The organism is Nocardioides sp. Soil796 (genome assembly GCF_001429525.1).
Classification (GTDB): domain Bacteria; phylum Actinomycetota; class Actinomycetes; order Propionibacteriales; family Nocardioidaceae; genus Nocardioides.
This window is the reverse complement of the sequence record NZ_LMSQ01000018.1, coordinates 884,623-941,801: the sequence shown is the minus strand read 5'-3', so window position 1 is coordinate 941,801 and position 57,179 is coordinate 884,623. Positions and strand designations below refer to the sequence as shown.

At 70.0% G+C, this 57,179-nt stretch carries 51 protein-coding genes; 30 read left to right on the top strand and 21 right to left on the bottom strand.

What is annotated here, in order from left to right:
* The first annotated feature begins 66 nt into the window (after positions 1-66).
* A complete protein-coding gene (locus tag ASH02_RS15880) occupies positions 67-2,205 on the top strand; it encodes an acyltransferase family protein (RefSeq protein ID WP_057295053.1) in 2,139 nt (712 codons plus the stop codon).
* Positions 2,206-2,403: 198 nt separating this feature from the next.
* Here ASH02_RS15880 and ASH02_RS15875 read toward each other — a convergent pair whose 3' ends face one another.
* On the bottom strand, positions 2,404-4,452 hold the full coding sequence (locus ASH02_RS15875) for a glycosyltransferase family 2 protein (protein WP_057295052.1): 2,049 nt from the start codon (positions 4,450-4,452) through the stop codon (positions 2,404-2,406).
* Between the two features lie 269 nt (positions 4,453-4,721).
* Between ASH02_RS15875 and ASH02_RS15870 the strand changes: the two genes are divergently transcribed.
* Positions 4,722-6,515, top strand: a complete 1,794-nt coding sequence (locus ASH02_RS15870) for a class I SAM-dependent methyltransferase (RefSeq protein ID WP_057295051.1) — start codon at positions 4,722-4,724, stop codon at positions 6,513-6,515.
* 10 nt (positions 6,516-6,525) lie between these two features.
* Here the strand turns inward: ASH02_RS15870 and ASH02_RS15865 are convergent, their stop codons facing one another.
* A complete protein-coding gene (locus tag ASH02_RS15865; RefSeq protein ID WP_056688766.1) occupies positions 6,526-7,281 on the bottom strand; it encodes an SAM-dependent methyltransferase in 756 nt (251 codons plus the stop codon).
* A 181-nt stretch (positions 7,282-7,462) separates the two neighbouring features.
* Between ASH02_RS15865 and ASH02_RS15860 the strand changes: the two genes are divergently transcribed.
* The 7 genes from ASH02_RS15860 to ASH02_RS15830 are packed head-to-tail and all read left to right on the top strand — an operon-like array spanning position 7,463 to position 14,202.
* Entirely contained in the window at positions 7,463-8,371 is a 909-nt protein-coding gene (locus ASH02_RS15860) for a Rossmann-like and DUF2520 domain-containing protein (RefSeq protein ID WP_056688763.1), read from the top strand.
* Complete coding sequence (gene panC / locus ASH02_RS15855; RefSeq protein WP_056688761.1) at positions 8,368-9,279, top strand: pantoate--beta-alanine ligase; 912 nt, start codon at positions 8,368-8,370, stop codon at positions 9,277-9,279. Before ASH02_RS15860 ends, panC begins: the two co-directional genes overlap by 4 nt.
* A 19-nt stretch (positions 9,280-9,298) precedes the next feature.
* A complete protein-coding gene (panD, locus tag ASH02_RS15850; protein ID WP_056688758.1) occupies positions 9,299-9,718 on the top strand; it encodes an aspartate 1-decarboxylase in 420 nt (139 codons plus the stop codon).
* Positions 9,719-9,727: 9 nt separating this feature from the next.
* Complete coding sequence (locus ASH02_RS15845; protein WP_056688755.1) at positions 9,728-11,431, top strand: L-aspartate oxidase; 1,704 nt, start codon at positions 9,728-9,730, stop codon at positions 11,429-11,431.
* On the top strand, positions 11,428-12,342 hold the full coding sequence (nadC, locus tag ASH02_RS15840; RefSeq protein ID WP_082564162.1) for a carboxylating nicotinate-nucleotide diphosphorylase: 915 nt from the start codon (positions 11,428-11,430) through the stop codon (positions 12,340-12,342). The genes ASH02_RS15845 and nadC overlap by 4 nt, the downstream gene beginning before the upstream one ends.
* Positions 12,339-13,121: a type III pantothenate kinase gene (locus ASH02_RS15835; protein WP_056688752.1), complete on the top strand. Its 783-nt coding sequence runs from the start codon at positions 12,339-12,341 to the stop codon at positions 13,119-13,121. Before nadC ends, ASH02_RS15835 begins: the two co-directional genes overlap by 4 nt.
* Positions 13,122-13,152: 31 nt before the next feature.
* Positions 13,153-14,202: a sulfotransferase family 2 domain-containing protein gene (locus tag ASH02_RS15830; RefSeq protein WP_162251056.1), complete on the top strand. Its 1,050-nt coding sequence runs from the start codon at positions 13,153-13,155 to the stop codon at positions 14,200-14,202.
* Between the two features lie 33 nt (positions 14,203-14,235).
* On the opposite strand, the gene ASH02_RS15825 is transcribed toward ASH02_RS15830, so the two are convergent.
* The 5 genes from ASH02_RS15825 to ASH02_RS15805 form a co-directional block, all read right to left on the bottom strand.
* Positions 14,236-16,173, bottom strand: a complete 1,938-nt coding sequence (locus ASH02_RS15825) for a glycosyltransferase family A protein (protein ID WP_057295050.1) — start codon at positions 16,171-16,173, stop codon at positions 14,236-14,238.
* A gap of 64 nt (positions 16,174-16,237) precedes the next feature.
* Positions 16,238-17,521 (bottom strand): nucleotide sugar dehydrogenase, encoded by a 1,284-nt coding sequence (locus tag ASH02_RS15820; protein WP_200951250.1) that lies wholly within the window; start codon positions 17,519-17,521, stop codon positions 16,238-16,240.
* Positions 17,518-18,678, bottom strand: a complete 1,161-nt coding sequence (locus ASH02_RS15815) for a DUF6270 domain-containing protein (protein WP_057295049.1) — start codon at positions 18,676-18,678, stop codon at positions 17,518-17,520. The genes ASH02_RS15820 and ASH02_RS15815 overlap by 4 nt, the downstream gene beginning before the upstream one ends.
* Positions 18,675-21,308 carry a bifunctional glycosyltransferase/CDP-glycerol:glycerophosphate glycerophosphotransferase gene (locus ASH02_RS15810; RefSeq protein WP_057295048.1) on the bottom strand — a complete coding sequence of 878 codons (2,634 nt, stop codon included), beginning with the start codon at positions 21,306-21,308 and terminating at the stop codon, positions 18,675-18,677. Before ASH02_RS15810 ends, ASH02_RS15815 begins: the two co-directional genes overlap by 4 nt.
* 111 nt (positions 21,309-21,419) lie before the next feature.
* On the bottom strand, positions 21,420-22,661 hold the full coding sequence (locus ASH02_RS15805) for a sulfotransferase family protein (RefSeq protein ID WP_057295047.1): 1,242 nt from the start codon (positions 22,659-22,661) through the stop codon (positions 21,420-21,422).
* 92 nt (positions 22,662-22,753) lie between these two features.
* Between ASH02_RS15805 and ASH02_RS15800 the strand changes: the two genes are divergently transcribed.
* Together ASH02_RS15800 and ASH02_RS15795 are read left to right on the top strand one after the other, a co-directional pair.
* The gene (locus tag ASH02_RS15800) at positions 22,754-23,149 is read left to right on the top strand and encodes a histone-like nucleoid-structuring protein Lsr2 (protein ID WP_442938410.1); all 396 of its coding nucleotides are present in this window, start codon (positions 22,754-22,756) and stop codon (positions 23,147-23,149) included.
* A gap of 190 nt (positions 23,150-23,339) precedes the next feature.
* Complete coding sequence (locus ASH02_RS15795) at positions 23,340-25,925, top strand: ATP-dependent Clp protease ATP-binding subunit (protein ID WP_056688731.1); 2,586 nt, start codon at positions 23,340-23,342, stop codon at positions 25,923-25,925.
* Positions 25,926-26,004: 79 nt separating this feature from the next.
* On the opposite strand, the gene ASH02_RS15790 is transcribed toward ASH02_RS15795, so the two are convergent.
* Complete coding sequence (locus tag ASH02_RS15790) at positions 26,005-26,871, bottom strand: A/G-specific adenine glycosylase (RefSeq protein WP_057295045.1); 867 nt, start codon at positions 26,869-26,871, stop codon at positions 26,005-26,007.
* A gap of 79 nt (positions 26,872-26,950) precedes the next feature.
* On the opposite strand from ASH02_RS15790, the gene ASH02_RS15785 reads away from it, so the two are divergent.
* Positions 26,951-27,721 carry a hypothetical protein gene (locus ASH02_RS15785; RefSeq protein WP_057295044.1) on the top strand — a complete coding sequence of 257 codons (771 nt, stop codon included), beginning with the start codon at positions 26,951-26,953 and terminating at the stop codon, positions 27,719-27,721.
* A gap of 151 nt (positions 27,722-27,872) precedes the next feature.
* On the opposite strand, the gene disA is transcribed toward ASH02_RS15785, so the two are convergent.
* From disA to ASH02_RS15755, 6 genes are all read right to left on the bottom strand, one after another.
* The gene (disA, locus tag ASH02_RS15780) at positions 27,873-28,952 is read right to left on the bottom strand and encodes a DNA integrity scanning diadenylate cyclase DisA (RefSeq protein ID WP_056688722.1); all 1,080 of its coding nucleotides are present in this window, start codon (positions 28,950-28,952) and stop codon (positions 27,873-27,875) included.
* Between the two features lie 83 nt (positions 28,953-29,035).
* Complete coding sequence (radA, locus tag ASH02_RS15775) at positions 29,036-30,445, bottom strand: DNA repair protein RadA (RefSeq protein WP_056688719.1); 1,410 nt, start codon at positions 30,443-30,445, stop codon at positions 29,036-29,038.
* 48 nt (positions 30,446-30,493) lie between these two features.
* Positions 30,494-31,558, bottom strand: coding sequence for a 3-deoxy-7-phosphoheptulonate synthase (locus tag ASH02_RS15770; RefSeq protein WP_156388546.1), 1,065 nt, complete (start codon positions 31,556-31,558; stop codon positions 30,494-30,496).
* 246 nt (positions 31,559-31,804) lie between these two features.
* A complete protein-coding gene (locus ASH02_RS15765) occupies positions 31,805-32,503 on the bottom strand; it encodes a class I SAM-dependent methyltransferase (protein ID WP_056688714.1) in 699 nt (232 codons plus the stop codon).
* Positions 32,504-32,721: 218 nt separating this feature from the next.
* Positions 32,722-33,360 carry a VOC family protein gene (locus ASH02_RS15760; protein WP_056688968.1) on the bottom strand — a complete coding sequence of 213 codons (639 nt, stop codon included), beginning with the start codon at positions 33,358-33,360 and terminating at the stop codon, positions 32,722-32,724.
* Between the two features lie 97 nt (positions 33,361-33,457).
* Positions 33,458-34,234, bottom strand: coding sequence for a hypothetical protein (locus tag ASH02_RS15755; protein ID WP_056688711.1), 777 nt, complete (start codon positions 34,232-34,234; stop codon positions 33,458-33,460).
* 39 nt (positions 34,235-34,273) lie between these two features.
* Here ASH02_RS15755 and ASH02_RS15750 point away from each other — a divergent pair, with 39 nt between their 5' ends.
* From ASH02_RS15750 to proC, 7 genes are all read left to right on the top strand, one after another.
* Complete coding sequence (locus tag ASH02_RS15750) at positions 34,274-35,239, top strand: Ppx/GppA phosphatase family protein (RefSeq protein WP_056890272.1); 966 nt, start codon at positions 34,274-34,276, stop codon at positions 35,237-35,239.
* Positions 35,236-36,030, top strand: a complete 795-nt coding sequence (locus ASH02_RS15745; RefSeq protein WP_057295043.1) for a sugar phosphate isomerase/epimerase family protein — start codon at positions 35,236-35,238, stop codon at positions 36,028-36,030. Before ASH02_RS15750 ends, ASH02_RS15745 begins: the two co-directional genes overlap by 4 nt.
* On the top strand, positions 36,027-36,620 hold the full coding sequence (locus ASH02_RS15740) for a TetR/AcrR family transcriptional regulator (protein ID WP_056688703.1): 594 nt from the start codon (positions 36,027-36,029) through the stop codon (positions 36,618-36,620). Before ASH02_RS15745 ends, ASH02_RS15740 begins: the two co-directional genes overlap by 4 nt.
* Before the next feature lie 261 nt (positions 36,621-36,881).
* Complete coding sequence (locus ASH02_RS15735) at positions 36,882-37,595, top strand: ABC transporter ATP-binding protein (RefSeq protein WP_057295042.1); 714 nt, start codon at positions 36,882-36,884, stop codon at positions 37,593-37,595.
* Complete coding sequence (locus ASH02_RS15730; RefSeq protein ID WP_056688698.1) at positions 37,592-38,329, top strand: ABC transporter permease; 738 nt, start codon at positions 37,592-37,594, stop codon at positions 38,327-38,329. The genes ASH02_RS15735 and ASH02_RS15730 overlap by 4 nt, the downstream gene beginning before the upstream one ends.
* 81 nt (positions 38,330-38,410) lie before the next feature.
* Complete coding sequence (locus ASH02_RS15725) at positions 38,411-39,346, top strand: proline dehydrogenase family protein (protein ID WP_235529969.1); 936 nt, start codon at positions 38,411-38,413, stop codon at positions 39,344-39,346.
* Between the two features lie 20 nt (positions 39,347-39,366).
* Positions 39,367-40,170, top strand: a complete 804-nt coding sequence (gene proC / locus ASH02_RS15720; RefSeq protein ID WP_082564179.1) for a pyrroline-5-carboxylate reductase — start codon at positions 39,367-39,369, stop codon at positions 40,168-40,170.
* Positions 40,171-40,236: 66 nt separating this feature from the next.
* Here proC and ASH02_RS15715 read toward each other — a convergent pair whose 3' ends face one another.
* On the bottom strand, positions 40,237-40,971 hold the full coding sequence (locus ASH02_RS15715) for a lipoate--protein ligase family protein (protein WP_057295041.1): 735 nt from the start codon (positions 40,969-40,971) through the stop codon (positions 40,237-40,239).
* Positions 40,972-41,082: 111 nt separating this feature from the next.
* Entirely contained in the window at positions 41,083-42,033 is a 951-nt protein-coding gene (gene trpS, locus ASH02_RS15710) for a tryptophan--tRNA ligase (protein WP_056688694.1), read from the bottom strand.
* Between the two features lie 413 nt (positions 42,034-42,446).
* On the opposite strand from trpS, the gene ASH02_RS15705 reads away from it, so the two are divergent.
* From ASH02_RS15705 to ASH02_RS15695, 4 genes are all read left to right on the top strand, one after another.
* Positions 42,447-42,647 (top strand): helix-turn-helix domain-containing protein, encoded by a 201-nt coding sequence (locus ASH02_RS15705; protein WP_056688692.1) that lies wholly within the window; start codon positions 42,447-42,449, stop codon positions 42,645-42,647.
* A gap of 172 nt (positions 42,648-42,819) precedes the next feature.
* The gene (locus tag ASH02_RS25685; protein WP_008356322.1) at positions 42,820-42,921 is read left to right on the top strand and encodes a 30S ribosomal protein bS22; all 102 of its coding nucleotides are present in this window, start codon (positions 42,820-42,822) and stop codon (positions 42,919-42,921) included.
* A gap of 16 nt (positions 42,922-42,937) precedes the next feature.
* Complete coding sequence (locus ASH02_RS15700; protein WP_056688690.1) at positions 42,938-43,975, top strand: NAD-dependent epimerase/dehydratase family protein; 1,038 nt, start codon at positions 42,938-42,940, stop codon at positions 43,973-43,975.
* Entirely contained in the window at positions 43,968-45,095 is a 1,128-nt protein-coding gene (locus ASH02_RS15695) for a lysophospholipid acyltransferase family protein (protein WP_056688688.1), read from the top strand. The genes ASH02_RS15700 and ASH02_RS15695 overlap by 8 nt, the downstream gene beginning before the upstream one ends.
* Positions 45,096-45,161: 66 nt before the next feature.
* Here ASH02_RS15695 and ASH02_RS15690 read toward each other — a convergent pair whose 3' ends face one another.
* The 3 genes from ASH02_RS15690 to ASH02_RS15680 all read right to left on the bottom strand — a co-directional run bounded on the left by ASH02_RS15690 (position 45,162) and on the right by ASH02_RS15680 (position 48,172).
* Entirely contained in the window at positions 45,162-46,289 is a 1,128-nt protein-coding gene (locus ASH02_RS15690; RefSeq protein WP_057295040.1) for a DUF5667 domain-containing protein, read from the bottom strand.
* 121 nt (positions 46,290-46,410) lie between these two features.
* Entirely contained in the window at positions 46,411-47,181 is a 771-nt protein-coding gene (locus ASH02_RS15685; RefSeq protein WP_056688683.1) for a sigma-70 family RNA polymerase sigma factor, read from the bottom strand.
* A gap of 103 nt (positions 47,182-47,284) precedes the next feature.
* Positions 47,285-48,172, bottom strand: a complete 888-nt coding sequence (locus ASH02_RS15680; protein ID WP_235532673.1) for an HAD family hydrolase — start codon at positions 48,170-48,172, stop codon at positions 47,285-47,287.
* A gap of 104 nt (positions 48,173-48,276) precedes the next feature.
* Between ASH02_RS15680 and ASH02_RS15675 the strand changes: the two genes are divergently transcribed.
* The 7 genes from ASH02_RS15675 (at position 48,277) to hemB (ending at position 56,085) form a co-directional block, all read left to right on the top strand.
* A complete protein-coding gene (locus tag ASH02_RS15675; RefSeq protein WP_082620907.1) occupies positions 48,277-49,932 on the top strand; it encodes an AMP-binding protein in 1,656 nt (551 codons plus the stop codon).
* Positions 49,925-50,167 (top strand): glutaredoxin family protein, encoded by a 243-nt coding sequence (locus ASH02_RS15670; RefSeq protein WP_056688681.1) that lies wholly within the window; start codon positions 49,925-49,927, stop codon positions 50,165-50,167. Before ASH02_RS15675 ends, ASH02_RS15670 begins: the two co-directional genes overlap by 8 nt.
* A gap of 223 nt (positions 50,168-50,390) precedes the next feature.
* Positions 50,391-51,077 (top strand): redox-sensing transcriptional repressor Rex, encoded by a 687-nt coding sequence (locus ASH02_RS15665; protein WP_056688679.1) that lies wholly within the window; start codon positions 50,391-50,393, stop codon positions 51,075-51,077.
* Entirely contained in the window at positions 51,074-52,375 is a 1,302-nt protein-coding gene (locus tag ASH02_RS15660; RefSeq protein WP_056688677.1) for a glutamyl-tRNA reductase, read from the top strand. The genes ASH02_RS15665 and ASH02_RS15660 overlap by 4 nt, the downstream gene beginning before the upstream one ends.
* Positions 52,372-53,313: a hydroxymethylbilane synthase gene (hemC, locus tag ASH02_RS15655; RefSeq protein ID WP_056688673.1), complete on the top strand. Its 942-nt coding sequence runs from the start codon at positions 52,372-52,374 to the stop codon at positions 53,311-53,313. Before ASH02_RS15660 ends, hemC begins: the two co-directional genes overlap by 4 nt.
* Positions 53,310-55,022, top strand: coding sequence for a uroporphyrinogen-III synthase (locus ASH02_RS15650; RefSeq protein ID WP_056688671.1), 1,713 nt, complete (start codon positions 53,310-53,312; stop codon positions 55,020-55,022). The genes hemC and ASH02_RS15650 overlap by 4 nt, the downstream gene beginning before the upstream one ends.
* Before the next feature lie 85 nt (positions 55,023-55,107).
* The gene (gene hemB, locus ASH02_RS15645; RefSeq protein WP_056688668.1) at positions 55,108-56,085 is read left to right on the top strand and encodes a porphobilinogen synthase; all 978 of its coding nucleotides are present in this window, start codon (positions 55,108-55,110) and stop codon (positions 56,083-56,085) included.
* A gap of 119 nt (positions 56,086-56,204) precedes the next feature.
* Here hemB and ASH02_RS27300 read toward each other — a convergent pair whose 3' ends face one another.
* A complete protein-coding gene (locus ASH02_RS27300; protein WP_268793384.1) occupies positions 56,205-56,327 on the bottom strand; it encodes a hypothetical protein in 123 nt (40 codons plus the stop codon).
* A 467-nt stretch (positions 56,328-56,794) separates the two neighbouring features.
* On the bottom strand, positions 56,795-57,179 hold a 385-nt coding region (locus ASH02_RS26425), incomplete at its 5' end, for a hypothetical protein (protein WP_200959162.1).

Below are 57,179 nucleotides of genomic sequence, written 5' to 3'. Positions count from 1 at the left end.
AATAGGGTCCCGCCGGGTCGGCGGTTATCCTGACCGACGTTCTTTAGTCCCGCCGGAAGGCTGCACGTGCCCGACACCCTGAGCCCGTTGACCGTGAAGGCGAAGGCGACAGCGACGCTGGTCCGCACCGACATCCAGGCCCTCCGAGCACTGGCCGTCAGCCTGGTCTTCCTGTTCCACCTCTGGCCGAACCGGATGACCGGCGGCTTCGTCGGCGTCGACGTCTTCTTCGTGATCTCGGGCTTCCTGATCACCTCGCACCTGCTGGCGCACCCGCCGACCGGTGCCAAGGACCTGCTGGGCTTCTGGGCGCGTCGCATCCAGCGGCTGCTGCCGGCGTCGCTGCTCGTGCTGGCGCTCTCCGTGGTGGGCAGCCGGATGTTCGCGCCCGAGACCGAGTGGGGGAGCACCGCGGCCCAGATCAAGGCCGCGACCCTCTACTACGTCAACTGGAACCTCGCCTCCAGCTCGGTCGACTACCTCGCGGCCGAGGCTGCCCCGTCGCCGGTGCAGCACTACTGGTCGCTCTCGATCGAGGAGCAGTTCTACCTCGGCTGGCCGATCCTGCTCCTGCTGCTCTTCGTGCTGGCGCGGGTCCTCAGGCGCCCGGCGACCCGGGTCGTCGTACCCGGTCTGGCCCTCGCCGTGGCCGCCTCGCTGGTCTACTCGATCACCGAGACCGCCTCGAACCCGGCCGCCGCCTACTTCGTCACCCCCACCCGCATCTGGGAGCTCGGGCTCGGCGGCGTGCTGGCCGGCCTGCTGTCGCGGCGCGCGTTCGGCCGCGACGTCGACCACGAGCACGTGCTGATCCCCGAGGCGGCCCGCTCCGCGGTCGCCTGGCTCGGCTTCGGCGCGATCGCACTGACCGCGTTCACCTACACCGGCAGTACGCCGTTCCCGGGTTGGCAGGCCCTGTTGCCGGTGCTCGGCACGGTGGCCGTCATTGCCGTGGACGCACCGTTGAAGCGGCACTCGCCCGGACCGATCCTGGCGTGGAAGCCGATCCAGTTCCTCGGGGACATCTCCTACTCGGTCTATCTCTGGCACTGGCCGATGGTCGTGCTGGTGCCGCAGGCGACCGGCCACCCGCTCACCCTCGAGAACAAGCTGGCGATCATCGTCGTCACCCTCGTGCTCGCCACCCTGACGAAGTACTTCATCGAGGACGTCTTCCGGCAGGCCCGGTTCCGCAAGCCGCTGTTCAAGCCGTTCCTGGCGATGGTGCTCGCAATGGCACTGGTCTGGGGCGCCGCCCACACGCTCGACCGCTACTTCGAGAAGCAGCAGGACCAGGCCCGCCAGGCACTCTCCGACGCCAAGGGCAGCGACGACCCCTGCTTCGGAGCGGCCTCGCTCGCCGACGGGTCACAGTGCCCGCGCATCACCGAGGGTCCGGTCGTTCCCGCGCCGAACCTGGCCATCGACGACAAGTCCGACGCCTACCGCGACGGTTGTTGGGAGTGGATCCCGTTCGACGGCCTCAAGACGTGTGAGTACGGCGACGAGGCGTCCGACGTACACATCGCGCTGGTGGGCAACTCGCACGCCGGGCACTGGCTTCCCGCGCTGCAGGTGGTCGCCGAGAAGCAGGGCTGGCACATCACCACGATCCTCGCCTCGGAGTGCACCGCGACCCGCACCAAGGTCGAGTTCAAGACCGACGAGGAGTCCGAGGGCTGCCTCGACTGGGGCCAGCGGGTGCTCGACACGACCGCGAAGGGCGACTTCGACGTCGTGGTCACCTCCGAGCGCAACGGTCGCAAGCCCGTGGACGCCGAGGACGGCAACGAGCAGGAGCTGTGGGAGCAGGGCTACCGCGACTACCTCTCCGACTGGATCGCCCAGGGCCAGCGCGTCGTGGTCATCCACGACACCCCGCTGCCCGGCTCCACTGACGTGAACGGCCCGGAGTGCACGGCCGAGCACGAGGACGGCCTGGGTGCCTGCACCGGCCTCCGCAAGGACTGGGTGCCGAACGACGCCCTCGCCAACGCGGCCGAGGACATCGACGACCCGATGGTCTCCGTCGTCGACCTGACCGACCGGATCTGCGGCCCGAAGTACTGCGACGTCGCCGTCGGTGGGGTCGCGGTCTACTTCGACGCCTCGCACATCACCGCGACGTACTCCGAGACGCTCGGCCCGTTCCTCGGCCGTGACCTCGTGCCGATGGTCGAGAAGTCCCTCAACAAGAAGCGCTGACCCAGCACTCCCCTCGAACCGTGGATTCTTGATGCGCGAACCGTGCGTTCTTGCGCGTCGAACACCGGATTCTTGGTGGAACCAGCGAGATCGCGTTCAGCGGTAGCCCAGGGCTGTCCTGACCCCTTCGCCGAGCCTTCCGCTACCGCTGAACGCGAAAGGCGGCGCTGCGTTCACCAAGAACCCGGTGCTCGCGCATCAAGAATGCACGGTTCGCGACAGGCGGAGGACGAGCTGGCGGGTTCGGCGTACGAGCACGACGACGCTGATGTGGCCGGAGGCCAGGTCGTCGGAGGCCGGGTCGCCGGCGGTCAGCGCCACGGGCAGGCGCTGCCAGAGGTCAGGCGCCACGGTGAGGGAGTCCGGGGTGCCGAGGAGCAGGTCGCCGTCGGGGAGCGAGGCCAGTCCGAAGCCGATCCGGGTGACGTCGCCACCGGGCTCGTCGTGCGCCGGCTCGACGTCGCCTCCGGGCTCGAGGTCCGCCTGCTCGACGTACGTCGGCTCCAGGTCGGTGGTCTGGTGCCGCAGCGGGGCCGGGCGTCGGCCGTCCGGTGTTTCCATGGTCAGCACGAGCGTCCCGTCGGTCAGCTCGACGTCGCGGAGAACCGCGTCAGCGACCTCGTCACCGGTACCCGCGTTGTCGGGGTTGACGGTGAGGTGGAGGCCGAGCGCACCGGAGAGCGCGGGGGTGACGGAGCCGGAGCCGACGTCGACCGGCCGCAGGTGGTGACCGGCAGATCCCTCGACCGCCGTGTGCACGGTGCCCTCGCGGACGACGCCCTGCTGCGAGACCTTCAGGTGCAGGACCCAGGTCGTGTCCGGGTCCGTGCCGAGCTCGGTGGCGGGCACGTCGACCTGGAACGCCGCGTGGTCGTAGCTGGCGTTGAGGTGACTGGTCCAGACGTTCGCCGCCGGGTCGGCGTACTGCTCCACCGACAGCGGGACCGTGCGGCCGCTCGACGGGTCGTGCAGCCAGGCCTGCGTCTGCGGGGCCTCGTGGGAGCAGTCCAGGGCACGGATCGCCGCGAAACCCGAGATGCGCACGGTGCCGGGGGCCGGTGAGTGCACCGACCTGACGGCGGCGATCAGCCCGGTCTCCTGCTCCGACATCTGCCAGAGCTCGTCGGGGACGTCGGCCAGGCTGGGCTCGCGGACCGCGAGGACGAGCCCGTCACGCACCTCCGTGCGGGGCAGGCGTCCCCGGGTTTCGATCCGCTCGTCGACCGCGGCCAGGTCGCTCCAGCGCCCCTGCGCGCACAGCCACCCACGCAGACGGTTCACCTGGGGCACGGCCAGCCACGTCTCCGTCGAGGCGCGGTCCAGGAACGTGCGGTACGTCGCGCTCAGCACGTTGCGGTACATGTCGTTCCCCACCAGCCCGTGTGCGAGGAACGGCGGGAAGTCGACGCTCAGGCAGCGGCCCACCCACGCGGCGTACACCGCCGGCGGGGCCTCGGCGAGGAGCAGCTCGCTGGCCTCCTCCTTCACCGCGATCCGGTCGAGGAGGTTCTCGAGGTTCGCCTTCTGCTGCCCGGTGGAGGTGTTGTCCTCGCGGACCCGCCAGTTGTAGGTGACGTTGGTCAGCAGGTCGAAGCGCTCCGCCCGGACGTACGCCGCCAACCCGGGCACGTGGTCCTCGTAGGCGATGTGGCCGCGGTACGCCGGCACCCGATCGACCCAGAACGCAGTCCGCACCACCCGGTTGCAGGCGATGATGTCCTGCATCGCGACCGGCGTCTCCTCGATCGTGGTGCCGAGCCGGTCGACGAGGTGCGCATCGCGGAAGGCGACGCCCAGGTTCTTCCCGGCGGCGACCCGTCGGGCGGCCCCGACCACGAAGTCGGACCCTGTCTCTCGCAGCACGCCGACCATGTGGGCGTACGCGCGCGGCGGCACGGTGTCGTCGGCGTCGCAGAACGTGAGGAACTCACCGCGGGCCTGGGCGACGGCCACGTTGCGGGCGACGCCCTGCCCGGAGTTGGCCTGCGTGATCACCCGCAGCCGTGGGTCACGACGGGCGCGGTCACGCAGGATGTCGGGGGAGGAGTCCGTGGAACCGTCGTCGACGGCGATGACCTCGAGCTCGGACAGCGTCTGGCCCAGCACGCTGTCGAGGCACTCGGGCAGGTACGCCGCCACGTTGTAGACCGGGATGACGACCGTCAGGACCGGGTTGCTCGCGGCCAGGCGTCGGCGTACGGCCCGGCGCACCTTGCCGGGAGCCGCGCGCACTCCTTCGGCGGCCACGCTCAGCGGGCTTCGCCGTGGGAGGGGAGCAACATCGGAGCCTTTCGCGAAGTTCGGGGCGCCGGAGGTGATCCGGCCGCCGCGACCGCACTCTAACAGCGGCGCTACGACGCATCAGGGAGTGCAGAGGCGGTCGACCCGACGCCTGCTCGGGTGTCGGCCAACGCAACCCGGGGAGGCGCCTCCGACGAAGCGGGAGGCGTCTCTGGCAAGGTGGGTCAATTCGAAGAGCAGGGCCGAGCCATCACGCAGAGCAGACTGGAGAACGCATGCCGGACCGGGACGCCGGACTGACCGGGGAAGTACGACGACGGGCCGGGGCGGTCGCACGGCGGGTGCGGACCCGGCTTCGCGAGGCCCGTCCGAACGCAGGCGCTCCACAGGTCCTCGGTGTCGTCGAACGAGTCGGTCGCAAGCAGCTCGCCGGATGGATCTCGGTGCCGGTCGGCACCCCGCCGACGCCGGTGACGCTGCACGTCGGCCACGTGCAGCTCTCGTCGACGTACCCCACCGCGGGCGGATCGATGGACGGCATTGCGGTCTCGTGGAGCGACGAGGGTCGCGCCGAGGACCAGGTGCCGGTGAAGCGGGGGGTGGCGGCGGGACCGCGTGAGGGCCGGCGCAACTCACCGGACGAGATCCGCACGTTCTCGTTCCAGATCCAGGGCGTCTGGGCCTTCATGCAACGCAGACACCAGCTCACCGTGCGCTACCTCGACCAAGCGCTTCCGATCGTCGGCCACGGCACCTACCTCTCCCCGCGCAGCAACGGCGACCTGACCCCCGACGACCTCGCAGAGCGGGTCGCCGACGGGCACGTGCTCACCCAGTTCGGCCACATCACGCTGTCGAAGAAGGTCGACACCGAGTGGCAGGCGGCGATGATGGGGCTCTACCGGCGCACCGCCGAGGTCGTCGGCGAGCGGTTCGGCCACGACGTGTTCGCGATGTACGGCACGCTTCTCGGCGCCGTGCGTGAAGGCGGCTACATCGGCCACGACGCAGACTTCGACTGCGCCTACGTCTCGGGTCACACCACCGGACCAGAAGCGGCGGCCGAGCTGGTCGAGATCGCCCTCGCACTGCTCGAGGCCGGGCTCCACGTCGACCTGCGCCACCGCATGCTGCACATCCACGACCCCGACCAGCGCCGCCTGCGCATCGACCTGTTTCACCTCTTCTTCGACAACGACGAGCGGCTGCGCTGCCCGTGGGGCGTGGCCGGCACGAGCACCCTCATGCGCAGCGACTGGACGGGGACGAAGTCCGTCGACTTCCCCGGCGGACGGGTGCTGGTGCCGGCCAACGCCGAGCAGATGGTCGAGCACGTGTACGGCGACGACTGGCGGCTGCCCAAGCCCGGCTTCAACTGGACCCTGAGCCGCACCGACGTGGCCGACGACGCCACGCTGAGCGACGCCCAGCGCTCCCGCGTCTACTGGGCCGCGTTCTACGCCCGCAACAGCTTCGCCGACGGCTCGACCTTCTTCGACCTGGTCTCCGGCCGACCCGACCTGCCCGGCACCGTCGTCGACATCGGCTGCGGTGACGGCCGTGACTCACGGGCGTTCGGAGCCGCCGGCCGACGGGTCGTGGGCCTGGACCAGTCCGCGGTGGCCATCGACCACGCCACCCACGGGGCCACGGAGGCGGGCCTGGAGCGGGTGGCGTTCGAGGTGTGCGACGTGGCCGTGCCCGGCGCCCTCCAGGCCAGCCTCGAAGAGGTCATCGCAGGCGCTGAGGGCCCGGTCGCGTTCTACCTCCGCTTCTTCCTGCATGCCGTCCACGAGCAGGTGCAGGACGTCGTCCTCGACGCGATCGCCTCCACTGCGCGCCCGGGCGACCTGTTCGCCGCCGAGTTCCGCACCGACAAGGACGAGGCGAACGCCAAGATCCACGGCAACCACTACCGCCGGTTCCAGTCCGCCGAGACGTTCCGCAGCTCCCTCGAGGAGCGCCACGGCTTCGAGGTGCTCTACGACATCGAAGGCACCGGGCTGTCGCCGTACCGCAACGAGGACCCGGTGCTCTACCGGGTGATCGCGCGCCGTGGGTCGGCCTGACGAAGCGTCGTCAGCCCCGGCTGCTCCACTCGATGCGCTGGGGGCCGTCGGTCGTGACGACGGCGCCGCCGCACGCCTCGACGAGTGCGTCGAGCGCGACGTCGGCCGACAGGTCGCGAGTGCCGTCGGGGATCGCCGGCAGGTCGCCGGGCGCGCGCAGGGTGCCCGCCTCGGGCCGGTCGTCGAGCTGGTGCCCGTGCTCGACCGCGATCGCCTCGCCGGACTCCAGGCACCGCAGTACGTCGCGCCAAGCCGCCTCACGGGTGGTGCCGATCTCGGCGCGCGCGAAGTCGGCCTCGAGCGGCCAGTACGACTCCTGCCACTCGCGCAGCGTCGGCGGAACCCCGGGGTCGGAGAGCAGCAGGCCGAGTGACTCCTGGCCGGAGATCGGGTCGACGTGCACGATGCGCGGGCGGCCGTCGTCATCGGCCTGTACGACGTGGGTCGGCACGTGGGAGAGCCAGTCGACGGCCACCACGATGCCGTGGAACCCGGTGGGGAGGTCGGGTCGGAGCGAGACGCCGGGAAGCAGCCCGGAGAGCGAGGGGGCCAGCGTGCCGGCCGCTCCGAGCAGGGCGACGGACGAGTGCTGGCGCAGTCGGGGCAGCAGGAAGTCCACGAGCTCGTCGCGGTCGCGTTCCAGCGCCACCGGCTGGGTGCGCAGGTAGCCGTCGGGGCCGTAGAGCGCGGAGTCCCAGGCCTGTTTCCACGTCGGTTGGGCGGTCCGGGGAGGCAACGCGGGCATGCCGAGACTGGTGGTGCTCATGGTCAAGGAGGTTACGCGGGCTGTGATCCATCCCACCGACCGGCTTGTTCCCAGCCGGAAACGATCGGCGTAGCCTCGTTGTTGCAATCAACTGAAGGCACACCGTCTGGTACCCACACCGGCCAGCCCCTCGCACGAGGAGCAGGAAATCGGAGGGACTGGAACGAAAGGCTTGCAGCACATGTCTGAACCGCTCCGTATCGGCGTGGTCGGCGCAGGACGCGTCGGCGCCGTACTCGCATCCGCGCTCCGCACCGCGGGCCACGAGATCGTGGCCGTCGCCGGTGAGTCCGACGCCTCCCGCAGCCGCATCGACGCGCTGCTGCCCGGTGTCGTCGTCGACAAGCCGAGCGCCGTGGCCCGGGCCTGCGACGTCCTCCTGCTCACCGTGCCCGACGACATGCTCGACAACGTCGTGCAGATGCTGTCCGCCAGCGGTTCCCTGCGCGACGGCCAGTTCGTCGTCCACACCTCCGGCCGGCACGGCCTCGAGGTGCTGGCTCCGGCCACCGCCCTCGGCGCCCGCGCCGTGGCCCTGCACCCCGCGATGACCTTCACCGGCACGGAGCTCGACCTCGACCGGTTGCACGACATCGTGTTCGGCGTGACCGCCGGTCCGGCCGAACGCCGCTTCACCGAGTCCCTGGTCGCCGACCTCGGCGGCCGCCCGATGTGGGTGCCGGAGGACAAGCGGATCCTCTACCACGCCGGTCTCGCCCACGGTGCCAACCACCTCGTCACCCTCGTCGCCGAGGCGATGGAGATGCTGGTCGCCGCCGGTGGCGACGACCCGGCCGGCACCCTCCGCCCGCTCCTCGAGGCGGCCCTCGACAACGCGCTCAACCACGGCGACGCTGCGCTGACCGGCCCGATCGTGCGCGGTGACGTCAACACCGTCCGTGCACACCTCGTCGACCTCGCGGTCTCGGCGCCGCAGACCGTGCCGTCGTACGTCGCGATGGCCCGCGCCACGCTGTCCCGCGCGGTCTCCGACGGCCGCCTGCTGCCGATCCGTGCAGCCACGCTCACCCGCGTCCTCGACGGCGCCGTCGCGACCACGCTCCCGGTCGCCGGAGTCGTCCGGCGATGACCTCCACCCCCGTTCTCGCGAGCACCCGCGAGGAGCTCCTCGGCCTGCTCGCCGACGCCCGCGGCGCCGGCAAGCGGGTCGGCTTCGTGCCCACCATGGGTGCGCTCCACGTCGGGCACGCCTCCCTCATGGAGGCGGCCCGGGCCGAGGTCGGCGACGGCCCCGTCGTCGTCTCGATCTTCGTCAACCCGCTCCAGTTCGGCGCCGGGGAAGACCTCGACCGCTACCCCCGCACCCTCGACGCCGACCTGGCGCTGTGCGGCGAGCACGGTGTCGACATCGTGTTCGCGCCGGCCGTCGACGAGGTCTACCCCGGCTCGGTCGACGGTGTCGTCGAGCCGCAGGTGACCCTCGACCCGGGGCCGCTCGGCTCGATCCTCGAAGGCGCCACGCGGCCCGGCCACTTCCGCGGCGTGCTGATCGTGGTCGCCAAGCTCTTCGGCCTGGTCCGCCCCGACGTGGCGGTCTTCGGGCAGAAGGACTACCAGCAGCTCGCCCTGATCCGTCGCATGGTCGACGACCTCTGCATGGGCATCGAGGTGGTCGGCGGCGAGACCGTCCGCGAGCCCGACGGCCTGGCCCTGAGCTCGCGCAACCGCTACCTCGAGCCGGCCGACCGCGAGCACGCGGTCGCCCTGTCCCGCACACTCCTGCGGGCCCGCGAGAACGCGATGTACGGCGCCGACTCGGCCCTGGCCGCGGCCCGCGCCGAGCTGCGCGCCTCCGACGGCGTCGACCTCGACTACCTCGTGATCACCGGAACCGACCTGGGCCCGGCCCCCGCACACGGTGAGGCCCGGGTGATCATCGCCGCCCGCGTGGGCAGCACCCGCCTGATCGACAACATGCCCGTCCACCTGGGCACCGCCGACCACCCGGAGCCGTCCGCGGCTCTCCGAACTCCGTAACCAACAAGGGAGACAGCACATGCTGCGCACCATGATGAAGAGCAAGATCCACCGCGCGACCGTCACCCAGGCGGACCTGCACTACGTCGGGTCGGTCACGGTCGACGAAGACCTCCTCGACGCCGCCGACCTGCTCTCCGGCGAGCTGGTCCACATCGTCGACGTCACCAACGGCGCCCGCCTCGAGACCTACACGATCGCGGGAGAGCGTGGCTCGGGCGTCATCGGCATCAACGGTGCCGCAGCCCGCCTCGTGCACCCGGGTGACGTGGTGATCCTGATCGGCTACGGCCAGATGGACACCGCCGAGGCCAAGGAGTACAAGCCGTCGGTGGTCTTCGTCGACGCCGACAACAAGGTCCTGGCCACCGGGTTCGACCCGGCCGAGGCGCCCGAGGGGTCCGGCCTGCTGCGCGGCGACGTCACGGCCAGCCGCTAACCTGCCCGAATGGCCCTCCTCGAGAACGCCGGACTGGCGGGACGCCTCAGTGCCCCCGAGCCCGGTTGGACCACGCGCTCAGACGTCGTGGTCATCGGCTCCGGCATCGCCGGGCTCACCGCTGCCCTGCGCATCCATGCCGCCCTCCGGGAGAGGCCCGACGACGACGGTGCCACGGTCCTCGTGGTCACCAAGGACGTCCTCAACGCCGGCTCCACACAGTGGGCCCAGGGCGGCATCGCCGCCGCGCTCGGCCCGGGCGACACCCCCGAGCAGCACGAGCGCGACACCCTCGTGGCCGGCGCCGGGGCCTGCGACACCGACGCCGTACGCGTCCTGGTCACCGAGGGGCCCGATGCGGTGCGCGAGCTGATCGCCCTCGGCACCAACTTCGACCACCACGACGGCGTGCTCTCGCTGACCCGTGAGGGCGGCCACCACCGCGACCGCATCGCGCACGCCGGCGGGGACGCCACAGGTGCCGAGATCCAGCGCGCGTTGATCGCCGCGGTCGAGGCCGCCCCCGAGATCGAGGTCATCCAGCACGCGCTGGCCATCGACCTGATGCGCGCGGCCGACGGCGGCGTCGCCGGGGTGACCCTGCACGTGATCGGCGAAGGGCAGCGCAACGGCGTCGGCGCCGTGCGCTGCCGCGCGGTGGTGCTGGCCAGCGGCGGCCTGGGCCAGGTCTTCGCCCAGTCGACCAACCCGTCGGTCTCCACCGGCGACGGCATGGCGCTGGCCCTGCGCGGAGGAGCCGCGCTGCGCGACCTCGAGTTCGTGCAGTTCCACCCCACCGTGATGTACCTCGGCCCCGAGTCCCGCGGCCAGCAGCCGCTGATCTCCGAGGCGGTCCGGGGCGAGGGCGCGTTCCTGGTCGACTTCGAGGGCAACCGGTTCATGCAGGGGCAGCACGAGCTCGCCGACCTGGCGCCGCGCGACGTGGTGGCCAAGGCGATCACCCGCCGCATGCACGAGACCGGCAAGGCCCACATGTGGCTCGACGCCCGCCACCTCGGCGAAGAGTTCTGGGAGAAGCGCTTCCCGACGATCCTCGGGGTCTGCCGCTCCCACGGCGTCGACCCGATCAGCGAGCTGATCCCGGTGGCTCCCGCACACCACTTCGCCTCGGGCGGCGTGGCCACCGACCTGTTCGGTCGCTCCGACGTGGCCGGCCTCTACGCCACCGGCGAGGTCGCCTGCTCGGGCGTGCACGGCGCCAACCGGCTGGCCTCCAACTCGCTGCTCGAGGGCCTCGTGTTCTCGCGCCGCATCGCCGACGTACTGCCCGGCGAGCTGCGGCCGTGGGCGGACCCGGTCGACGACGACCGGGAGGCGCACGTCGCCTCGGCCGCCTGCCGCCCCGAGATGCAGACCCTGATGACCGAGTACGTCGGCGTGCTGCGCAGCGAGGACGGCGTCCGCAAGGCCCTCGCCGAGCTCCCGGCGCTGGCCGCCACGACCGGCGAGGAGGGGGTGGAGGCCTGGGAGGCGACCAACCTGCTGACCATCGCCACCGCCCTGGCGCAGGCCGCACTCGGCCGCCGCGAGACCCGCGGGTCGCACTGGCGCGAGGACTTCCCCGAGCGCGACGAGGCGTGGTCCGGCCACTTCGACGCCCACCTCGTCGGTGACGACCTCGACGTCACGTTCCACCCGGCGCCCTCGACCGACCCGTCCCACCCCGCCGAGCCGGCAGGAGCCCGCCCATGAGTGCCGTCGACCGCATCGTCGCCCTGCCGTGTGACGACATGCCCGCCAACCTGGCCGTCGAGCTCGGTGAGGCGGGCCTCGAGGCTCGGGCGATCCACCGCGCGGTCGTCGCGGCCCTCGCCGAGGACCTCCCCGGCGACGACGTGACCAGCTGGGCGACCATCCCCGCCGACCAGGTCGAGACCGCCGACTTCGTGGCCCGCGAGGACGGCACCGTGGCCGGCCTGGCCCTCGGGGAGCTGGTCTTCCGCTACGTGATGGGCAACGACATCACGGTCGAGCGGCCGGTCAGGGACGGCACCCGGGTCAGCAAGGGCGACGTGCTGCTCACCGTCACCGGCCCCACGGCGTTGCTGCTGACCGCCGAGCGCACCGCCCTGAACTTCACCTGCCACCTCTCCGGCGTCGCGTCGGCGACCGCCGACTGGGTGCGTGCGCTCGAGGGCACCGGCGCCCGGGTCCGCGACACCCGCAAGACCATTCCCGGCTGGCGTGACCTCGAGAAGTACGCCGTCCGCGCCGGCGGCGGGGTCAACCACCGGCACTCCCTCTCCGACATGGCACTGGTCAAGGACAACCACGTCGTGGCTGCCGGCGGGGTCGTCGAGGCCTACAACCTGATCCGGGCGCGCTACCCCAAGGTGCCGGTGCAGGTGGAGGTCGACTCGCTCGACCAGCTGCGCCAGCTGCTCGAGATCGGGGTCGACCGGATCCTGCTCGACAACATGGACCCGGCCACCCTGCGGGAGGCGGTCGCGCTGACCGCGGGCCGGGCCACCCTCGAGTCCTCCGGCGGGCTGACCCTCGAGGACGCCGCCGAGTACGGCGCCACCGGGGTCGACTTCCTGGCCGTCGGTGCGCTGACCCACTCCGCCAGGGTCATGGACATCGCGATGGACCTACGGCCGTGACGGTCCTGGCCGCCGACATCGGCAACAGCCACACCGTGCTCGGCCTCCTCGACGGCGGACAGGTCGCCGCCCACTGGCGGGTCTCCACCGACGAGCGCCGCACCTCCGACGAGTGGGCCGTCCTCGTGCGCGGCCTCGTCTCCGGCGCGATCGACGAGGCCGACCTGACCGGCATCGCGGTGTGCTCGACAGTGCCCGCCGTACTCCACGAATGGCGCGAGATGCTCACCGGCCACTACCCGACGGTGCCGGCCGTCGTGGTCGAGCCCGGCATCCGCACCGGGGTCCCGGTGCTGATGGACAACCCTCGCGAGGTCGGCGCCGACCGCATCATCAACGCCCTCGCCGCGGCACAGCTGTACGACGGCCCGACGGTGGTGGTCGACTTCGGCACGGCGACCACCTTCGACGTGATCAGCGCCAACGGTGAGTACGTCGGTGGCGCGATCGCGCCCGGCCTCGAGATCTCCCTGGAGGCGCTGGGCCGGCGTGGTGCACAGCTGCGCAAGGTCGAGATCCTGCGGCCGCGCACCGTGATCGCCAAGAACACCGTCGAGGCCCTGCAGTCGGGCATGCTCTACGGCTACTCCAGCATGGTCGACGGCCTGACCACCCGCATGATCGCCGAGCTCGGCGAGCCGAGCGAATCGGTGAACGTCGTGGCGACGGGCCACATGGCGCCGATCGTGCTCGACGAGTGCGGCACCCTGACCTCGTTCGCGCCGCACCTGACACTCATCGGTCTCGAAATCGTTTTCCACCGCAACACCCCGGCGTAGCGCCGGGTAGCCTCCGCCTATGCTTTCGGTCATGAGCGAGGAACTGTCACCGCCGGACGATGCGATGTTCCAAGCCATGCGTGAGGTGCCCGGGGCGGTCCTGCGCACCTACCTGGCACCCGAGGCCAAGGTGATGTTCGAGTCGCTGAACAAGAACGCGTGCACCAGTCTGAAGTGGATGATGGCGGACCTCGCCGGCGAGGACCTCTCCACCTTCAAGGCCGGCTGGAGCGGCTACATCGCGGACTCGGAGGCCGTGCACAACCGTGACCTGTGGCAGGTGTCTCCACGCCTGAGCCAGCTCACTCCCGAAGAGCGTGCCGAGATCCGTCCCGACAACGACTGGTTCATCTTCGCTGTCGTGCGAGACCCGAGGCTCCGATTGTTCTCCGCGTGGCAGAACAAGGTCCTGATGGAGAACCCGCACATCACGCAGTTCCGGAACCGGGACTGGTACCCCCGTCATCCGCTCACCCGCGAGAGCGTCATCGAGGACTTCGCAAAGTTCGTTGCCTTCTTCGAGAACGAGCCCCAGCACATTCTCCGTCGAGACCCCCACTTCCGTGGGCAGGTCGACATGCTGGTCGAGCACGCGATCCCCTACACCCGCGTCTATGAGATCAGCGAGTTCAAGCAGCTCACGAGTGATCTCTCCGAGCACCTGACGAAGGTCGGATACCAGGGCGAGGTGCATGTTCCACGGGCGAACCCGACGCCCCTGCGACCCATCGGGGCGCTCTTCGAGAACGGCATCCGCGAACGCATCGAAGAGCTGTATGCAGATGACTTCGACCGCTTCGGCCACCTCTGGGACTTCTCCCGCACGGAGGCCGCTGAGCCGTGGAGCGACAAGGATCTGGCCGCATGTGAGACCGAGTCGCAGCTCGGCCGGCGTATCGACGAGCTTCACCGACTCGCCCGCACCGAGCGCGCCGAGAACGACCAGTCCCGCAAGCGGATCGCCGCCCTCGAGGACGACGTCGCCCGGTTGTCGGTCAACCCGATCCGCAAGGCCGGAAGCCGGGCCCGGAGGTCGGCCGGCCGGGTCCGCAGGCGTCTGGCGAAAGCCCGCAGGGGCTGACGTCGGCCCGCATGCCTGGGTGGGCCCCGACTCCTAGGTCCTGTCCTGGCCGGCGGCCCGCTGGCGAAGTGCCTGGGTCACCGAACGCAGTGGGCTCGACGCGACGACATCGACGGCCAGGCCGCCACTCTTCAGGGTGACCGCCTCCGCGACGACCTGCCTGAGCCCCTTGCCCACGGTGTGGGTGCCGAGACCGGTGGGCGCCGGAACCGCGAACCTCTCGTGGTGCGGGGGCTGCCCGGCCCGTATGCGGACGATCCATCTTCCGGGCTCGAGGTCGCCGACCGGGATCCGTCCGCTGAACTGCCCGGCGGCGAGTGACACCTCGCGCTCGACCGACTCCTTGTCCTTCCGGGCGATCAGGCTCAGGGGCGCATCGAGATCGAGATCGAGGCGGCCCTCGACCACCAGGTCCCCGGCCTGCCAGGAGACGCGCCAGTCGCGGAGCATCTTGCCGACGCGGTGCTTGCGTTGCCCGACGTCGAGCTTGAGGCGCCGGTCGGGACTGAGGTACGACGCGACGGTCCAGCCGTCCGTGATCTCCCAGTGCAGGAACGGCTCGTCACCGGTGACCGCGTCCTCGCCCAACCGAGTCTGTTGCTCCCGGGTGAGGCCCTCGTGGCTCAGTTGCGTGTGGACGTCCCAGATCGCATCATGCAGCCGATCGCCGCCGAGCGCGAGCGTGTCGAGGTCGGCCCGGAACGTGTCGCCGTCGCCACGTCGAGCAGTCACCAGGTGGTCGGTGCCGGGTTCGTCTCGACTGTGCAGACGCATGGTGACGGTTCCCACCGAGTCGGCGGGCGCCCGGTCCCAGGCTGCTTCGCCCTCCAGGTGCAGGGTCGCCCCGTTCCAAGAGACAGACGTCAGGTGCTGGCGGAAACCCAACCGCTCGGTGACGTCGTACACCTCGTCGGGGACACCGACGGCAGCGTCGCGGAAGTAGGGGAGAAGCGCGTGTGCCCGACCGTCGCTGATGCCGACCTTCCAGGACCTGTGCCGCACCGACTCGTCGGAGGCGGCGGTGACGAGCTCTTCACGAAGGTCTCGTCCGACCAGGTGGTAGAGGAGCCGCATGTCCGGGCTGAGCCACTTCATGACGGAAGGAGTGAGGTGCTCCGCGACCAGGGCTGCGACCCGCACCAGCAACTCTCGTTGCTCGTTCGGATCGAGCTCCGGCAGGGCGAGCACGACGCGCTGCAACTCGAGCTGGAAGTGGCGGGCCAACAGGCGGCCCCGTTTGTCGGGGTCGGGAACCTCGCGGACCAGGAGGGCACACATCGACTCGATGACGTCGACCCGGCTGGCGGCCTTCCCGGAGTAGGTGATGTTGCCGCCGTCATCACGAAGGACGACCCAGTAGTACTCGTAGTCCGCGAGGAGGCTGATCTTCGTGGCGCGCAGGTAGGCGAGCACCGCGAACGGCTGGTCGCTGAGCACCGGGAACTCGGTGGGGAACCTGATCTTGTGCTCCTCCACCATGCTCCGCCGGTAGAGCTTCAGGACCGAGATGGACCAGTAGGCCTGTGAGGTGAAGAGGTCGGCGTCCAGGTCCGTCCTGCGGAAGGCCGATGCGCCCACGCCACGCTCGGAGTCACTGGCCAGGCTGCCCGCGACGACGTCGGATCCTTGCTCGTCGGCGACGGTGACCAGGCGTTCCAGAGCCTCGACGCCGAGGTAGTCGTCAGCGTCGACGAAGTAGACGTAACGCCCGGTGGCGATGTCCAACCCACGGTTGCGCGGGCCCGCGGGGCCGCCGGAGGCGGGGTGGTGCTCGACCCGGTAGAGCCCGTCGTGGGCGAGTGCTCGCCGGTCGGCCTCCTCCGCTGTCCCGTCGGTGGAGCCGTCGTCGATGACGATGATCTCCATCCGGTCGGTGCCGATGGTCTGCGCTTCCAGTGAGTCCAGGCAACGATGGAACCAGGGCAATGCGTTGTACGCCGGGATGATCACACTGACATCGGGCACCGTCATGAACACCTCACTGCGGGATGGAGCAGCAAGGGTAGCCGTCTGGCGCCCCCGCGAGCGGGCGGGATCAGAGCAATTCCACCTGCGGTCCGGCACACCGGTTCCGGGTGTCGAGGACGTAGGTCTCCGAGGCCGACAACAGGTCGTAGTCGAACTGGTCGTGGTCGGTGAGCAGCACGGCTGCGTCGGCCCACGCCAGGCTGTCGGCGTCCAGGGCGGCCCGCACGACGCCCCGGGGCATCAGGCTGTCCTCGGTGAACGGCTCTGCGACGCGCACGTCGGCTCCCAGTGCCTGCAGCTGCTCGAGCACCGTGAGTGCGGGGGACTCGCGGATGTCGCCGACGTTCTTCTTGTAGGCGAGCCCGAGGACGAGCACCTTGGCGCCGTTGACCGCGAGCCGACGTCTGTTCAGGCCGGCCTGCAGCCGGGACACGACGTAGTCGGGCATGTGGTCGTTGATGTCGTTGGCCGCTGCGATCATGCGGATGTCGCCCCGCGAGGTCTGGCGCACCTGCCACAGGAGGTAGGAGGGGTCGATCGGCAGGCAGTGCCCGCCGACGCCCGGCCCGGGAGTGAACCTCATGAAGCCGAAGGGCTTGCTGTCGGCCGCGTCGATGGCCTCCCAGACGTCGACGCCGAGGTCTCTCGAGACCGTGGCGATCTCGTTGACCAGTGCGATGTTCACGTGCCGGAACGTGTTCTCCAGGAGCTTGGTCATCTCGGCCGTGCGGGTGCTCGACACCGGGACGGTCTGCTCGACGAACAGGTCGTAGAACTGCTGCACCCTGGACAGGGACTCGTCGTCGACACCGGAGACGACCTTGGGCGTGTTGGTCAGGCCGAAGGTCGGGTTGCCCGGGTCGATGCGTTCGGGGCTGTAGCCGAGGAAGAAGTCCTTGCCGGCGGTCAGGCCGCTGCCGGCTTCCAGGATCGGCAGCAGCAACTGGTCGGTGGTCCCGGGGTAGGTCGTCGACTCGAGGATGATCGTGGCACCGGGAGTGATGTGGGGCGCAATCGCGCGGCCGGACTCCTCGACGTAGGTCAGGTCGGGTGCTCCCTGGCGCAGCGGCGTCGGGACCGTGATCACGCAGACGTCGAACGCGGTGATCCCGGTCCAGTCGCTGGTCGCGGTGTAGCGACCGGTGGTGAGCGCGTCGTTCAACTCTTCGGAACTGACGTCCTCGATGAACGAGTCGCCTGCACGCAGGCGCTCGACACGAGCGATGTCGGTGTCGATCCCGATCACGGTGCAGCCCGCACGCACTGCGCCCATCGACACGGGAAGTCCGACGTACCCCTGGCCGACGACGGCCACTGTGGTCATCTTGATGCCCTCCTGTGCCGTGGTCATCGGGATCCGTCCGTGTCGCGCCTGCGTTCGATCCTCGCCAGCCAGATGCCGCGGAGCACGGCGACGTGCTCGTCGGCGCTGGCCGGCAGCTGGGCGACGCGTTCGAACGTCTCGTCGTCGACGGTGCCGCGGAGTGCGTCGAGCAGGTCGTGGTCGCGGCAGGCCACCTCCGCGGGAGGGCCGGGGTCGGTGCGTTCGCCCGTCTTGCGCGGCACCAGTTTCCGCCATCCGGTGGGCGAGGGTCGTGCCGGCGGGTTCGCGACTGCGTCGAACGCCTTGCTGAGCCGGTCGAGCTCGGTGCGGACACGCTCCGCGGACGCGTCGGCGATCTCGTCGACCTTCGTCATCAGGTCGGGGGCCAGGTCATCGCGCAGAGCCAGTCGGTGCAGCTCACCGAGGAACCGGTGGTAGTAGTCCATCGTGTAGTGCACCTCGAAGGGCCCCCACGGGTGCTCCTTGAAGGAGGTGTACGACTCGCCGCCGAGGTCGATGCTGTCCCAGCCGTACGACGTGCTGGCGTACTTGTTGAGGCGGGCCCAGAAGTCGTTGCCGCGGACGTGCGTGAGCCTGACCTCCTTGTTGACCGGGTGCAGCCGTCCCGGGATCGGCAGGTGGGGCCGCATCACCTCGGTGGCGTTGAAGCCGCAGTGCACGATGACCCGGGTGGTGGGGCAGTGCTCGGTGACGAACGCAGCGAAGCGGTCCATCGCCTCGGTCCACAGCTCGAAGTAGGCATCGGCGTCCGCCTGCCAGCTCAGCACCTCGGTGCGCTCGTCGTCGATGAGCCGCTGGTAGAGGTCTGTCTTGTGGATCCGCCACCGGTTGTTGGTCACGAAACGGCCATCGGCCATGCGTAGCACGCCGAAGTGCACGTCACCGAAGAAGTCGAGGATCAGGATCTCCGGCGGATTCTCCGCAATGAGGCCCAGGATCTCGCGATTGAGGTCTGAGGCGACGTTCCACAGGCCGTACGGCTTCATCGGCTCGAGTGGTTCCCAGGGCTCGTCCACCGGCGGTGACATCAGGGCGATCATCGAGCTCTGGTTGGTGGTCGCCCCGACCTCGAACCACTGCTTGTAGTCAGCGTTGAACCGGGAGTTGAAGTTGTCGCGCGTGATGCAGCTGCCCATCACCACCACGACACGGGGGTCGCTCATGGTCGGACCACCGTCGCGGGCATCTGTGGCGTCGGCTCCGCTGGGAGCCTCGACCGGTTGCCCTCGGTGAGCTTCACGTGGGCCACGACCCGCTCGCAACACTTGCCGTCACGCTCCTGGAAGCTGGCGTCGATGCGGGCCTGGTACGCCGGCAGGGGGTCCGGGCCGTGGTCGAGGGCCTGGATGGTGGCGGCCACCGCCGAGTCCTTGTCCTCCTCGACGGGACCGAAGCCGTCACGGGGGTACTCGAAGTAGCCGGCCCGTCCGACGTGGCCACCGCCGAGCACCGTGTCGGCGTCGAACTGGAAGTAGACGACCGGGCGCTGCAGGTAGGCGGCATTGAACGCGATCGAGGAGAAGTCGGTGACCACGGCGCGGGCACGGGCGAACAGCTCCTGAGGGTCACCGCCCTCGTAGGACAGCGGGAGCACGTGGTCGGGCAGGTGCATCATCGGCAGCAGCGGCTGGAGGTTGGGGTGCGGCAGGAACCCGAGCTTCAGTCCGTGTCGCCGGCACGCCTCGGCCAGCGTGTCGTCGCAGATGTAGGACATCCACTGCTGCACGAAGTCGGACTCGAGCAGCGAGCTGTCCAGCTCGCGACGCTGGCTGCCCTTGATCACCGGCGGCAGCAGTCCGTTTCGCCACGTCGGGGTGACCAGCAGCAGATCGCGCTTGTCCGGGGGGAACCGCAGGCCGACCTCGCGCAGCCGGTCGAAGCGCGGCAGTCCGGTCAGGGCGACCTCGCGGGTGGTGAAGACGTACGGCGTGTGGTCGCCGGCGATCGAGGCCATCTCCTGGCGAGTGCTGACCACGAAGGTGTCCATCTCCTTGGGGTCCAGCCACGAGGAGATGTCGTCCTTGATCACGCCGTGCTGCAGGAAGTGGAAGCGCCAGTTGCGGGGCGTGAACTCGGTGATCTCGGCCGGCGCCACGACTGCGGCGTCCGCGTGGGAGGACAAGAGGTGCTTCGCGTGGGCGAGCAGGAGGCGCCACTGCAGCGAGCCGTAGGCGACCAGGCGGTCTCCGTGGCCCTCCTTGCGGAACCGCTCCCACTCCTTGCCGCCCTTCTCGAGGACGAACCAGGCGTTGATCTCGGGATGGTTGGCACGCAGGTACCGGAACAGGATCTCGCCGCTGTCGGCCGCGTCATGCACCCGGTCCATCAGCACCCAGGCGTCGGCGTACTTCTTGCGGACCTGCGGCGTCCGCATCAGTCTCTGGGCGATCTTGCCCTGCCTGGACTCGGGCTTCTTGATCTGCAGGTGCTTCGGGACCCGGCTGCGGGCGCGCTGGGACAGCGGGCTGCCGAACCAGCGGATCTGCCCGGGCGGTGCGACCCGTGTCGGTCCGTACGGACGTTCGTAGACGATGTCGACAGCGGCGCCGTCGAGGTCGAGCTGCAGGGACCTGTTGGCGGGCAGCCACACCGAACGCTCGTGCATCAGTGTGCGACCGTAGAACTCGAGGTCGCGGACCTTGGCGTGCAGCGGCTCGATCGGCTCACCGTTGGCACGCCACACCTCGGTCGGCAGGTCCCCGGTGTAGAAGTACGACGCCTTGACGATCACCTGGTCCACGTCGAACTTCTTGAGGTGGACGAACGGGTCGTGCCACGGCTGCTCCTCGTAGCCGTGCGCGAGGACCAGTCGGGTCTGCCCGGGCACCGTCGGCGGGACGTAGCGCAACGCCTCGTCGACGTCGATCTGCCCGAGGATCTCGGCGGCCACGGCGTGGAACTCATCCGTGATGGGGCCCCCCTGTGGGCGGCCGGTGGAAGCCGCGTGGGAGTCGGTCGCCTTGAAGTACCAGTGCAGCTCGTAGAGGAGGAAGGACTCCAACCAGCGCGGAACCCGGCCGTGCAGCTCTCGCGCGCGTTCGACCAGGTCGAGGTAGCCGAGCTTCGGGACGACGTTGTAGCGGCCGGGGTGTGCCTGCGCGGTCTGCAGGGTGGAGCTGTCGTCGGCGCGCTTGCGGTAGTGGTAGCGGGCAGCGTCGAGGAACCCGACCCGCGGCTGGTCGAAGCTGAGCAGGTAGCGCGAGTTGAAGTGACCGTCCTCGAAGTTCGGCCGGATCCGGCCGTCGAACTCGAGTCCGAGGTCACGGATCCGGTCGAGCCTGAAGAACGTCGCAGGCGAGCTGCCGTGGAACCGCTCGGGGTTCAGGGACAGATCGACGTAGGGGTTGGCGTGGAACATCGAGCGCAGCGGGTGCCGGTCGGTGACCTTGTCCTCGGCCTCGTTCCAGATCAGCCGGTGCGTGGCCGCCATGTGGGCATCGGGGTGCGCCTCGATGAAGTCCGCCACCACCTGGAGGTACTTGTCGTTGACGGTGTCGTCAGGGTCGGGGAAGGTGATCCATTCGCCGTGGGCGGCCTTGATGCCGGTGTTGCGAGCGGCTCCCTGGCCGGCGTTCTCCTGGGTGATGACCCGCACGGTCTTCGGATGCCTGTTCGCCCACTCGGCGAGGAGACGCGGCGACTCGTCCGTGGACCCGTCGTCGATCATCAGGATCTCCACGTCGTCGAGGCCGTGGGTCTGGCGCTCGATCGAGGCGATGAAATCGGGCAGGTAGGGCGCGACGTTGTAGACGGCACTCACGATCGAGAAGAGGGGACGCGCCTCATTGCTCATAGGTGCAGGGTTCCTTCCGGGTCTGATCTGTGGTGCGTCTGGCGAACTCGTCGTACGGCGGCTGGGAAATCACCCTAGGGCGTGACGCGGGGCCGATCCCAACCGCTGGCCTCAGGCCTTGCGCCGGACGCGCGGGTCGAGGCGACGGCGGAGGCCGGCCCTGACCCGCGCGTTCAGGACCTTCATCAGCTCACGCGTGCTCATGTCTTCGACCTGGCGCTTCTTGCGACCGTGCTTGCGGGGCTTGCGAGCGAGCTGGGCCTCCCGGAGAGCCTCCTCCCGGCCGTGGGCATCGGCCTGTTCCATGCCCTTGAGGGCCGAGGTGATGGCGCCGGAGATTCCCTGGACCGCGATGGAGATGGGGATCTGGTCGAACTCCGGAGTCTCGCCGGTGGCCGGGAGCCGACGCAGGTTCTCGAGGTCGCCACTGACGGCGACGCCGGATGCCCTGAGGCGTTCGATGATGCAGTCTGCTTCGACCCGGGCCTGCTCGACAGCCCAGGGAGGCAGTGCGCTCTTGGGTTCATCCGAGTCGGGCCGGCGCTCCTTGAGGATGCGGGCCACCATCCCGTAGCGGATCATCAGCGAGAACTGGGTCCAGGTCAGCCGGTCGCGGTTCTCCTCGATGACCTGCCGCAACAGTTCGGCTTCCGGGGCGGTCAACCCTCGGTTGCTGAAAGCGGGAGTGCGGGTCGAGAGGAACTGGGGCGGAAGGTCGAGGAGCTGTTCGAAAGTGGCGGGCAGCAGTGCCCGGTCCGCCTCGTCGATCACCACGACCCGAATTCGGTCGACGGGGAGAACCTCGCTCCAGCGCTCGACCAGGGTCGCGGTGTCGGCCCACGACCAGAAGCCTCGCGACACCACCGCAGGGCTCGGCCGCTTGAACCCCTTGTCCAGCCACGCGGACAGGTGCCCGGCCTTGCCGTCCCTCAGAACCTGTTGCCAGGTCGACAAAGCGATCGAACCGGGATTTCGGGCGGCGATGAGGACGTGGAGTCTCTCGGGGTCGAGATCCGCGACCGCGCGGGAGATCTCCGCGGGCTCGGACTGCGCGAAGAACTCGCTGCTGACCACCACCCGCCCGGGCGTGTTCCTGACCTTGCGGGCGAAGTTCTCCCATTGCTTCTCGCTCGGGACTTCTTCGGTGTCGTTGGTCCAGCCCGCTGGGTGCTGACGAAGGGCGCGAGCATGACCGTGGTGGGCACCATGGCGTCCCGGATAGGTCACTGCGTGCTCCAGAAGGTCCTCGCGCGCGGCGGCAAGGATGCCCTGGATCGCGGTGGTGCCGGTCTTGTGCGGGCCGATGTGCAGCAGGACGGCGTCTTCGGGGAGCGGCGGAGTGGGCTGGGACATGCGCTCAAACTACCCGGGGGCCCGGATCGTCACGGAATCCAGTGGGGCGAGGCGCCCGGAATACAGATCCGCAGAATTGTGAAGAATGCGCGATGGCATTTTCGGCGACAATTCCTTCGTGCCATGATGCCTTCGATCGAATTTCAATTCACGAGAAAGAGGAATTCATGGCGCAGAAGGTCAACATCATCCTTGTCGATGACATCGACGACAGCGAAGCCTCTGAAACGCTCACTTTCGGCCTCGACGGCGTGAACTACGAGATCGACCTAAATGAAGCGCACGCACAGCAATTGCGCGAAGCCCTCGCGACGTACGTCGGCCACGGTCGCCGGATCTCCGGTCGCCGCAAGTCCGGCAGCACCGTCGCCGCGTCCGGCACGAGCGCCGCCGAGGTGCGGGCCTGGGCCCGCGACAACGGGTACGACGTCCCCGAGCGCGGCCGCATCCCGTCCGACGTCCGCGCCGCCTACGAGGCCGCCAACTGACCTGGTGGCCCCTCGACCCGTCGTGATCTCACCCTGGAGGACCTGCTCACGCCGGGTCGAGCGGCATCCTGTTCGCTGAGAGCGGATTACTCGTTGGTCGGGAACACGTAGGGTGGAGCCAGACGTTGGTACCAATGTCCGCGCCCCTCCCGTCCCGGGGTGCTGGTACCTGAGTTTGAGGAGTGCGTACATGTTCGAGCGGTTCACAGACCGAGCCCGTCGGGTCGTCGTGCTTGCCCAGGAAGAGGCACGCATGCTCTCCCACAACTACATCGGGACCGAGCACATCCTGCTCGGCCTCATCCACGAGGGTGAGGGCGTCGCGGCAAAGGCGCTCGAGAGCCTCGACATCTCGCTGGAGGCAGTGCGCGCACAGGTCGAGGAGATCATCGGCCAGGGCCAGCAGGCCCCCAGTGGGCACATCCCCTTCACACCGCGCGCCAAGAAGGTGCTCGAGCTGTCGTTGCGCGAGGCGCTGCAGCTCGGCCACTCCTACATCGGCACCGAGCACATCCTGCTCGGCCTGATCCGTGAGGGCGAGGGCGTCGCCGCCCAGGTGCTGCAGAAGCTCGGCGCCGACCTCAACCGGGTCCGGCAGCAGGTCATCCAGCTGCTCTCCGGCTTCCAGGGCAAGGAGAGCGCGGCCGCTGGCGCGCCGTCCGGCAGCGGATCCGAGGCACCGTCGTCCTCGCTGGTCCTCGATCAGTTCGGTCGCAACCTGACCCAGCAGGCCCGCGAGGGCAAGCTCGACCCAGTCGTGGGTCGCGAGCAGGAGATCGAGCGCGTCATGCAGATCCTGTCGCGCCGCACGAAGAACAACCCCGTCCTGATCGGTGAGCCCGGCGTCGGCAAGACCACGATCGTCGAGGGCCTCGCCCAGGACATCGTCAAGGGCAACGTGCCCGAGACGCTCAAGGACAAGCACATCTACACCCTCGACCTGGGTGCCTTGGTGGCCGGTTCGCGCTACCGCGGTGACTTCGAGGAGCGCCTCAAGAAGGTGCTCAAGGAGATCCGCACCCGCGGCGACATCGTGCTGTTCATCGACGAGATCCACACCCTCGTCGGTGCCGGTGCGGCCGAGGGCGCCATCGACGCGGCCTCGATCCTGAAGCCGATGCTGGCCCGTGGCGAGCTGCAGACGATCGGTGCGACCACCCTCGACGAGTACCGCAAGTACCTCGAGAAGGACGCCGCCCTCGAGCGCCGCTTCCAGCCGATCCAGGTCAACGAGCCGTCGATCGCTCACACGATCGAGATGCTCAAGGGCCTGCGCGACCGCTACGAGGCGCACCACCGGGTGACCATCACCGACGAGGCGTTGGTCTCCGCGGCCACGCTCGCCGACCGCTACATCTCCGACCGGTTCCTCCCGGACAAGGCCATCGACCTGATCGACGAGGCCGGTTCCCGGTTGCGCATCCGCCGGATGACCGCCCCGCCGGACCTGCGCAAGTTCGACGAGCAGATCGCCGAGGTGCGCCAGCGCAAGGAAGGCGCCATCGACGGCCAGGACTTCGAGGCCGCTGCCGCCCTCCGCGACGAGGAGAAGCAGCTCATCCTGAAGAAGGCCGACCGCGAGAAGCAGTGGCGCGCCGGTGACATGGACGTCGTCGCCGAGGTCGACGAGGAGCTCATCGCCGAGGTCCTCGCCGTCGCCACCGGCATCCCGATCGTGAAGCTCTCCGAGGAGGAGTCGACCCGACTGCTCAAGATGGAGGACGAGCTGCACAAGCGCGTCATCGGCCAGGAAGAGGCCGTCAAGGCTCTCTCCCGGGCGATCCGCCGTACCCGTGCCGGCCTGAAGGACCCGAAGCGTCCCGGTGGCTCGTTCATCTTCGCCGGTCCGTCCGGTGTCGGTAAGACGTGGCTGTCCAAGACGCTGGCCGAGTTCCTGTTCGGCGACGAGGACGCGCTGATCCAGCTCGACATGTCGGAGTTCTCCGAGAAGCACACGGTCTCGCGACTGTTCGGTTCGCCTCCCGGCTACGTCGGCTACGAAGAGGGTGGCCAGCTCACCGAGAAGGTGCGCCGCAAGCCGTTCTCCGTGGTGCTCTTCGACGAGGTCGAGAAGGCCCACCCCGACATCTTCAACTCGCTGTTGCAGATCCTCGAGGAAGGTCGCCTGACCGACTCGCAGGGCCGGGTGGTCGACTTCAAGAACACCGTCATCATCATGACCACCAACCTCGGCACCCGCGACATCTCGAAGGGGGTGAGCCTGGGCTTCGGCAACGCGTCCGACACCCAGGGCACCTACGACAAGATGAAGGCGAAGGTCACCGAGGAGCTCAAGCAGCACTTCCGGCCCGAGTTCCTCAACCGTGTCGACGAGATCGTGGTCTTCCCGCCGCTGTCGCAGGAGCAGATCGTCTCGATGGTCGACAACATGGTGGCCTCGGTCGAGCTGCGCATGAAGGACCGCGACATGTCCCTCGAGCTCACCCAGAACGCGAAGAACCTGCTCGCCGAGCGTGGCTTCGACCCGGTGCTGGGTGCGCGACCGTTGCGCCGCACGATCCAGCGCGAGATCGAGGACGTCCTCGCCGAGAAGATGTTGTTCGGCGAGGTCGGCCCCGGCCAGATCGTGCTGGTCGACGTCGAGGGCGAAGGCCCCACGGCCACGTTCACGTTCAAGGGCCAGAAGGTGGGCGCGCTGCCCGACAGCCTGCCGCTGGAGCCGGTCGACGTGGTCTCCGGCGACGTGCTCAGCGAGACCCCCGAGGGTCCCGACGACACCGAGGGCCCGGTCGACGTGCCCCGCGCCGAGGACTGAGCTCTCACCGACAGTCCCCAACGTCTGGCGCCCTCACTGAGGGAAGGCAGGAGCCAGACGTTGGGGACTGTCGGGCATTTCAGGGGAGGGCGAAGTGGTCGGGCTCGACCCGGACCAGCAGGCCGTCGGCGACCAGGCTGGCCAGCGCCCGGTCGCGCTGCGGCTCGTCGCTCCACACCGCGTCGAGCCGGTGCCGGGGTACGGCGCTCTCGCTGTCACGCACCACGCCCAGCAGCCGGCCTCGCACCTGGCGGTCGGTGCCCGCATAGGTCTGGGTCCGTCGCGCCGGTCCGTCGTACGCCGGGCGCCCCGCGGCCACCCACGCGCAGCGGTCGCTGACCGGACAACGACCGCAGGCCGGGTTGCTCGCCGTACAGACCAGGGCGCCGAGCTCCATCGTGGCGACCGCCCAGGTGGCGGCCGTGGGGGCGTCGTCGGGCAGCAGTGACGTGGCCAGGTCGCGCTCCGCCTTCGTGACCGAGGGAGCGGGGAACTCGACACCGCTGGCCGCCCGGGCCAGCACGCGACGCACGTTCGTGTCGAGCACGACGTGCCGCTGGCCGTGGGCGAACGACGCGATCGCGGCGGCGGTGTAGTCGCCGACACCGGGCAGTGCGAGCAGGTCGTCGTGCGCGGTGGGGACCTCGCCGTCGTGCAGGTCGCGGATCGCCGTGGCCGCGGCGTGCAGCCGCAGGGCGCGACGCGGATAGCCGAGCCGGCCCCAGGCGCGCACTGCCTCGCCGGCGTCGTCGTCGGCCAGGTCGGAGGGTGTCGGCCACCGCTGCATCCACGCCTCGTGCATCGGCAGCACCCGCGCCACCGGCGTCTGCTGCAGCATGAACTCCGAGACCATCACCGACCAGGCGCTGGCGCCGTTGCCACGCCACGGCAGCTCGCGCGCGTGCTCGTCGTACCACTCCAGCAGTGGGTCATGGAGGTCGCTCACGGGCGCATGCTACGTCTCGGGGGCGCGGCGTCGAGTGTTGCTCCCCGGATCGGGGGATCCCGCTGGATACCGTGGGCCCATGAGTGGTGCCACCCGGCCGCGCGGCCCGTTGCCCGCCCGCGTCTACTGGGTGCGGCGCACCCTGGTGCTCGGCACCGCGTTCCTGCTGATCTTCGGATTCGCGCGTCTGCTCGGGTCGGGCAACGACGGCGACGGAGGCTCCGAAGGATCCGGGACGCCGGTCGCCGAGCAGGCCGCGGGCGACCCGACGGACCAGTCCTCCGCCGACACGACCCCCACCACGACCGCGAAGTCGAAGAAGACCCGCACACCGCTGCCGCAGCCCGACGGCCCCTGCTCACCCGACGACATCACCGTCGAGCCCGACCTCGACCGGGTGGCGGCCGACGGCAGCATCGAGATCCCGTTCCTGCTCTCCGGAACCGACGAGGCCTGCACCTTCCAGGTCTCCAACTCCACGATGGTCATCAAGATCACCTCGGGCAGCGACCTGATCTGGACCAGCCAGGAGTGCGCCAAGGTGCCCAGCGAGGACGTCGTCGTCCGCTCGGCCACCTCCACCAGGATCGTGCTGGTCTGGAACGGTCGTCGCTCCGACGACGACTGCAGCCGTACGGCGAAGTGGGCCACCGCCGGCTGGTACCACGTCGAGGCCGCGGCGCTCGGTGGCGAGCCGACCTCCGACAAGTTCGAGCTGGTCAACCCGAAGCCGAAGACGGTCTACAAGACCGAGAAGCCGAAGCCGAAGAAGAAGACGTCGGACAAGACGTCCGAGAAGCCTTCGTCGTCGGCCTCGTCATCGCCATCAGGTGCGGTTGAGCCCAACTAGGGTTCGTTTCTGAGCCAGCACCCGCGGTCCAGGTCTGCTTGCACCTCACCAGGTCTCGACACGCGGGTCACGCCTTCGTTCCTCAGGCCTGCCGCTCGCTCGACCACCATCGTCTGATCCGCTGACGCGTCTCAGACCCGCTGCCGCCTGCTTACACGTATCGCTCGAGGATGCTGGACTCGGCGAGGCGGGAGAGGCCCTCACGCACGCTGCGGGCCCGGAGCTCGCCGACACCCTCGACGGCCTGCAGGTCGTCGATGCCCGCGGAGAGCAGCTTCTGCAGGGTGCCGAAGTGCTCGACCAGGCGGTCGACCACGGCGGGTGGGAGCCGCGGCACCTTGGCCAGCAGCCGGAAGCCGCGCGGCGCGACCGCGCCGTCGAGGTGCTCGCTGGCGCTCAGGCCGAGCGCCTTGGCGACCGACGCCGGGTCGACCAGCTCGGTCGGGGAGAGGGTCTCGAGACGGCCGAGGACGTCTTCGGGGCTCTTGGCCCGGCGTCCGGTCGGCAGGTAGTCACGGATCACCAGCTCGCGCTCGGTGTCGACGCCGGTGATCAGCTCCTCGAGCTGCAGGGAGAGCAGCCGGCCGTCGGTGCCCAGCTCGAGCACGTAGTCCTCGATCTCGCGGGCGATGCGGGTGACCATCTCGAGCCGCTGGGCCACGACCGCCACGTCGCGCACGGTGACGAGGTCCTCGATCTCGAGCGCCGACAGCGTGCTGGAGACCTCGTCGAGGCGGAGCTTGTAGCGCTCGAGGGTGGCCAGCGCCTGGTTCGCGCGGGACAGGATCTGCGCGGAGTCCTCGAGGACGTGCCGGGTCTCGCCGACGTACGCCGCGATGATCTGCATCGACTGCGACACCGAGATGACCGGGAACCCCGTCTGCCGGGCGGCCCGGTCGGCGGTGCGGTGCCGGGTGCCGGTCTCCTCGCTGTGGATCGTGTGGTCGGGCATGAGGTGCACGGCGGCGCGGTGGATGCGGGTCAGGTCGGAGTCGACGATGATCGCGCCGTCCATCTTGGCCAGCTCACGGAGACCGGTCGCGGTGAACGGAACGTCGAGGGTGAACCCGCCGGTGGCGATCGACTCGACGGTCTTGTCGTAGCCGATCAGGATCAGGGCGCCGGTGCGGCCGCGCAGGATTCGCTCGAGTCCGTCGCGCAGGGCTGTGCCCGGTGCGATCGACGCGAGGGTGGCGCGCAGGCGCAGGCTGTCCTCGGAGCGTTCGATCATGGCCAGGTGTCCCCGTTCGTGGTTCCGGTCGAATTGCCGTCAGTCTAGGGGAACCCGACACACGCTCGGCATCGACGCGGCGCTCAGTTCACGGGGTCGACCGGCCCGCGGAAGCCCAGGAGCTGGAGCACGGCGCCGATGTCGGGCACGTCGATGACCTCCATGCCGTCGAGGATGCGCGCCTGTGCCTTGCGCTGGGTGCCGCCGCCGGTGCGGTCACTCGGGACGATGGCGTACTTGAAGCCGAGCCGGGCGGCCTCGGCCAGCCGCTGGGGCAGGTCGCGGACGCGGCGCAGCTCGCCGGCCAGCCCCAGCTCGCCCATGGCCACGATGCCCTGCGGTGCCGGGCGGCCGTACGTCGCAGAGGCGAGGCTGATCGCGATGGCCAGGTCGGTGGCCGGCTCGGTCAGCTTGGCGCCGCCGACCGTGGACCCGAAGACGTCCTGCTGGTGGAGCCGGAGGTTGCCGTGCTTCTGGAGGACGGCGAGCACCATGGCGACGCGCGACGAGTCGAGCCCCGACGTCGTGCGCCGCGGCTTGTCGGACGGCGAGGGCGTGACCAGTGACTGCACCTCGGCCAGCATCGGCCGGCGGCCCTCCATGCTGACCGCGACGCAGGTGCCGGCGACCTGCTGGTTGTGGTGCTCGACGAAGAGCCCGCTCGGGTCGGTGACCGCGGTGATGCCACCGGCGGAGAGGTCGAAGCAGCCGACCTCGTCGACCGGGCCGAAGCGGTTCTTCATCGCCCGGAGCATGCGGAAGCGGGAGTTGCGGTCGCCCTCGAAGTGGAGCACGACGTCGACCACGTGCTCGAGGACCCGCGGGCCGGCGATGGTGCCGTCCTTGGTGACGTGACCGACCAGCACTGTGGTGATGTTGCGGGTCTTGGCCACCCGGATAAGCGCCGCGGCGACCTCCTTGACCTGGCTGACCCCGCCCGGCACGCCGTCGACGTCGGAGGCGGCGATGGTCTGCACCGAGTCGATCACCAGCAGCTCGGGACGGACGTCCTCGATGTGGGTGAGCAGGGCGCCGAGGTCGGTCTCGGCGGCGAGGTAGAGCTCGTCGTGCACGGCGTCGGTGCGGTCGGCACGCAACCGCACCTGGGAGGCCGACTCCTCGCCGGTGATGTAGAGCGTGCGGCGCCGACCCTGCGCCGTACGGGCGGCGACCTCGAGGAGGAGCGTCGACTTGCCGACGCCGGGTTCACCGGCGAGAAGGATCGCGGCCCCCGGGACCAGCCCGCCGCCGAGCACCCGGTCGAGCTCGGCCACGCCACTGCTGCGGGTGGTGGACTCCTCGACCGACACCTTGCCGATCGGGACGGCTGCGGTGGTCACCGGTGACGCCTTGGTGGCGCGGACCGGGCCCGCCCCCACCTCGTTGACCGAGCCCCACGCCTGGCACTCGCCGCAACGACCGACCCACTTGCCGGTCTCCCAACCGCACTCGCTGCAGCGGTACGTCGAACGGGCTGCCTTCTTGGTGCTCATGGCTCACAACCTAGGCGACGGCACCGACACCCGGTGCGAGCAGCCGGATCAGCCGGCAGCGCCGGCCAGTCGGTCGAGCACGTCGACAGTGGTGTCCCAACCCAGGCAGGCGTCGGTCACGCTCTGCCCGCGGGTCAATGCGGCCGGCCCGACGGTGACGTCGAGCTTCTGGGCCCCTTCGACGAGGAACGACTCGAGCATCACCCCGGCGATCGGGGATCCTCCGGCGACCTGATCGGCGAGCTCGGCGGCGACCTCGGCCTGACGCACGTGCGACTTGCCGCTGTTGGCGTGGCTGGCGTCGACGATCAGCCGCGGGTTCAGACCCGCTTCGGCCAGTCGGGCGCTCGCAGCAGCCACGTGGGTGGCGGAGTAGTTGGGTCCGTCGGCCCCGCCGCGCAGGATCAGGTGCGCGTCGGCGTTCCCCTCGGTGGCGACCAGGGCGGCCCGCCCGCGGTCGTCGATGCCCAGGAAAGCCTGCGGTACGCCGGACGCGGCGCACGCGTCCAACGCCACCTGCAGGCCCCCGTCGGTCCCGTTCTTGAAGCCGACCGGCATCGAGAGGCCCGAGACGAGCTGGCGGTGGATCTGGCTCTCGGTGGTGCGCGCACCGATCGCGCCCCAGCTGATCAGGTCGGAGAGGTACTGCGGGCTGATCGGCTCGAGGAACTCGGTGCCCGTGGGCAGCCCGAGGTCCGTGACGGCGGCGAGGAACTGGCGCGCCGAGCGCAGGCCGGTGGCGATGTCGTGGCTGCCGTCCAGGTGCGGGTCGTTGACCAGGCCCTTCCAGCCGACCGTGGTGCGAGGCTTCTCGAAGTAGGTCCGCATCACGACCAGGAGGCGGTCCGCGTGCCGCGTGGCCTGCTCGGCCAGGCGTGCGGCGTACTCGAGGCCGGCGTCGGTGTCGTGGATCGAGCACGGGCCGACGATGACCAGCAGTCGGTCGTCGACGCCGTCGAGGATCGCGCGGATCTCGTCGCGGCCGCGGGCAACCACGTCGGCGCGTGCGGAGGTCAGCGGGATCTCGTCGGTGATCTCGCGGGGCTCGGGCAGTGCCTCGAAGCGGCGGACCCGCAGGTCCGAGGTGGCGGCACTGGCCTTGATGGTTTCCATGGTGTTCCCGTCCGGTGAGGCGGACCCGGTCAGAGCCCGCCGATGAAATGACGAAAGGGCAGAGATTGCTCTCCGCCCTGTGGCTCTGGTGGGTGTTGGTGCGCGTCAGTTAAGTCGCGGGCCCCTCCAGAGCCAACGCAAAATACGCATACCAACGGGTGTTCATGCCCTGCAGCCTACGACACGTGGTCAACCACGGCCGCGCGGTGGTCGCATCGTGGGCGGCCGCTGCTCGGTGAGGCGGCTTCAGAAGCCGCGGATCCAGAGGTTCACCGCGTAGTCGACCTCGAACCCGTCGTACGTCGAAAGCACGTGCGCGGCGGTCGCAGCGTCGAACTCGATGCGGACGACGGCCTCGAAGTCGGTGCGGTTCGCGAACGACCAGCGGATGTCGAGGGGCTGGCGGGTCCAGCCGCGCTGCGACCAGAACCGCTCGACCGCATCGGGGTCGATCATCGGGTAGCCGCGCCGGAACCAGCCGCCGAACGTGGAACGCGAGGCGTCGTTGTCGATCACGAACGCGGTGCCACCGCGACGCATCACCCGGTCGAGTTCCGCCAACCCCGGCTCGCATCCGGGGCCGAAGAAGTAGGCCCACCTGGCCTGCATCACGTCGACCGACGCGTCGGGGAGCGGGATCTCCTGGGCCGTGCCCTGACGGACCTGCGTGTTGCCCAGTCGGCGGACGCGCCGCCGGGCCATCGAGACCAGGTCGGGGTGCGGCTCCACACCGATGACCTCGCGTGCGGTCTCGGCCCACCGGGCGAGGTGGAAGCCGGTGCCGCAGCCCAGGTCGAGGAACGTGCGCCCGGACCAGTCCGTGGTCGCGCGCATGGCCGACTCGATCACGCCGTCGGGGTCCGCGGCGTGGTTCTCGATCTCGTAGGTCTCCGGGTGGTGCCAGATGTTTGGGCTGGGCACCGCGCCCTGGCTGGGCCTGGTCATCGGCCTGCAGGTCCTGGTCTCGGACTGCGGGCCCTGGTCTCGGACCGCTCTCGGCCTGCGGGTCCTAGTCTCGGACTGCGGGCCCTGGTCTCGGACCGCTCTCGGCCTGCGGGTCCTGGTCTCGACGCGCTCGCGTGACTTCGTTCCTCAGTCACGTCGCTTGCTCGACCTGGTCGGCCCCACGCCCGGCGCTCGTTCCTCGCGTCGGGCTGGCCGACTCAGATCCGGACGAGGCCGTTGGGGGTCTGGAACTGGGCGGCGATCACGCCGGGGGTGCCGTGCGGGGCGACCCATTCGACCTTGACGTCCTCGAGCGGAGCCTCGACGGTCTCGCCGAGCCACTCGCTCACGCGGTGCGGGTCGCCGGCGATCTCCAGGCAGGCAAGGGAGAAGTCGGCATTCGCGCCGTTGCTCGGGTGGTCCTCGGCAGGCGAGAGCCACTGCACGAAGAACGGCAGCTGCGGGTCGGAGATCAGGCCGTTGATGCCGATCTGCTTCCACGACAGGGCCTTGCCGTCGGGGCGGTGCCGCGAGCCGTCGACGGCGGCGCGACCGAGGCGCTGCTCGACAGGTGCGATGTCGTCGACTGCGACGACCCAGCCGAGCCAGCCACCGCCGAGGGCGGAGCGGGCACGGACGGCCTGGCCGAACGGAGCCTTGTCGGAGGCCGGGTGGTCGAGGACCTCCACGATCTCCAGGTAGGTGTTCTCAGCGAGCGGGAGGATGCGGTTCCGGGTGCCGAAGCGGGGGTGGATACCGCCATCGGTGAACTCCTTGCCGAGCAGTTCCCCGAGCCGCTGAGCTGTGGCGGCGAGACCGTCGGGTCCGGCCGCGAAAGAGAGATGGTCCAGGCGCATGCCCAGCATTCTGGTCTCTCGATGATCCGTACGTCACATCGGGGGTGCTGTCTCTTGACGTCGAGACTGTTGTCGTGGAAGTGATCCGGCGGGTGGGTCAGCGCGGATCGGCGGGGTGGATCGCAAGCAGGGAACGCGATCGCAGGTGGTGCTCGCAGTGACGCGCCAGCTCGTCGTACGCCGGTTGCCCCATCAGCTCCACGAGCTCGGCGGCGTTCGTGACGTAGAACGGCTCCATCGCGACGTGCGCCTCGGTGTTGCCCGTGCAGTACCAGTCGAGGTCGTGACCTCCCGCGCCCCAGCCGCGGCGGTCGTACTCGGTCACGGTGACCTCGCTGTACGTCGACCCGTCCGGGCGTTCGACGTCGCGGTAGGTGCGCCGGATCGGCAGCTGCCAGCACACGTCGGGCTTGGTCTCCAGCGGGTTGCGTCCCTGGGCGAGGGCCAGTCCGTGCAGGGCGCAGCCGGCGCCGACCGTCCAGTTCTCCGTCGAGAAGTCGGCACGGTTGTGGAAGACGCACGCGTTCTGGCCGTCGACCTCGATGGCCAGCGTCTTGCGTGCGCCCTCGTCGTCCTTCTCGATCCAGTCCTTCTTGCGCACCTTGCGGCCCGGGTGGAACTGCCACGTGGTCTCGTCGAGCTGGTCGACGTACGCCGCGACGCGGTTCTCGTCGTCCTTGTCGGAGAAGTGCGCGCCGAGCGTGCAGCAGCCGACGTCGGGGGAGTCGCGATAGATGCCGGAACAGCCGGATCCGAAGATGCACGTGTAGTTCGAGGTCAGCCACGTGAGGTCGCAGCGGAAGACCTGGTCGGCGTCGCCGGGATCGGGGAACTCGACCCATGCGCGCGGAAAGTCGAGGGGCACTTCGGGCACGCGGCAACCATACGTGGCGGACGGGGATACCGTGGTGCCATGAGGCTGGGAGTGCTCGACATCGGTTCCAACACGGGTCATCTGCTCGTCGTGGATGCCCACGGTGGTGCTGCGCCGTTGCCGGCCTACTCCTACAAGGAGCCCCTGCGGCTGGCCGAGCACCTCGACGACGAGGGTGCGGTGTCGCAGGCCGGCATCGACGCGCTGACCGAGTTCTGCCGGCAGGCGCTGGTCGTCGCCGAGGACAAGGGCTGCGAGGAGATGCTCGGCTTCGCCACGTCCGCGGTGCGCGACGCGGGCAACTCGGACGCCGTCCTCGAGCACGTCCGCGAGGTCACCGGTGTCGACCTCGAGGTGCTGCCCGGAGAGGACGAGGCGCGCCTGACCTTCCTCGCCGTACGCCGCTGGTTCGGCTGGTCTGCCGGGCGGCTGGCCGTCTTCGACATCGGCGGCGGCTCGCTCGAGATCGCCGGCGGCCAGGACGAGGCGCCCGACGTGGCCTGGTCGTTGCCCCTGGGGGCGGCGCGGCTGGCCAAGGACTGGTTCGGCTCCGGTGTGCCCGACGAGGAGGGCATCCGCGCCCTGCGCCGCCAGATCCGCGCGGAGATCGCGCGCGACGCCGGCAACCTGCTGCGCGCCGGCGCGCCCGACCGTGCCGCGGCCACCTCGAAGACGTTCCGTTCGCTGGCCCGCATCTGCGGCGCCGCGCCGTCCGGCGACGGTCCGCTCGTGCCGCGCCAGCTGCCGGCCGCGGCCCTGGCCGAGTGGCTGCCCAAGCTGATCGCGATGTCGCCCGAGGAGCTCGCGGTGCTGCCCGGTGTTTCGCCGAGCCGCAGCCACCAGATCGTTCCCGGCGCGCTGGTGGCGGAGGCGGTGCTCGACATCTTCGACCTCCCCGCGCTGGAGGTCTGCCCGTGGGCGCTTCGTGAGGGCGTGATCCTCGAACGCTTCGACCAGATCAGCGTGCTCGAGGGCGTCTGGCCCGGTGGAACCAGTCTGAGGTGACTTCCCTCGTCGGTCTCTCCACGGCCTCGGTCTATCCCGAGTCGACGGCGCACGCCTTCACCTACGCGGCGAAGCTGGGCTACGACGCGGTCGAGGTGATGGTCGGCATCGACGCGCTGAGCCAGCAGACCTCTGCGATCAAGCAGCTCTCGGAGCACCACGCGATCCCGGTGTGCGCGGTGCATGCGCCGTGCCTGCTGATCACCCAGCGGGTCTGGGGATCCGACCCCTGGGGCAAGCTCGAGCGCTCGGCCGAGATGGCGAGCGAGGTCGGCGCCGACGTGGTCGTCGTACACCCCCCGTTCCGGTGGCAGAAGGACTACGCCCGCGAGTTCATCTGGGGCATCGAGGGGTTGGAGCAGTCGACCGGCATCGCGTTCGCCGTGGAGAACATGTACCCGTGGCGGGCCACGTCGCGGCGGGGCGTCGAGGTCTACCTGCCCGGGTGGGACCCGTCGGAGGAGGACTACGCGAACACCACGCTCGACCTCTCGCACGCCGCGACCGCGCAGTCCGACCCGCTGGCGATGGCCAAGCGGCTGGGCCCGCGCCTGCGGCACCTGCACCTGACCGACGGCAGCGGGACGCCCAAGGACGAGCACCTCGTGCCGGGGCGGGGCAACCAGCCGGCCGCCGAGCTGCTCGGCCACCTTGCCGAGGTCGGGTTCGAGGGGCACATCGTGGTCGAGATCAACACCCGGCGCTCGGGCACCTCGGCAGCCCGCACCGCCGACCTGGCCGAGTCACTGCAGTTCGCCCGGGACCACTTCGTCACGAAGCTGCCGCGATGAGCTCCGCGCGTCGGGCCGGACGACGGCCCGGCTCTCCCGACACCCGAGCCGCGATCCTCGACGCCGCGCGGCAGCTCTTCGGCACCCGGGGCTTCGCCGGTACGTCGGTGCGCGCGATCGCCCAGTCCGCCGGCGTCGACCCGGCCCTGGTGCACCACTACTTCGGCACCAAGGACGCGCTGTTCCTGGCCGCGTTGCGGTTTCCGGTCGACCCGCGGGTGCTGTTGGCCCCCGCGATCGCCGAGGGGCCCAAGGGTGCGGGCGAGCGGATGCTGCGGGTCTTCCTTTCCGTCTGGGACGACCCGGCCCTGCAGTTGCCGTTGTTGGGACTGGTGCGCAGCATCGCCGAGCCAGACGGCCAGGTGCTGCTGCGCGAGGGCTTTCTCAAGGTCGTGATCGGACCGGTCGGCGTGGCGCTGGGCATCGACGAGCCGGAGCGTCGAATGCCGCTGGTCGCCAGCCAGGTGCTCGGGCTGATCATGGTGCGGTACCTCTTGAAGGTCGAGCCGCTGGCCTCGATGTCGCCCGACGAAGTGGTGGCGATCTACGCGCCCACCCTCCAGCGCTACCTCACGGGCGAGCTTCCCTGAGCTCCGAAGAACTCACGACGGGTCGGAGGCGCGGTCCTCACCGGCTGGCCGGCTGGGTCGCTCGCTGAAGCGCCGATGTCCGAGAGCCTCGGCGGACCGTTCAACATGCAGTTCGCGCCAGGGCCCGCGTCCGTGAGCGTGCGTCGTACGACGTACTGGCCGAACTGCATGTTCGACGGTCCGTCCTCCGCGGGGCGACAGTGTGAAGAACTCGCGAGGGGTGGGTTGTCATCCGGCCGACTCGGGAGCATAATTCATCACATGATGAATAAAGCGGTGGAGGTGCACGGACTCGACGTGGTCCGCGGCGCCAAGGAGGTCCTCCACGGGCTCGACTTCACGATCCCCGTGGGCCAGGTGACCGGACTGCTCGGCCCGTCGGGCTGCGGCAAGTCCACGTTGATGCGCGTGCTCGTCGGCGTGCAAGCGGGGGTGAGGGGCGAGGTCACGGTGTTCGGCGCGCGGGCCGGGTCCCGCGCCCTGCGCGACCGGATCGGCTACGTCACCCAGGCCGCGAGCGTGTACGACGACCTCAGCGTGCGCGAGAACCTGCGCTTCTTCGCCAAGGTGCTCGGCGTCGGCGCCGACCACGTGGACCGCGTCATCGAGTCGGTCGACCTCGGGTCGCACGCCGACGCGGTCGTCGGCAACCTCAGTGGCGGCCAGCGCTCCCGGGCCAGCCTGGCCGTGGCGTTGCTCGGCACCCCCGACCTGTTGGTGCTCGACGAACCGACGGTCGGCCTCGACCCGGTGTTGCGCGAGGACCTCTGGGCGATGTTCCACCGCCTCGCCGACGACGGTGCGGCCGTGCTGGTCTCGAGCCACGTGATGGACGAGGCCGAGCGCTGCGACCGACTCCTCTTGATGCGCGACGGCGTCTTCATCGCCGACGGAACGCCCGACGAGATCCGAGCGAAGGCCGGTGCCGACGACATCGAGCAGGCCTTCCTGACCATCGTGAGGGGTGCGGCATGAATCCCCGGATCACGTTCGCCGTGGCCGGCCGGGTGCTCACCCAGATCCGCCGCGACCACCGCACCCTGGCCATGCTGCTGGTGCTGCCCTGCCTGCTGATGTCCCTGCTGTGGTGGATGTTCGACGACCTGCCCGGCAACACCTTCGACCGGCTCGGTCCCGCGCTGCTGGCGATGTTCCCCTTCATCATCATGTTCCTGGTCACCAGCGTCACCACGCTGCGCGAGCGCACCAGCGGCACGCTCGAGCGGCTGCTGTCGATGCCGATGGGCAAGGGCGACTTCCTGGTCGGCTACGCCCTGGCGTTCGGTGCCATCGCCACCGTGCAGTCGATCCTCGCGGTGGTGCTCAGCGTGGGGCTGCTCGGGCTCGACGTCGAGGGACCGGTCTGGTTGCTCACCGTCGTCGCGGTGGCCGACGCCGTCCTCGGCACCGCGCTCGGCCTCTTCGTCAGTGCCTTCGCGCAGACCGAGTTCCAGGCCGTGCAGTTCATGCCACTGCTGGTGATCCCGCAGATCCTGCTGTGCGGCCTGTTCGTGGCGCGCGAGCTCCTGCCCGACGTGCTCGGCGTGATCAGTGACGTCCTGCCGCTCTCCTACGCGGTCGACGCGATGAGCACCCTGACCACGACCACCGAGACCGGCGACGTGTGGGGCGACCTGGCCGTGGTCGTCGGCTTCGCGCTGGCCGCCCTGGCGCTCGGTGCGGCCACGCTGCGTCGACGTACGACCTGAGCGGACGTAAGGGGCATTCACCCGGAGTGGTCGGCACACCCGACTGGGATCTGCGGGGACTTTCAGCGTAGCCTTGGTCACATGTCCTTGTTGCGTGAACCGCTGCTGCTCCTTGCCCGGAGCGAGCGCGTGAAGAAGCTGGTCAGCACCCTGCCCGTGTCGTCGGGGATCGTGCACGGTTACGTCCCCGGTGAGTCCAACGAAGAGGCCGTCGACGCGACGGCCACCCTGGTCGAGGACGGCCTGACCGTCACGCTCGACTTCCTCGGCGAGGACACCCTCGACGCGGCCCAGGCCGACGCCACCGTCGAGGCCTACCTCGACCTGCTCGGCCAGCTGTCGGCCCGAGGCCTGGCCCGCAAGGCCGAGGTCTCGGTCAAGCTCAGCGCGATCGGCCAGGCGCTGCCGAGCATCGGCCACAAGACCGCGCTCGAGAACGCCCGCACCATCTGCCGGGCCGCGCGCAACGCCGGCACCACGGTCACCCTCGACATGGAGGACCACACCACCACCGACGCGACGCTGGCGATCCTGGCCGAGCTGCGCCAGGACTTCCCCGAGACCGGCGCCGTGCTGCAGGCCTACCTGCACCGCACCGAGGAGGACTGCCGCGCGCTGGCCCACCAGGGCTCGCGGGTGCGACTGTGCAAGGGCGCCTACAACGAGCCCGAGTCGGTCGCCTTCCAGGACAAGCTCGACGTCGACAAGTCCTACGTGCGCTGCCTCAAGGTGCTGCTGCGCGGCAGCGGCTACCCGATGATCGCCACGCACGACCCGCGCATGGTCGCGATCGCGTCGTCGATCGCCGCCGATGCCGGTCGCGACAAGGGCACCTACGAGTTCCAGATGCTCTACGGCATTCGTCCCGAGGAGCAGAAGCGACTGGCAGCGTCCGGAGAGACGGTGCGGGTCTACCTGCCCTACGGCCAGGAGTGGTACGGCTACCTCATGAGACGTCTCGCCGAGCGACCGCAGAACCTGTCATTCTTCGTGAAGTCCTTGGTCTCCAAGAAGTAGTCACAGAAGGGGTGGACCGCGTGGCACAGACCGCCATCATCGGCGCCGGCGTCATGGGCGAGAGCCTCCTGTCCGGAATGCTGCGGGCCGGTGCTGCCCCGGACACCCTCTTGGTCGGTGAGAAGCGTGCCGCCCGGGCCGGTGAGCTCGAGGACCGGTACGGCGTCACCGTGGTCTCCAACGTCGAGGCCGCGCAGAAGGCCGACACCCTCGCCCTGGTGGTCAAGCCGCAGGACATGGGCGCCGTGCTCGAGGAGATCGAGCCGCACCTCCGCCCCGGCCAGCTGATCGTCTCGCTGGCTGCCGGCATCACCACCGCGTTCATTGAGTCCCGCATCCCCGACGGCGTGGCAGTGGTCCGCGTCATGCCGAACACGCCCGCCCTGGTCGACGAGGGGATGGCCGCGATCTCGCCCGGCTCGCACTGCGACGAGGAGCACCTCGCCGAGGCCGAGCAGCTGCTGGGTGCCACCGGTCACGTGATGCGCCTCGACGAGAAGCACCTCGACGCGGTCACCGCGATCTCCGGGTCCGGCCCGGCCTACGTCTTCTACGTCGTCGAGTCGATGATCGAGGCGGGAGTGCACCTCGGCCTGCCGCGTGCCACCGCCACCGAGCTGGTCATCCAGACCGTCGTCGGCTCGGCGAAGATGCTCCGCGAGACCGGCACCCACCCGACCGTCCTGCGCGAGCAGGTCACCTCACCGGCCGGCACGACCGCCGCCGCGATCCGCGAGCTCGAGGTGCACAAGGTGCGTGCCGCGTTCCTCTCCGCCATGGAGGCCGCCCGCAACCGCTCCCAGGCCCTCGCCGAAGGTTCCTGACGTCCTTCCCTGTCGCGAACCGTGGATTCTTGCGTCGCGAACCGTGGATTCTTGATGACTTGCCGGTCAGTCCACCCGGTGGTCGTCGACCATTGACCGGGCCTCGTCGAGGCTGCCGTACGCCGACTCGGTGAGCCCGAAGCGGTCGTCGTACGCACCGATGAACGCCTCCTCGAGCACGTCGACCCCCACGCCTGACTCGGTGGCGACGGCGCCCACCGACGCCGGGTCGAAACGGACCTCCAGGGCGTCGTAGACCCGGGCCAGCAGGGGCTGCAGACTGGGTGCGTTGTCGACGATGACCACGGAGCTGAACAGCCACGCGTCGCGCACCATGCGCTGCGCCGTGCCGATCAGCTTCACCTCGCCGCGCGCGTTGATCGAGTGCGCCCCGGGGCAGTACTCGCCCGGCACCTCCCCGACCCGGGCATCGATCCCGAAGTCCGCGAGCACGCCGGCCAGCATGGCGCCGTAGTCCTCGAACCTGTCATCCATCCCGCCCAACGACGTGGGGTCGCGCTGCACGTGGTCGATGACGAGTGCGGTCGTCGTACACGCCACGGCGCGGCCGCCCGATGCGCGAACGACGGGCGTGAAGCCGGCGTCGCGACAGGCCTGCGCTGCGGCCGGGAAGCCGGGACGGTTGGTGTCCCGGCGCCCGAACGCCACCATCGTCGTCGGCCGGAACACGCGCAGCGCGGCGTCGATCTCGCCCCGGCTGGCCCGTCGGAGCAGGGCGTGTGAGGCAGCCATCTCGAGGGCAGGGTCGGCATCGGCCACGCGGCCGCGAAGGAGATCCACCCCAGCAACCTAGTGGGCTGGCCCCTCCGGCGATCAAGGCGGAACATCACAGTCACCCAGTGACTGCGATGTTCCGCGTTGACTCAGTGCTCGTCCAGCGAGGCTGCCGGGTCACAATCCCATGGCGGTGCGGGCGGCGGCCAGCGCCGGGGCAGTGACCTGCCGACACGTCGCCGCACCGCTCTCGAAGACCTCCGTGACCGCGGCGTCGTCGAGGTCGGCGAACCGCTTCTGGATCGGCTCGAGCTCGTTGACCACTGCCTCGGTGACCGCTGCCTTGAGTGCGCCGTACGTCGTGATGCCGTCGGCCGATCCGCCACACGCGGTGAGGATGTCGAGCAGGTTCGTCACGCCCGGCTTGGCGTCGCGGTCTGCGCGCACCGAGGCGGCGCCGACCTCGGAGTCCGTGACGGCCCGTGCCACCTTCCGGCGTACGACGTCGGGCGGGTCGAGCAGGTAGATGATGCCGGCACCGTCGACGTGCGACTTGCCCATCTTGGTGGTCGGGTCCTGGAGGTCCATCACCCGCGCACCGGAGGGTGGCGTGACGATCTCCGGCACGGTGAACACCTCGCCGTACAGCCGGTTGAAGCGGAGCGCCAGGTCACGGGTGAGTTCGACGTGCTGGCGCTGGTCGTCGCCGACCGGCACCTGCTCGGGTCGGTAGAGCAGGATGTCGGCCGCCATCAGTGCCGGGTAGGTGTAGAGCGAGGCGCGGGTGGAGGGCTGGTCGCGGCCCTTCTCCTTGAACTGGATCATCCGGTTCAGCTCGCCGGTGTGCACCGTGGACTCGAGCAGGAACGAGAGCTCGGAGTGCGCGGGCACCCGGCTCTGCACGAACAGCGTGCTCCGGTCGAGGCCGACGGCGACCATCAGACGGGCCATCTCGGCGCTGAGCGCCCGCAACCTGGCCGGTTCGTGCGGCACGGTCAGCGCGTGCAGGTCGGCGATGCCGTAGAAGCCGCGGCCCTCCGCCTGGCCGGCCACCATGGGGCGCAGGGCTCCGAGGTGGTTGCCGAGCGTGAGGTGACCCGTGGGCTTGAAGAGCGAGAGCTTGATCATGGTGACTCCTGGGGGTGAGGGCCCACGGGTCAGCCGAAATGCACGACGGCCGCCCGAGGGCGGCCGATTTTCGAAGGGGTGCGTCGAAGTGGGGTCCGCCGGTCAGGCGGGCCACCACTGGGTGGAGCGGTTCGTCAGCACCCCTCGATGGTGCCACAACTGGGCCAACCACCAAGAACCCACGGCTCGTGCATCAACAATCCACGGCTCGCGACGCAACAATCCACGGCTCGCGACGCAACAATCCACGGTTCGTGGGGGAGTGAGTTCAATCCGACACGCCGAGTGCCCAGAACTATTTTTCCGTCCACCCTTCCCCACAGGTCACATCAGGCCCTATTCTCACGGGAGTGAGGCACGCTGATCACTCGTGGGGAAGCGAGTGACGTGCCGGAGGAAAGTTGTGGTGTGCCATGGCAAACTCGGGCGATATCTCCGAGGTGAAGTTCCTGACGATCGCTGAGGTCGCGGCGACTATGCGCGTGTCCAAGATGACCGTCTACCGCCTCGTGCACAACGGGGAGCTCCCCGCCGTCCGGGTCGGCCGTTCCTTCCGCGTCACCGAGAAGGACGTCAACGCCTATCTCGAGCGCAGTTTCTTCGACGCAGGCTGAGCCTGTTCCGACTGAGTCCGGGCTCCCGGGGAAGCGCCGGGGCCCAATTCCTTCCAGAGCCGGATAGTGGTCAATTGACCGCTGGTTTCTGCTGCCTGCCCATTGGCGGATAGGCTGTGCCGGTCGCCCCGGCCGCTCTGTCGGGCGCGACCACAGCTCTGGAAGGAAAACAGTGGGTTCAGTCATCAAGAAGCGCCGTAAGCGTATGGCGAAGAAGAAGCACCGCAAGCTCCTGAAGAAGACGCGCGTCCAGCGCCGCAAGCTCGGCAAGTAAGACTCGGGGCGGGGTCATGGGCAGGGTCGTCCTGGTCACCGGGGTCTCGAGGGACCTCGGGCGACGGCTGGCGCGCGAACTTGCCGACGACCCCGCCGTAGATCGCGTCATCGGCGTGGACATCGTCCCGCCGCGTGGTGACACCTCCGGTGTCGACTTCATCCGTGCGGACATCCGCACGCCCGTGATCGCCAAGGTGATCGCCAAGGAAGACGTCGACACGGTCGTCCACATGAGCGTCATCGCCACCCCCGGTGGCGTCGGCGGTCGGGGGACGATGAAGGAGCTCAACGTCATCGGCACGATGCAGCTCCTCGCGGCCTGCCAGCGCGCCCCGGGGCTGCAGCGACTCGTGGTCAAGTCGACCACCACGGTGTACGGCGCCAGCAACCGCGACCCGGCGATGTTCACCGAGGAGATGAACCCGAAGCGCACGCCGAGCTCGGGCTACTCCCGCGACGCCTACGAGGTCGAGGGCTACGTGCGCGGTTTCGCGCGCCGCCGACCCGACGTCGAGGTGGCGACCCTGCGCGCGGCCAACATCCTCGGCCCCGGGGTCCAGTCGCCGATCACCCAGTACTTCAAGCTGCCGGTGCTGCCGACCGTCCTCGGATTCGACCCGCGCCTGCAGTTCCTGCACGTCGACGACCTGATGGCCGTGATGCGCCACGGCGTGCTCTCCGATGCCGTCGGCACGTTCAACGTCGCTGGCGACGGCGTCATCATGCTCTCCCAGGCCGCCCGCCGCATGGGTCGCGCCACCCTGCCGCTGCCGTCCTTCGCGGTCGGAGGCCTCGGCACCGCCCTGCGCAAGCTCGGCCATGCCGACTTCTCGCCCGAGCAGGTCAAGTTCCTGACCTTCGGTCGCGGCGTCGACACCACCCGGATGCGCACCGAGCTGGGCTTCGAGCCGCAGTACACCACCGCCGGCGCGTTCGCGGACTTCGCGGCCACCCTGCCGCCGGGCATCCACTCACCGGGGCGCCTTGCCTCTCCGGACAACGTGCTGGCCGGACTCTCCCACCAGCTGACGCGAGGAGACGCCCGTGGGTGACGCAGACATCATCCCGATCGGCACCCGTGGCCGCCCCGGGCGCGGCAGTGGCAGCAAGCGACCGTCGTCGGCCGCGCGCGGATTGGCCACGGGTCGCAAGGCCGCTTCCAAGCCGACCCGGGTGAAGGCCGACGAGCCGACGACCGACACCCCGGTCATCGAGCAGCCGGCGGTGCGCACACCCGGGACGTCGGCGACCACTGCGGTCGACCGCGCCCCCGGCGGCGGTATCCCGATCGGTGACTGGCTGAGCGCGATCAACCAGGCCGCCCGTGAGGTCTTCGGCACCGACTGGGAGCCGCGGCTGGCCCACTTCCTCGCGTTCCTGCGCCGCCGCGTCAACGGCGAGTACGTCGTCGACGAGTACGGCTTCGACGCGGAGATCACCGAGAAGTTCTTCATGGCCGCCCTTCGCCCGGTCGCCGAGAAGTGGTTCCGCATCGAGGTGCGCGGCCTCGAGAACATCCCCGCAGAGGGCGGCGCGCTGGTGGTCTCCAACCACTCCGGCACGGTGCCGATCGACGGGTTGATGACCATGGTCACCACGCACGACAAGGCCGGCCGGTTCCTGCGCCCGCTCGGTGCTGACCTGGTCTTCCAGCTGCCCGTGGTCGGCGGTGTGGCCCGCAAGGGCGGCGCCACCCTCGCGTGCAGCGAGGACGCCGAGCGCATGCTGCGCCAGGGCGAGCTGGTCGGAGTCTGGCCCGAGGGCTTCAAGGGCATCGGCAAGCCGTTCTCCGAGCGCTACAAGCTCCAGCGCTTCGGCCGCGGCGGATTCGTCTCGGCCGCACTGCGCACCGGCGTACCCATCATCCCGCTGTCCGTGGTCGGTGCCGAGGAGATCTATCCGTTGGTCGGCAACGTGCCCTCACTGGCCCGGTTGCTCGGCATCCCCTACATCCCGATCACGCCGTTCTTCCCGCTGCTGGGCCCGCTCGGACTCGTGCCGCTGCCCTCGAAGTGGCTGCTGGAGTTCGGTGAGCCGATCCGCACCGACGAGTACGACGAGAACGCCGCCGACGACCCGATGCTGGTCTTCAACGTGACCGACCAGGTGCGCGAGACGATCCAGCAGTCGCTCTACAAGCTGCTGATGGAGCGCAAGTCGGTCTTCGGCTGACCTGCGAGAACGTGACCTTCGCGGGCTGGTCCTCGAAGGCCGACCGGTGTAGGGCGGGGCGACGGCTCAGTCGCTGAGCAGGCCGCCGTCACCGAGGATGGGCCCGAGCAGCGGGTCGAGCGTCGTGGTGACGGGGCCGAGCACGCCGTTAGTGCCGAGCAGGAGCTCGTTGCCGCCCTTGAGCGTCCCCTCGACCGCCTTGACGGTCTTCTTCACCGTCTTGGGGGTTTCCTCGGTGATCGTCTTCGTCGGGTCGGACGTCGGGGAGTCAGGCGTCGAGTCGCCGCCGACCGGGGGCAGCGGGATGACGTCCTTCGGGTCGATCGCCTGGTTGGGCGTGGAGTCGCCGGGAGTGGAGGTCTTCTGCTTCGGGGTGACCACGGGGCCCGGGTCGGCGCTGCCCAGTGCACTGGTCAGCCGGGCGGGCAGCTGCAGGATGCCGCCGGCGCACTCGGGGCAGAGCTTGGTGATCTCGTCGTCGATGCGGGTCAGCACGGTGGTGGCGTTGCGCAGCGAGTCGGTGACCGTCGAGGGGAGCAGCGCGTCGAGGTCGACCAGCTTCTTCATGCTTGAGTCGACGAAGCCGTTGAGCTCGACGAGGGGATCGGTGTCACCGGTCTCGTCGTACTCGGTGAAGATCAGGTCGGCGCCCTCCCCGGCCTGGCTGGAGAAGTCGTCGAGGGTGGACGGCAGCTGGTCGGCCCGGCTGGAGTCGACCTGGCGGGCCAGCGCCTCGACCTCGAGGAGACGGCCGGTGGCCTGGTCGAGGACGGTCTCGCTGCGGGCGGTGTCGTCGAACGTGAGGGAGGACTGGATGCCCTCGATGGCCCGTTTCACCGGGTAGAGCGTGTCGCCCGGGAGGGTGCCCTGGGCCGCAACGGCGACCGAGGTCGTGGCGCCCAGGAGAGCCGCGGTGCCGGCCAGGACGGCGATGCGCCGGTCGCGGTGGCTGCGCGGGTGGGCCGGCAGGGCCAGCTTGCGGTCGACCTCGGTCAGGGCGACGTCGGCCTCGGCCATCAGTCGGGCCCGCAGGTCCGCGACGAAGTCGGGCCGCGGCGCGGGGGCCTCGACCGAGCGCATGGCGGAGACCAGTTCGAGGAGGTCGGCATGCCGTGAGTTGTGGCTGCCGCCCGCGCCCTCGAGCTGGGCGTTGAACTCCTCGGCACGCCTGTGTGCCGGAAGCACCGAGATCATCGCGCTCTTCCTGTCGGTTCGTTCACGTCACGCCGGCCGCACGCAGCCGTCGGCAGTGACCCTGTCGACAGGAACAACGAGGCGCGGGGAACCGAGGTTACGGTCTGAGACGTAGGCGACATCAGTCCCTCATCCCCGCGGGCAGCAACTTCGCCAGGTTGCGCACGCCGCGCAGCTGCAACTGCTTGACTGCGCCGTCGGAACGGGCCAGCACCTGGGCAGTCTCGGCGATGCTCATGCCCTGGAGGAACCGCATGATCAGGCACTCCTGCTGCTCCTTGGGGAGCTTCTGCAGGGCGGCCAGCAACGACTCGTTGGTGAGCGACGCGAGGACGGCGGACTCGGGTCCGTCGGTGACGTCGTCGTGGGCGCCCATGTCCTCGGTGGTCATCTCGAGGCGGGTGCGGCCGGCCTTGAAGTGGTCGGTGGTCAGGTTGCGCGCGATGGTCATCAGCCAGGCGCCGAAGTCCTTGCCCTGCCAGCGGAAGTTGTTCATCGACCGCAGCGCACGGAAGAACGTCTCCGAGGCGAGGTCCTCGGCCAGGGTCTGGGACCGGGTGCGGTAGTAGAGGAACCGGTAGACCGCCGGGTGGTAGTGGTCGAAGAGCTGCCCGAAGGCCTCCTTGTCGCCTCCACGGGCCAGCTCGACCAGTGCGATCATGCGTTCGCGGTCGGCTTCGTTCTCCGCGGAGGACGCGGCCTGGTCGGCGTCGTCGTACGACCCGTTGCCGCCGCCGGAGGGACGGGTGCCGGCGAGGACGTCCTGGGTGAGCACGACGCCGGAGTCGCCGGCGAGGCCGTGGGCCAGCTCGGGCTCAGCGGCGAGGGTCGCGAGAACCGCGTCCCGCAACGCGGTCATGCCGCGCGCGAGGTCCTGCGCTCCCCAAGACATCGATCCTGCCCTCCCGCGGTCCTCTCCCTGGCCCGCTACCCAAGAGTAGGTAATTTTCGGTCATCTGTGAACACCTCTCCAGAATGTGAGGTGCCCGACACGTTCAGTTGCGGTTGCGGCGCAGTGCTGCTGCTGCGGCGACCGACCCCGTTGCCGCTCCGGCGACGGCGCCCAGGACCAGCCCGGCCCGGGCGGCCTTGCGTCCGGTGCGGTAGTCCCGGATCCGCCAGCCCTGCTCGCGGGCGTGGGCCCGCAGCTTCGCGTCCGGGTTGATCGCCACCGGGTCGCCGACGAGCCCGAGCATCGGCAGGTCGTTCGAGGAGTCGCTGTACGCCGAGCAACGGGTCAGGTCGAGGTGCTCACGCGCTGCGAGGGCCTTGATCGCCTCGGCCTTGGCCTCACCGTGGAGCATGTCGCCGACCAGGCGGCCGGTGTAGACGCCGTCCTCGTGCTCGGCCACGGTGCCCATCGCGCCGGTCAGTCCGAGTCGGCGGGCGATGATGCTGGCGATCTCGATCGGTGCCGCGGTGACCAGCCAGACCCGCTGGCCCTGGTCGAGGTGCAGCTGGGCCTGGGCGCGCGTGCCCGGCCAGATGCGGTGCGCCATCGCCTCGTCGAAGATCTCCTCGCCGAGCTCCTCGAGCTCGGTGACCGTGTGTCCGGCGATGAAGCTGAGCGCCGAGTTGCGGGCCTCGGCGACGTGCTCGGGGTCCTCGACGCCGACGAGGCGGAAGTAGGCCTGCTTGTAGGCCGCGCCGACGATGTCGCGGGTGGTGAAGAACTTGCGGCGGTGCAGCCCACGGGCGAGGTGGAAGATGCTGGCGCCCTGCATGATCGTGTTGTCGACGTCGAAGAACGCCGCCGACCCCGGGTCGGGCGGGACGTCGAGGGCGGACTCCACCTCGGTCGCCGCGGCCGCGGCCTCGCCGGCCATCGTCGACCGCGCCTTGAGGTCGATCCGACGGGGAGCCTGGGGCCGCTTGTCGTTCACGCCTCCACCCTAGTGGGCAACCCACGTTGCGGAGGCGCGCTCTGCGTACCCCGGGGCGTTCGGGTTCTCGCCAGCGACCGACCTTCGTGTGGAAGTATCTGCGCATGACGAACTCGGTCGCCGACCTCCTGACGTCGGCCGCGCGCGAACTGCCCGACGGCATGGCGGTCGTCGAGGCGTCCAGCGGACGCCGGGTCACGTGGTCGGAGCTCGAGGACGAGGTCGACCGGGTCGCCGCCGGCTATGCCAACGAGGGCGCCGTCGCCGGCTACCGCGTGATGCTCGTGCTCGGCAACCGCATCGAGTTCGTGACCAGCTACCTCGGGGCGTTGCGCGCGCAGCTGGTCGTCGTACCGGTCAATCCGCGGTCGACCGCCAACGAGCTGGCCCGCATGCTGGCCGACTCCGGCACCCGCATCATCATCGCCGACACCGTGACGGTGGTCCGCGAGGCCCTCCAGATCGTCGAGCGGGCCCGCAACGGCGAGTTCGAGGGCATCGACCCCGACGACCTGGCCGACGTCCCGAAGCCCCGTCTGGTGACGGTCGGCTCGACGTTGCAGCCGGGGGAGCGGTCCTACGCCCACCTCAGTGCCAGCCACGGCCGCGCGCTCCCCGCGCTCCAGGACCCCGAGACCCTGGCCGCGCTCCTCTACACCAGCGGTACGTCGGGGCGCCCGCGCGCGGCCATGCTCAGTCACCGGGCACTGCTGGCGAACATCGAGCAGATCGCCGAGGTCCAGCCCCCGATGCTGGCCGCCGACGACGTGGTCCTCGGGGTGCTGCCGCTGTTCCACGTCTACGGCCTCAACGCCGTGCTCGGCGCCTCGCTGCGGCTGCGGGTGCGCGTGGTGCTCGCCGACTCCTTCGAACCGGGCGGCACCCTCGACCTCATCGAGGACGAGGCGATCAGCGTGGTGCCGGTGGCGCCGCCGGTGTTCGCGCACTGGCTGCCGCTCGACGACCTCGCCGAGCGCCTGGGCCCCGTGCGGCTGGTGCTCTCGGGCTCGGCGCCGCTGGCGGCCGAGGTCATCGACTCCTTCGTCGAGAGCACTGGAGTCGCGGTGCACCAGGGCTACGGGCTGACCGAAGCGGCGCCGGTGGTCACCTCGACGCTGTGCAGCAAGGACGCGCCCACCGGCTCGGTCGGTGCGGCGCTGCCCGGCATCGAGATCCGGCTGCGAGACGAGGCCGGTCACGACGTCGAGGGCGGCGACCCCGGCGACATCGAGATCCGTGGCGGCAACCTGTTCAGCGGCTACTGGCCCGACGGTCGCGAGGGACCCGACGGCGACGGCTGGTGGGCCACCGGCGACGTCGGCTTCCTCGACACCGACGGGGACCTCTTCCTGGTCGACAAGCGCAAGGACCTCGTCATCGTGTCCGGCTTCAACGTCTACCCCTCCGAGGTCGAGGAGACCATCGCGAACGTCCCCGGGGTGCAGGCCTGCGCCGTGATCGGGGTCGAGGACCCGCTCACCGGCGAGGCGGTCGTGGCCTACGTCGTGGCCACCCCTGACGGTGACGAGGCCGGGCTCGAGGAGGCGGTGCGTGCCCGCTGCGCCGACCGGTTGGCCCGCTTCAAGCAGCCCACCACCGTGCACGTGGTCGACGAGCTGCCCTACACCGTCACCGGCAAGGTGCAGAAGGGCCGGCTCCGCGCCGCCGCCCGCCAGCGGGTGGCCCTCTTCGACGAGCCGACCGACGAGCCGACCGACGAGCCGACCGACCAGCCGACCGAAGAGGCGTCCGGTGGCTGAGCCCCGGGTCCGGCTCTACGGCCGCACCGGCTGCCACCTCTGCGACGAGGCGCGGCTGGTCATCGAACGGGTCTGCGCCGACCTCGGGGAGTCCTACGACGAGGTCGACATCGACGCCGATCCCGAGCTGCAGGCACGCTTCACCGACGAGGTCCCGGTGACGTTCGTCGACGGGCGCCAGCACGACTTCTGGAGGGTCGACGAGGCCCGGCTGAGGCAGGCCCTGACCGGCTGATCGGGACCCCCGTGAGATGGGTCACCCCGCCTGTGGTAGCCACGGTGCGGACTCGTTTTGTTCTTCCGTTCACAAACTCCTAAAGTGAACGACGCCGCAAGGAACACCGCCTCGCATTCCAGCCAGGTGATGAATCGTGCCTGGCGGCGCCTTGGAGACGAGACAATTGACCGCACGGACGCCCGCCGCCGGCAGCCCCCATGGGGCTGCACCTGTCGACGGCGTGGCCCGAACCGCTGGTCGTGAGATCCCCGAGGCGACCGTGGCCCGGCTGCCGATCTACCTCCGGGCGCTGACCGTGCTCGTCGAGCGCGGCATCGGCACCTGCTCCAGCGAGGACCTCGCCACCGCCACCGGCGTGAACAGTGCGAAGCTCCGCAAGGACCTCTCCTACCTCGGCTCCTACGGCACCCGCGGGGTCGGCTACGACGTCGACTACCTGCGCTACCAGATCGCCCGCGAGATCGGCGTCACCCAGGACTGGCCGGTCGTCATCGTCGGCATCGGAAACCTCGGCAACGCGCTGGCCAACTACTCCGGGTTCCGCTCGCGAGGCTTCCGCGTGGTGGCCCTTCTCGACGCCGCCCCCGAACGCCACGACGAGGCGGTGGCCGGTCTTGAGGTGCGTCCCTTCGACGACCTCGAGGAGATTGTCGCCGCCGAGTCCGTCTCCATCGGCGTGATCGCCACGCCCGCGGTGGCCGCCCAGGATGTCGCCGACCGCATGGTCGCCGCCGGCGTCACCAGCATCCTCAACTTCGCCCCGACGGTGCTCTCGGTGCCCGAGGGAGTCGACGTACGCAAGGTCGACCTTTCCATCGAACTCCAGATCCTCGCCTACCACGAGCAGCGCAAGGCGGCTCCCGACGCGGACCTGGGCCACGCAACGGACCAGGAGGTGATCGCGTGAGCATCCTCGTGGTCGGAATCTCACATCGCACAGCCCCGGTGGACCTCCTCGAACGTCTCGCCCTCGACGAGGACGGTGTCGCCAAGCTGCTGACCGACGTCATCGGCGTCGACCACGTCGCCGAGGCCACCGTGCTGGCCACCTGCAACCGCCTCGAGATCTACACCGAGGTCGAGCGCTTCCACGGCAGCGTCGAGGAGATCTCGCGGCTGCTCTGCGACCGGGGCGCCGACCTGGCGCTCGACAACGACCTGCTCTCCTGCCTCTACGTGCACTACGACGACGGTGCCGTGTCGCACCTCTTCCACGTCGCCGCCGGGCTCGACTCGATGGTCGTCGGCGAGGGCCAGATCCTCGGCCAGGCCCGCGAGGCGCTCCGCTTCGGCCAGGAGTCCGGAACCGTCGGTCCCGCGCTCAACGTGCTCTTCCAGCAGGCCCTGCGGGTCGGCAAGCGCTCCCACGCCGAGACCGACATCGACCGCGCCGCACCCTCCATGGTCTCGGCCGCCCTCGACCTGGCCGCCGCCGACATCGGCAGCGTCGCCGGCAAGCGCGTCGCCGTCGTCGGGGCCGGCGCGATGGCCGCACTCTCGGTGGCCACCGTGTCCCGCCTGGGCGCCGCCGACATCGCCGTGCTCAACCGCACCGAGGGCAACGCCGAACGCCTCGCCACCGAGTACGGCGCCCGCTCGCTGCCCCTCTCCGAGATCACTCACGAGCTGGCCACGGCCGACCTGGTGGTCTCCTGCACCGGCGCCACCGGTCAGGTGGTCACCGCCGGCCAGGTGGCCGCCGCACGGGCCGGCAACCACGACCCCCTGGTCTTCCTCGACCTGGCCCTCCCGCACGACGTCGACCCGGCCGTGGCCGACCTCCCCGGCGTCTCCGTGATCGACCTGCGCCGACTCGCCTCCGACCTCTCCGGCACTGACGGTGCCCTCGAGGTGATCGGCGTCCGCGAGATCGTCGGCCAGGAGGTCGCCGCCTTCGTCAGCGCCCGCCGCAAGGCGAGCGTCACCCCGACCGTGGTCGCCCTGCGCAGCATGGCCACCGACGTCGTCGACGGCGAGATCGAGCGGCTGCTCACCCGCCTGCCCGACCTCGACGACGCGTCCCGCGCCGAGGTGGAGCAGGCCGTACGCCGGGTGGCCGACAAGCTGCTCCACCAGCCCACCACCAGGGTCAAGGAGCTCGCCAACGAGACCGGCGCCGTGTCCTACGCGGCTGCCCTGCGCGAGCTCTTCGCCCTCGACCCGGAGGCCGTCGACGCGGTCACCCGAGCGGGGCGTCTGACATGACGATCAAGATCGGCACCCGCGCCTCCCTGCTGGCCCGCACCCAGTGCGGCCATGTGGCCGAGATGATCAGCGAACGCCTCGGCGTCGAGGTCGAGCTCGTCGAGATCACCACCGAGGGCGACGTCTCTCGTGCCCCGTTGGCCACGCTCGGCGGCACCGGCGTCTTCGTCAGTGCACTGCGCGACGCCCTGCTCGAGGGTCGGGTCGACGTGGCGGTGCATTCCCTCAAGGACATCCCCACCGCACCCACCGAGGGCATCACCCTGGCCGCCGTACCCACCCGCGAGGACCCGCGCGACGTGCTGGTCGCCCGCGACGGGCTCACCCTCGGTGAGCTGCCGCAGGGCTCCGTCGTCGCCACCGGGTCGCCGCGCCGGGCCTCCCAGCTCGGCGCCCTCGGTCTCGGTTTGGAGATCGTGGGACTTCGCGGGAACATCGACACCCGCGTCGGCAAGGTCACCTCGGGTGAGGTCGACGGCGTGATCCTGGCCCGTGCCGGGTTGGCGCGCATCGGTCGGCTCGAGCTGGTCACCGAGACCATCGACCCGATCCAGATGCTGCCGGCCCCGGGGCAGGGAGCCCTCGCCGTCGAGTGCCGCACCACCGACACGGAGCTGGCAGCACGGCTGCGCGAACACCTCGACGACCGGTTCACCCGGGCCGCCGTGGAGGCGGAGCGGGCCGTGCTCAGCACGCTGGAGGCCGGATGCTCGGCCCCGGTGGGAGCACTGGCCGAAGTGGTCGACGACGGGCAGGACGGACACGAGGTCTGGATCCGCGCCGTGGCGTTGTCGCACGACGGCACGATCGACATCCGCAGATCAGCGAGTGGCCCACTCGCCGACGCGGCAGGAGTGGGCACCCGGTTGGCGGCCGGAATGCTCGAAGAGGGCGCAGCTGAACTGATCGACACACCAGGTAGAAGGCAGCAGGCATGACTGGACGAAAGATCAAGACCACGCCGGCCCCCGCATCCGTGCAGGGCCCGTCAACGATCCCTTCGCAGGCACGCGGGTGGGTGGCATTCGTGGGCAGTGGCCCCGGTGACCCCGACCTGTTGACCGTGCGGGCGGCCGAGCTGCTCCGCGACGCCGAGGTCGTCGTCACCGAGCTGCCCGAGCATGCCGCGTTCGTGCGCGCCGTGCTCGGCATCCCGGAGCCGCGGATGGTCGCCGACGAGGACGGCAACGAGACGCTCGAGGAGGCCGCCGGCCCCGAGATCGTCGACGGTGGGTTCGGCCCCGACGGCCAGCCGCTGACCCACGCGAACCGCGCCAAGGTGGTCGTCAAGCAGGCCAGGCGCGGGCTCCGCGTCGTACGCCTGATGAACGGCGACCCGTTCCTCTACGCCTCCGGGCCCGAGGAGGCCCAGGCCTGTGCCAAGGCCGACATCGGCTTCGAGATCGTGCCCGGTGTCTCGTCGGCCACCGCGGTGCCGGCGTACGCCGGAGTGCCGCTGACCACGCGCAACAACCGCGAGGTCGCCGTGGTCACCTGTGGCGAGAAGATCGACTGGAGCCGGTACGCCGACAACCGCACCCTGGTGCTTCTCTCGGCGGTCGGCTCGATCGGTGACATCGCCAAGGCACTGATCGACGCCGGTCGCTCGGCGACGACTCCTGTTGCGATGACCCAGTCCGGCACGACCACCACCCAGTCGACCGTCACCTCGACGCTCGAGCGCATTGCCGCCGACGCCCGCGCCGCCAAGATCGCCCCGCCGGCGATCACCGTGGTCGGCGACGTGGTCAACCTGCGCGAGACCCTGTCGTGGTTCGAGACCAAGCCGCTCTTCGGCTGGCGGGTGCTGGTGCCGCGCACCAAGGAGCAGGCCGGTTCGCTGACCTCGCGCCTGCGCGGCTACGGCGCCGTCCCCGAGGAGGTGCCGACGATCTCGGTCGAGCCGCCGCGCAACCCGCAGCAGATGGACAAGGCCGTGCGCGGCCTGGTCGAGGGTCGCTACGAGTGGATCGCGTTCACCTCGGTCAACGCGGTCAAGGCCGTGCGCGAGAAGTTCGAGGAGTACGGCCTCGACGCACGTGCCTTCTCGGGCCTCAAGATCGCCGCCGTCGGCGACAAGACCGCCGCGGCCATCGCCGCGTGGGGCCTGCGCGCCGACTTGGTGCCCTCGGGCCAGCAGTCCGCTGCCGGCCTGCTCGAGGACTGGCCGCCGTACGACGACGTGCTCGACCCGATCAACCGGGTCTTCCTGCCCCGCGCCGACATCGCCACCGAGAACCTCGTGGCCGGCCTGATCGACCTGGGCTGGGAGTGCGACGACGTCACCGCCTACCGCACGGTGCGGGCCACGCCGCCGCCGGCGCCGACGCGTGACGCGATCAAGTCGGGCAAGTTCGACGCGGTCGTGTTCACCTCGTCCTCGACGGTGCGCAACCTGGTCGGCATCGCCGGTAAGCCGCACGCCTCCACCGTGATCGCGGTGATCGGTCCGGCCACCGCCAAGACCGCCGAGGAGCACGGCCTGCGGGTCGACGTGATGGCCAGCGAGCCGTCGGTCGAGGTGCTCGTCGACGCGCTCGCCGACTTCGGTGCCACGCGTCGTGCGTCGCTGGTCGAGAGCGGTCAGCCGGTCACCAAGCCGTCCGACCGCAAGCCGTCGACCCGTCGCCGGGCCACGACGTCCTGATCCATCCGTGACGTCCTGCGTCGGGGTCGCTCCGGCGGCCACGACGCAGGACGTCCGGCATTTCCCACCCGAGCGGAGGAGCAGCATGGAGTTCCCGACAGTCCGACCCCGCCGCCTGCGTCGTACGCCGGCACTGCGCGCGATGGTCGCGGAGACCTCGCTCGAGGCGCGCCAGCTGGTGCTGCCGGTCTTCGTCCGTGAGGGCGCCACCGAGCCGGTCCCGATCTCCTCGATGCCCGGCGTCGTGCAGCACACCCGCTCGTCGCTGAAGGAGGCCGCCGCCGAGGCCGCCTCTCTGGGACTCGGCGGCGTCATGCTCTTCGGCATCCCGTCCGAGAAGGACGCCACCGGGTCGGGTGCGCTCGACCCCGACGGCATCCTCAACGTGGCGATCGCCGACGTCGTCTCCGAGGTGGGTGACGCGCTCACCGTGATGAGCGACCTGTGCCTCGACGAGTTCACCTCGCACGGCCACTGCGGCGTCCTCGACGACGCGGGGCGGGTCGACAACGACGCCACCCTCGAGGTGTACGCCGAGATGGCCCGCGCGCACGCCGCCGCCGGGGTGCACATGGTCGGACCCAGCGGGATGATGGACGGCCAGGTGGGGGTGGTCCGCGCTGCCCTCGACGACGCCGGTGCCTCCGACGTCTCGATCCTGGCCTACTCCGCGAAATACGCCTCCGCGTTCTTCGGACCGTTCCGTGAGGCGGTCAACTCCTCGCTCCAGGGCGACCGGCGCACCTACCAACAGGACTCCGGCAACGCCGTCGAGGGCGTCCGCGAGGCGTTGCTCGACATTGCCGAGGGCGCGGACCTCGTGATGGTGAAGCCGGCCCTGGCCTACCTCGACGTCATCCGCCGGGTGCGCGACGCGGTCGACGTACCCGTGGCGGCGTACAACATCTCGGGGGAGTACGCCATGGTCGAGGCCGCGGCCGCCAACGGCTGGATCGACCGCGAGGCCGCGATCATGGAGACGCTGCTCTCGATCCGCCGGGCCGGTGCCGACGTGGTGCTGACCTACTGGGCCGCCGAGGCCGCCCGCCTCCTGCGCCGCTGAGGTTCGTCGCCGCGCTGTCTGTACGCCGGCATGTGCACCGCCTTGCCCACGGGCGTGTGCCCGTCTTGCCCACCGGCGTGTGCACCGCCTGGCCTACCGGCCTGTGCCCGGCCGGGCAGTCACCTGCTGCACGCAGCACGGTGCACAAGGTCGAGCACACCGTCACCGCCGGTGACGCTGCCCGTGCGCTTCGCCCCTGCGGATCTGGCCGTGGCCAGCTCGCGGCGCCGATGGTTGCTCATGTCGACATACAGTTCACGCCGCACGGGCGACGGCTGAGCGTGGCCTTGGGGCTGCGACCGCTGAACTGTATGCCCAGATGAACGTCACGGGTCATCGGCGACCGGTTCCTCGCCTGCCTCCGGGCCGCAACGGACCGTAGGACAGGTAACTCGGCGACTTCGGTCCGGATCCGAGCGTGGACCTGGTGCCGAGCCCCCGACTTACCTGTCGCACGGTCCGCCGGCGCCGATGCGCTCTCCGGTGCTGACCGACTGTGCCGCCGCCGGTGCCCTGCCCTTGTGCACCGCCTTGCTGTCATCAGGTGACTGCGATCCGGTGCACAAGCGCTGCGACGCCGCCTGATCAGACCGAGTGACGCGAAACGGACGGCGTCTGCACGCGGAGTGGTCCGTTTCGCTGCACCCGGTGGCGCAAATGCCGAACGGCCCGGACTCCGTGTGGAGTCCGGGCCGTTCGAGGTGTCAGATCAGAGGCCGTACGACGCGAGGCAGCGCTTGTAGTAGGTGCTGTCTCCTAGGTGCGCCAACGTCAGCGACTCGGCGGTGCACTTGACGGGCGCCAGCGTCGCGACGAGGGTCTTCTCGATCGGTCCGAGCAAGCCGGTCACGGTCGCGACGACCGGGTCGGTGGCCTTCTTGATGGCCTCGCCTGTCTTCGTGAGCGTGCCTGCCGGGTCGTCGCCTGGGTCGGTCGTGCCTGGGTCGGTCGTGCCTGGGTCGGTCGTGCCCGGGTCGGTGGTGCCGGTCGAGGGGGACTCAGTCGACGGGGACTCCGGGTCGCCGGTGTTGCCGGTGTTGTTGCCGCCGGAGGCAGTGTGCGGGGAGCCGACCTTGCCGCCGTTGGTGGGGTGC

What these genes read in the sequence shown, in the direction of transcription:
- ASH02_RS15845 (WP_056688755.1), top strand. Translation starts at nt 9,728, where the DNA reads ATGGCCCTCCTCGAGAACGCCGGACTGGCGGGACGCCTCAGTGCCCCC.
- nadC (WP_082564162.1), top strand. Translation starts at nt 11,428, where the DNA reads ATGAGTGCCGTCGACCGCATCGTCGCCCTGCCGTGTGACGACATGCCC.
- ASH02_RS15810 (WP_057295048.1), bottom strand. Translation starts at nt 21,308, where the DNA reads ATGAGCAATGAGGCGCGTCCCCTCTTCTCGATCGTGAGTGCCGTCTAC.
- ASH02_RS15785 (WP_057295044.1), top strand. Translation starts at nt 26,951, where the DNA reads ATGAGTGGTGCCACCCGGCCGCGCGGCCCGTTGCCCGCCCGCGTCTAC.
- ASH02_RS27300 (WP_268793384.1), bottom strand. Translation starts at nt 56,327, where the DNA reads ATGAGCAACCATCGGCGCCGCGAGCTGGCCACGGCCAGATCCGCAGGG.
- ASH02_RS15760 (WP_056688968.1), bottom strand. Translation starts at nt 33,360, where the DNA reads ATGCGCCTGGACCATCTCTCTTTCGCGGCCGGACCCGACGGTCTCGCC.
- ASH02_RS15735 (WP_057295042.1), top strand. Translation starts at nt 36,882, where the DNA reads ATGATGAATAAAGCGGTGGAGGTGCACGGACTCGACGTGGTCCGCGGC.
- ASH02_RS15770 (WP_156388546.1), bottom strand. Translation starts at nt 31,558, where the DNA reads ATGGAAACCATCAAGGCCAGTGCCGCCACCTCGGACCTGCGGGTCCGC.
- disA (WP_056688722.1), bottom strand. Translation starts at nt 28,952, where the DNA reads ATGATCGAACGCTCCGAGGACAGCCTGCGCCTGCGCGCCACCCTCGCG.
- trpS (WP_056688694.1), bottom strand. Translation starts at nt 42,033, where the DNA reads ATGATCAAGCTCTCGCTCTTCAAGCCCACGGGTCACCTCACGCTCGGC.
- ASH02_RS15795 (WP_056688731.1), top strand. Translation starts at nt 23,340, where the DNA reads ATGTTCGAGCGGTTCACAGACCGAGCCCGTCGGGTCGTCGTGCTTGCC.
- ASH02_RS15815 (WP_057295049.1), bottom strand. Translation starts at nt 18,678, where the DNA reads ATGAGCGACCCCCGTGTCGTGGTGGTGATGGGCAGCTGCATCACGCGC.
- panD (WP_056688758.1), top strand. Translation starts at nt 9,299, where the DNA reads ATGCTGCGCACCATGATGAAGAGCAAGATCCACCGCGCGACCGTCACC.
- ASH02_RS15870 (WP_057295051.1), top strand. Translation starts at nt 4,722, where the DNA reads ATGCCGGACCGGGACGCCGGACTGACCGGGGAAGTACGACGACGGGCC.
- ASH02_RS15650 (WP_056688671.1), top strand. Translation starts at nt 53,310, where the DNA reads ATGACTGGACGAAAGATCAAGACCACGCCGGCCCCCGCATCCGTGCAG.
- hemB (WP_056688668.1), top strand. Translation starts at nt 55,108, where the DNA reads ATGGAGTTCCCGACAGTCCGACCCCGCCGCCTGCGTCGTACGCCGGCA.
- ASH02_RS15675 (WP_082620907.1), top strand. Translation starts at nt 48,277, where the DNA reads ATGACGAACTCGGTCGCCGACCTCCTGACGTCGGCCGCGCGCGAACTG.
- ASH02_RS15705 (WP_056688692.1), top strand. Translation starts at nt 42,447, where the DNA reads ATGGCAAACTCGGGCGATATCTCCGAGGTGAAGTTCCTGACGATCGCT.
- ASH02_RS15825 (WP_057295050.1), bottom strand. Translation starts at nt 16,173, where the DNA reads ATGACGGTGCCCGATGTCAGTGTGATCATCCCGGCGTACAACGCATTG.
- panC (WP_056688761.1), top strand. Translation starts at nt 8,368, where the DNA reads ATGACCTCCACCCCCGTTCTCGCGAGCACCCGCGAGGAGCTCCTCGGC.
- radA (WP_056688719.1), bottom strand. Translation starts at nt 30,445, where the DNA reads ATGAGCACCAAGAAGGCAGCCCGTTCGACGTACCGCTGCAGCGAGTGC.
- ASH02_RS15730 (WP_056688698.1), top strand. Translation starts at nt 37,592, where the DNA reads ATGAATCCCCGGATCACGTTCGCCGTGGCCGGCCGGGTGCTCACCCAG.
- ASH02_RS15765 (WP_056688714.1), bottom strand. Translation starts at nt 32,503, where the DNA reads ATGACCAGGCCCAGCCAGGGCGCGGTGCCCAGCCCAAACATCTGGCAC.
- hemC (WP_056688673.1), top strand. Translation starts at nt 52,372, where the DNA reads ATGACGATCAAGATCGGCACCCGCGCCTCCCTGCTGGCCCGCACCCAG.
- ASH02_RS15860 (WP_056688763.1), top strand. Translation starts at nt 7,463, where the DNA reads ATGTCTGAACCGCTCCGTATCGGCGTGGTCGGCGCAGGACGCGTCGGC.
- ASH02_RS15800 (WP_442938410.1), top strand. Translation starts at nt 22,754, where the DNA reads ATGGCATTTTCGGCGACAATTCCTTCGTGCCATGATGCCTTCGATCGA.
- ASH02_RS15725 (WP_235529969.1), top strand. Translation starts at nt 38,411, where the DNA reads ATGTCCTTGTTGCGTGAACCGCTGCTGCTCCTTGCCCGGAGCGAGCGC.
- ASH02_RS15830 (WP_162251056.1), top strand. Translation starts at nt 13,153, where the DNA reads ATGAGCGAGGAACTGTCACCGCCGGACGATGCGATGTTCCAAGCCATG.
- ASH02_RS15750 (WP_056890272.1), top strand. Translation starts at nt 34,274, where the DNA reads ATGAGGCTGGGAGTGCTCGACATCGGTTCCAACACGGGTCATCTGCTC.
- ASH02_RS15865 (WP_056688766.1), bottom strand. Translation starts at nt 7,281, where the DNA reads ATGAGCACCACCAGTCTCGGCATGCCCGCGTTGCCTCCCCGGACCGCC.
- ASH02_RS15805 (WP_057295047.1), bottom strand. Translation starts at nt 22,661, where the DNA reads ATGTCCCAGCCCACTCCGCCGCTCCCCGAAGACGCCGTCCTGCTGCAC.
- ASH02_RS15740 (WP_056688703.1), top strand. Translation starts at nt 36,027, where the DNA reads ATGAGCTCCGCGCGTCGGGCCGGACGACGGCCCGGCTCTCCCGACACC.
- ASH02_RS15820 (WP_200951250.1), bottom strand. Translation starts at nt 17,521, where the DNA reads ATGACCACGGCACAGGAGGGCATCAAGATGACCACAGTGGCCGTCGTC.
- ASH02_RS15685 (WP_056688683.1), bottom strand. Translation starts at nt 47,181, where the DNA reads ATGTCTTGGGGAGCGCAGGACCTCGCGCGCGGCATGACCGCGTTGCGG.
- ASH02_RS15690 (WP_057295040.1), bottom strand. Translation starts at nt 46,289, where the DNA reads ATGATCTCGGTGCTTCCGGCACACAGGCGTGCCGAGGAGTTCAACGCC.
- ASH02_RS15700 (WP_056688690.1), top strand. Translation starts at nt 42,938, where the DNA reads ATGGGCAGGGTCGTCCTGGTCACCGGGGTCTCGAGGGACCTCGGGCGA.